This is a genomic window from Qipengyuania pelagi (genome assembly GCF_009827295.1).
GTDB classification, from domain to species: domain Bacteria; phylum Pseudomonadota; class Alphaproteobacteria; order Sphingomonadales; family Sphingomonadaceae; genus Qipengyuania; species Qipengyuania pelagi.
The window spans coordinates 1-55,417 of the sequence record NZ_WTYD01000004.1 but is presented as its reverse complement, the minus strand read 5'-3'; the positions used below and the strand labels follow the sequence as shown (position 1 = coordinate 55,417).

Here is a 55,417-nt window from a genome sequence, read left to right as displayed (position 1 = left end):
GCGCAGGGGCCCGGCCACCTCGGACTTGGAATTTAAGGAGAACTTCGATGATCGACAGCTTACGATCCGCCATGGCCCGCCGCTCGCTCGCGGGCGCGCTCGTCATCGGCACGGCGCTTACCGCCTGCGCCGCGCAGGCCGCCAGCTTCACCATGTATCGCGACCCCAATTGCGGCTGCTGCCTCGCCTGGGCCGATCATATGGAACAGGGCGACAAGCACGAGGTCACTTCGGTCGATCATCCCGACATGGGTGCGGTCAAGGCCGAGAACGGCGTGCCGAACGATTTGCGATCGTGCCACACCGCGATCGTCGAAGGCTATGTGATCGAAGGCCACGTTCCCGCCGCCGATATCGAACGCCTGCTGGCGGACCGCCCCGCCGGGGTCACCGGCCTAGCCGTCGCCGGTATGCCGATGGGCTCGCCGGGGATGGAGCATGGCGACCACCGCCAGGCCTATCAGGTCATCGCCTTCGGACCGGAGGGCCGCACCGTCTGGGCGAGCTACCCGGCAAGCCATGGGAGCGCATCGTGAGCGATCGCAGCCCGTCCGCCAGGAAGGCCACCGTCTATCGGATGGTGATGCCCGAACACGTCTGTCCCTACGGCCTCAAGACGATCGACCTGCTGAAGCGCGAAGGCTTCGAGATCGAGGACCATCATCTCGAAACGCGCGAGCAGACCGACGCGTTCAAGGAAAAGCACGGCGTCAAGACGACGCCGCAGACCTTTATCGATGGCGAGCGCATCGGCGGCTACGATGATCTGCGCGAACATTTCGGCAAGTCCGTCAGGAAAGAGGACGAGACCAGTTACCAGCCGGTGATCGCCATTTTCGGCGTCGCTTTCCTGCTGGGTCTCGCGATCAGCTGGTACGTCTTCGACACGATTTTCACCGTGCAGGCGGTGGAATGGTTCGTCAGCCTGTCGATGGCGCTGCTCGCGATTCAGAAACTGCAGGACGTGCGCAGCTTCTCGACCATGTTCCTCAATTACGACCTCCTGGCGCGCCGCTGGGTGCGATATGGTTTTATCTACCCCTTCGGCGAGGCGCTGGCGGGCGTATTGATGGTGGCCCATGCGCTTCCCGTCGTCTCGGTCCCGATCTCGCTCTTCATCGGCACGATCGGCGCGGTCAGCGTCTTCAAGGCGGTCTATATCGACAAGCGCGAACTCAAATGCGCCTGCGTCGGCGGTAGCAGCAATGTGCCGCTCGGCTTCGTCTCCCTGACCGAGAACCTGTTCATGATCGGCATGGGCCTGTGGATGGGTGCCAAGGCCCTGGGCTGGATCGTGTTGTAATCGAAAAAACGGAGGCAGGAATGGACCACTCTTCCAACCAGTCAGGCAACCACTCGGGCGGCGGCAGCTCCTATTGGCGCTTCATGGCGATGGTCGCCACCTCGACCGCGATCATGTTCGGCCTGATGTATCTGAACACCTTCGAACTCGATCACGTCTTCTGGAGCGAGACGCGCTTCTGGATGATGTTCGTGATGGGCGGGATGATGATGATCGTCATGTTGCTCTTCATGTGGGGCATGTATCGCGACACGAAGAAGAATGTGATCATCCTGGCGGTCGGCGCGGTGGTGTTCGCAGGGGCGCTATGGTTGGTGCGCAGCCAGGCGACGGTGGATGACGAGGACTATATGTCGGCCATGATCCCGCACCATTCGATCGCGATCATGACCAGCGCGCGGGCGAACATCAGCGATCCGCGCGTCCGCAAGCTGGCCGATTCCATCATCGCGGCACAGGTGAAAGAGATCGCCGAGATGAAGCTGCTGCTCGAGGATATCGAGGCGAACGGCAAGATGGGCGACGGCACGCCGATTGCCGCCCGGACGACGAGACTTACGCCCACGCTGAAAAAGGAAGCCCAGAGCGCGGCCGAGCGCACCGCACCCGCCCAATAGCGGAACGGATCGGCTTCGGACGCTGGGGAAAGGGGCGTATGGGCCGTCCCAAACAGGTCTTTGTTCGGTTGTTCTTGCCGCGAGGCGATTTGCGTGTGTAACGGGACCTGCACGCACGCGCTTTCGCGCTTTCCGCAGCGTTTGTTTCGACAGGCGAGCGGTGGCGGCGGCGCATTAACCGACCGATGCCAGCACTGGGTGATCGATTCTGCCGATGGGTATACCATTGACATTGTTCCTGCTCATTGCGCTCCCGTTCGTCGCCTCGCTGGCGATCGCAGTGGCCGGAGGACGCGAACGTATCTGGCATTCGGGCCTCGCCGCATTGGCGAGCGCGATCGGGCTGATTCTGCTCGTGACGCTCGCGCCCGCCGTTCTGGCGGGGGAAATACCGGCCGCTTCGATCGCCTGGGTGCCCGCCCTCGGCCTCGACCTCTCGCTGATGGTCGATCCCTTGGGGCTGATGTTCGCCGGGCTGATCCTCGGCATCGGTCTGCTGGTGGTCATCTTCGGCCATTTCTATCTCGCGAGCGGAGAGGCGACCGGGCGGTTCTTCGCCAGCCTGATGCTGTTCCAGGGCGCGATGCTGGGGATCGTGATTTCCGGCAACGTCCTGCTTCTGCTGATCTTCTGGGAATTGACGAGCCTGTCATCCTTCCTCCTGATCGGCTTCTGGCGCCACAAGGCCGAGGCGCGGCAGGGCGCGCGCATGGCTCTCGCGATCACTGGCGGGGGCGGCCTGCTGCTGATTGCGGGCGTCGTCATGCTGGGACTGACGGTCGGGTCGTTCGACCTTGTGACCATCCTTGCGAGCGGAGATGTCGTGCGCGCCTCGCCGCTCTATCCCGCGATCCTGATTCTGATCCTGCTCGGCTGTTTCACCAAATCGGCGCAGTTCCCGTTCCATTTCTGGCTGCCCCACGCGATGGCCGCGCCCACGCCGGTGAGCGCCTATCTCCACTCCGCAACCATGGTGAAGGCGGGCGTCTTCCTGATCGCGCGCTTCTGGCCGGTCCTGTCGGGCACCGATCTTTATACCGTGATCGTTACCAGCGTGGGCCTCGTCACCATGACGTTCGGCGCGTGGGTGGCGCTGTTCAGGCATGATCTGAAGGGCATCCTCGCCTATTCGACGATCAGCCAGCTCGGCCTGCTGGTCATGCTGCTGGGCTTCTCGCTCGAAGCCGCCGCTGCGGTCGCCGTGCTGCACATCCTCAATCACGCAGCCTTCAAGGCCGCCCTGTTCATGTCGGCGGGGATCGTCGACCACGAGACCGGCACGCGCGACATCCGCCGATTGGGCGGGCTGGCCAAGGTGATGCCGGTCACCGCCACGCTGGCGACGATCGCAGCTGGGGCGATGGCAGGGCTGCCGCCTTTGGGCGGGTTCATCTCCAAGGAACTGATGCTGGGCGAAACGCTGGAAGTCGGCCTGTTTGGCCTCCCCTGGCTGGTCCCGATCATCGCGACGATCGCGGCGACGCTTTCGGTCGCCTATTCGCTGCGCTTCGCCCTGTTCCTGTTCTTCGGCAAGCCGCGCGATCCCGAACCCCATGCCCGTGCGCATGATCCGGGCGTGGGAATGTGGTGGCCCGCCGCCCTGCTGGTCGTGATCGCGGTCCTGCTGGGCCTGATCCCCGGCCTCATCGCCGGGTCGCTCGTCGCCTCGGTCAGCGCCGCCGTGGTGGGGGGCGAGGCGCCCTATATCGGGCTCTACCTCTGGCATGGTATCAACCCGGCGCTCGGCATGAGCGTCGTGGCGGTGGCGATCGGGGCGCTGATCCTGTGGCGCTATGCACCCATCCTGCGCCGCTACGAGGCGGTGCGCCACCTCGATGCTAAGGCGCTGTTCGAACGTGCCCTCCTGATGGCCAATCGCGGGGCGCGCCGGGTGACGATGGCGATCCATGCGCCATCGCTCCAGCGGATGCTGCTGCTGGTGGTCGCGGTGCTCGTCCTCTTCGCGATCGAGGCCGTGGGCGCGGGGGGCAGCTTCACCGGCCCGCGCGAAGGGATCCCGGCATCGCCCGTCGCCATCCTCGCCTGGGCGCTGCTGATCGCGGCGACCTGTGCGGTACTCCATGCGCAGCGGCAGCGGTTTCGCGCGCTCATCTATATCAGCGTCATCGGCCTCGTGATCTCGCTCGCCTTCGTCCATTTTTCCGCGCCCGATCTCGCGCTGACGCAGATTTCGGTCGAGGTGGTGACGATCCTGCTCCTGCTGCTCGCGCTCAACCTCCTGCCCAAGACGCCGCCCGTCCTGTCGAGCGCGAAGCGCCGCGTGCGCGACGGGGTGATCGCGACGCTCGGCGGGACCGCGATCGGGGCGGCGGCATGGGCCATGCTGACGCGCGAGCCCAACGATCCGATCTCGCAATTCCACCTCGCCAACAGCTATTCGGGCGGTGGCGGCACCAATGTGGTCAATGTGACGCTGGTGGATTTCCGCGCCTTCGATACGCTGGGCGAGATCATTGTGCTCGGGATCGCGGGCCTCGCGATCTACGCGCTGCTCTCCACCACCTCGCGCGGCCATGCCGCCGATCGCCTGCGCACCTGGCAGGAGGACATGCCCCATTCGCCGGAAAGCCATCCGGTGATGTTCGTGATGGCAACGCGCATCCTGCTGCCGCTCACGCTGACGGCGGGCATCTTCATCTTCCTGCGCGGCCACAACCTTCCTGGTGGCGGCTTCATCGCGGCGCTGGTCGTGGCGATCGCCTTCATGCTCCAATATCTCGCCTCGGGTTATGACTGGACGACCGCGCGGCGCCGGTTCTCGGAACACACACTGATCGCCTTCGGTGTGCTCGTCGCCATGGCGACGGGCCTCGGCGCCCTGCTGTTCGGCGCGAGTTTCCTCGCCAGCGCCTTCGATTATTTCACGCTGCCGCTGGTCGGCGAATTTGAACTGGCGACCGCCATGCTGTTCGATGTCGGCGTGTTCGCCGTGGTGCTGGGCGCGATCATGCTGGCGCTGGCGCAATTGAGCCATATCGCGAAACGCGCGGCCCGCGCCCATGCCGAGCGGACCGCGAGCGACGAAGGGGTGCGCGACCCCGAGGAGGACGGCCTGTGACGCTCGAATTTCTCGTCGCCAGCGCGATCGGCGTCCTCGTCGCCGGTGGCATCTACCTGACGCTGCGCGCGCGCCTGTTCGCGGTCGTGCTCGGGCTGACGCTGTTTTCCTATGCGGTGAACCTGTTCCTGTTCGCATCGGGCAGGCTGGTGGTAGGCGCGCCGCCGATCTGGTCCTATGACGTCGAGACCTATACCGATCCCTTGCCCCAGGCGCTCGTGCTGACCGCCATAGTCATCACCTTCGGGATGACGGCTTTCGTCGTGATCCTGGCGCTGCGCAGCTTCCTCGAAACGGGTAGCGACCATGTCGACGGCCATGACGTGCCGACCGACGATCAGGCGGGAGGCGGCGAGTGAGCCTGGCGCCGTCCCTCATCACCCAGCTGGTGCTCGCGCCGGTCGTCCTGCCCGCTCTGGCGGCGCCGCTGGCCGTGCTGCTGCTGGTCCGCCGCCGCACTGCCGGTCTGGTGGTCAGTTTCGCCTCCTGCTTCGCGCTTCTGGGCGTGGCGATCGCGCTGCTGATCCTGTCGGCCGATGGCACGGTGCGGACCTACGAGGTGGGCGACTGGCCAGCGCCCTTCGGCATCGTCCTCGTGCTCGATCGCCTGGCCGCCATCATGCTCACATTGACGGCGGTGCTGGCGCTGATCGCGCTGATCCATGCGGTGGTGACCAAGGTCGATCGGGACGGCTGGCATTTCCATCCTCTGTTCCAGTTCCAGCTGATGGGTCTGAACGGTGCCTTCCTGACGGGAGACCTCTTCAACCTGTTCGTGTTCTTCGAAGTGCTGCTGATCGCGTCCTATGGCCTGATGCTGCACGGGCAGGGGAGGGCGCGGTTGAAGGCTGGGGTCCAGTATGTCGTCGTCAATCTGATGGGATCGTCGATCTTCCTGCTCGCGCTGGGGCTTCTGTATGCGTTGACCGGCACGCTCAACATGGCGGATATGGGCGTGCGCATCGCTGCGATCGGCGCGCAGGATCAATGGCTGCTGCGCATCGCCGCGCTGCTGCTGTTCGTCGTCTTCGCGATCAAGGCGGCGATCGTGCCGCTGCATCTCTGGTTGCCGCGCACCTATGCGGTCGCCACGCCCGCCGTCGCGGCGCTGTTCGCAATCATGACCAAGATCGGGGTCTATTCGATCATCCGGGTCACGCCGCTGGTATTCGGCGACGATGCCGGGGCAGCCGCCTGGGCGCCCGCACCCTATCTGCTGCCCGCCGCGATGGTGACGGCGGTCCTCGGCTTCATCGGCGTCTTCGCGGCACGCAGCCTGTCCGAGCAGGCGGCTTATGCGATCATCGGGTCGACCGGCACCTTGTTGATCGCGGTCGCGGGCTGGCAGGCCGACACTGTGGGCGCCGCGCTCTATTATCTCGTCCATTCGACGCTGGCGGGGGCCGCGCTGTTCCTCGTCGCCGATATCGTCGCGCGGCGGCGCGCGGGCTTCGTCGACCACGCGACCCCCGGCCCGGTCTTCGCGCATCGCCAGATGGTGGCGCTCCTGTTCATGATCGCCGCGATCGGCGTGACCGGATTGCCGCCCCTGTCGGGCTTTATCGGGAAACTGCTGATCCTCGACTCGGTGGCCTATCTGCCCTCCTGGGGCTGGTCGTGGACAGTGATCCTGCTGACCACGCTGGTGGGCGTGATCGGCTTCGCGCGCGTGGGCAGCTCGATCTTCTGGAAGGAGGCGCCGAAGGATGAGGGGAAGAGGGCGCTGGACGTCCCGGCGCGTACGGACATGATCGCGCCCGTCCTGATCCTGACCCTGCTGGTCGGCCTGTCGCTGGCGGCGGGCCCGGCCACGGCCTATGCCGATGCCGCCGCGGCGCAATTGCTCGATCGCGCGGCCACCGCCCGCGCCGTGCTGGGCGGGGGATAGGATATGCGCCGCATCATTCCCCATCCCGGCCTCTCTGTCCTGCTTCTCCTCGTCTGGATGCTGCTCCAGAACTCGCTGAGCTTCGGCGCGCTGGTGGTCGGCATCGCGATCGGCATCCTTGTCCCGATCTTCACCGCGCCGTTCTGGCCGGGCCGCCCCCGGATCGGGTATCTCCACGCTTTCGCCTATCTCGCGCTCGTGATCTGGGACATCGTGGTCGCCAATTTCGAAGTCGCCTGGATCATCCTCTTCCGGCGCAATCGCGATTTGAGGCCCGCCTGGCTCGTCATTCCGATCGGGCTGGACACGCCGGAGGCCATCACCGTCCTTGCCGGAACGATCAGCCTGACGCCGGGGACGGTCACCTCCGACGTTTCGGCCTGCGGGGGCTTCCTGCTGGTCCACGCGCTCGACAGCGCGGACCACGAGGCCGATATCCGCAAGATCAAGACGCGCTATGAAGCACGCCTGAAAAAGGTGTTCCGATGATCCACTACGCCATCCTGTTCGCTTTCGGGTGCCTGTCGATCGCGCTCTGCCTCAATCTGTGGCGCCTGCTGCGCGGACCGTCGGTGGGCGATCGCATCATCTCGCTCGACACGATGGTGATCAACGCGATCGCCGTGATCGTGCTGATCGGTATCGCGCTCGCCGACGATACCTATTTCCAGGCCGCCTTGCTGATGGCGATGGTCGGCTTCGTGGGCACGGTCGCCTATTGCAAGTTCATCCTGCGCGGGGACATCGTGGAATGAGCGGGCTCGGGACCATCGCCGAATTCGTGACCGCGTTCCTGATCGTGCTCGGCGCGCTGTTCGCGCTGGTGGGAAGCTGGGGCCTGGTGCGCCTGCCGACCCTGATGGAGCGTCTGCACGGGCCGACCAAGGCGACGACCCTGGGCGTGGGCGCGATGCTGGTCGGATCGATGGTGTTCTTCAGGCTGGAACGCGGGGAGTGGAGCGGGCAGGAATTGCTGATCTCGCTCTTCCTGTTCATCACCGCGCCGATCGCGGCGAACATGATGGCGAAAGTCCACCTTCACCGCCTGCGCCTGAGCGACGACGCGATCTCGCCGGGGCAGGCCGGAGTCCCGCCCGAGCCCGATGGCAAGGCCGGATGGTCGACCTATGATGCGCCGCAGCCCGACACGCCGGTGGCGACATCGCGCAAGTAAGACCGGCAAGGGGGTGCGCAGGGGCGGTCTCGGTACGCTCCAGTACGGCGGCTTGCCAGCCGAGCCCGCTTCGGGGCATCACCGTCCCTTCGATGGGAATCGTACCATGACTCTGTCCGCGAAAGACCTCGGGCCGCGCTCACCCGATGCGCTGACGCGGCGCACGGTTCTGGGGCTCGGGCTGGGCATGGCCGCCGCCGCCACTTTGCCCGGATGCAGCCAGACCGGCACGGACACGCGCTTCAAGGTCGTCACCACTTTCACCATCATCGCCGACATGGCGCGCAATGTGGCGGGCGATGCGGCTGTCGTGACTTCGATCACCAAACCCGGCGCCGAAATCCACAATTACCAGCCGACGCCGCGCGATCTGGTGGCGGCGCAGGATGCGGACCTGATCCTGTGGAACGGCCTCAATCTCGAATTGTGGTTCGCGCAATTCCTCGACAATCTGGGTGACGTGCCGGAGGCGGTAGTGTCGGAGGGGGTCGAGCCGATCGGGATCGGGCAGGGACCCTATAGCGGCAAGCCCAATCCGCACGCCTGGATGTCGCCCGATGCGGCCGAGATCTATGTCGACAACATCGCCGCCGCCTTCGCGCAGGCCGACCCCGCCAACGCCCAGACCTATGCCCGCAACGCCGCCGCCTACAAGCAGCGCATAAGCGAGGCCTTGGAGCCGATCCAAGCCCGCTTCCGCGCGATCCCGGAAGAGCGCCGCTGGCTGGTCACGAGCGAAGGCGCCTTTAGCTATCTGGCGCGCGATCTCGACCTGCGCGAACTTTATCTCTGGCCGATCAACGCCGATCAGCAGGGCACGCCGCAACAGGTCCGGCGCGTGATCGACGCGGTGCGCGCGAACCAGATCCCGACCGTCTTCAGCGAAAGCACCATCTCGCCCGATCCCGCTCGCCAGGTCGCACGCGAGACCGGGGCGCGGTATGGCGGCGTGCTCTATGTCGATTCGCTCAGCGAGGCGGACGGCCCGGTGCCGACCTACATCGATCTCCTGCGCGTCACCGCGCAGCGGATCGCGGACGGTCTGACGGGATGAGCGAGGACGCTGCCGACCAAGGCTCGGGCATCCGGGTCGCCAATGCGAGCGTGACCTATCGCAACGGGCACACGGCGCTGTCGGATGCGAGCTTCGCCATTCCCAAGGGGTCGATCACCGCGCTGGTCGGCGTCAACGGGGCGGGCAAGTCCACCCTGTTCAAGGCGATCATGGGCTTCGTTCCGGTGGCGCGCGGATCGGTCAGCGTGCTCGACCGCCCGGTGCGCCGCGCGCTCAGGGAAGGGCTGGTCGCCTACGTTCCCCAGAGCGAGGATGTCGACTGGAACTTCCCCGTCCTGGTCGAGGATGTGGTGATGATGGGCCGCTATGGCCGGATGGGGCCGTTCAGGATCGCGCGTGCCGCCGACAGGGCCAAGGTCGCCGAAGCGCTCGAGCGGGTCGGCATGACGCCCTTCGCGAAGCGCCAGATCGGCGAATTGTCGGGCGGGCAGAAGAAGCGCGTCTTCCTCGCCCGGGCGCTGGCGCAGGACGGGCAGGTGATCCTGCTCGACGAGCCATTCACCGGCGTCGACGTCACCACCGAGGATGCGATCGTCGCGCTCTTGAAGGAATTGCGAGACGAGGGGCGGGTGATGCTGGTGGCGACGCACAATCTCGGCTCGGTCCCGCGCTTCTGCGACCGCGCGGTCTTGATCGACCGGACGGTGCTCGCGGCCGGGCCTACGGGTGAGGTCTTCACCGAAGCCAATCTGCGCCGCACCTTCGGGGGCACGCTGCGCCGCTTTTCCCTGAAACCCGACGGGGAAGCCGCCTCCACCCTGCTCTATGACGACGAGCATCCGCTGGTGCTGTACGACGATGACCACGGGCCGGCATGACGGGCGGCGCGCTGATCGAACCCTTCGCCTATAGTTACATGGTCAACGCCATGGCGGTGAGCGCGCTGGTGGGCGGGGTCTGCGCTTTCCTGTCGGCCTTCCTGATGCTGAAGGGCTGGTCGCTGATCGGCGACGCGCTGTCGCATTCGATCGTGCCGGGGGTGGCGGGCGCCTATATGCTGGGCCTGCCGTTTTCCCTGGGCGCGTTCCTTTCGGGCGGCCTCGCCGCCGGAGCGATGCTGTTCCTCAACCGACGGACCAAGTTGAAGGAGGATGCGATCATCGGCCTGATCTTCACCTCCTTCTTCGGACTGGGCCTGTTCATGGTGTCGCTTTCGCCGACATCGGTCGACGTCCAGACCATCGTGCTGGGCAATATCCTCGCCGTGACCGCCAGCGACACGATCCAGCTCGTCATCATCGCGACCGTCTCGCTCGCGATCCTGACGATGAAATGGAAGGACCTGATGCTGGCCTTCTTCGACGAGAACCACGCGCGCGCCGTCGGGCTCGATCCGGCGCGGCTCAAGCTCCTGTTCTTCACCCTGCTCGCCGCCTGTACGGTGGCGGCCTTGCAGACCGTGGGCGCGTTTCTCGTCATCGCGCTCGTCGTGACGCCCGGCGCGACCGCCTATCTCCTCACCGATCGCTTCCCGCGCTTGATCGCGATCAGCGTCATGATCGGCGCGCTGTCGAGCTTTGTCGGCGCCTATCTCAGCTATTTTCTCGATGGGGCGACCGGCGGCGTGATCGTGGTCCTTCAGACGATCCTGTTCCTTATCGCCTTCCTGTTCGCGCCCAAGCACGGCCTCTTCGCCGCGCGGCGGCGGCGCCTGCTCGTATCCGCGCCGCAGTGATGGACCCCGTCGCGCCCTTCGCGTTCGAATTCATGCAGCAGGCTTTCCTGATCGGGTTCTGCGTAGCGGTGCCCGCCGCGCTCTTGTCCTGTTTTCTGGTGCTGAAGGGCTGGTCCCTGATGGGCGATGCGGTCAGCCATGCGGTCCTGCCCGGCGTAGTGCTGGCCTATGTCGCCGGACTGCCGCTGGCGATCGGAGCTTTCATAGCCGGGATGACCTGCGCGCTCGGCGTCGGCTATCTGAAGGAGAACAGCCGGATCAAGGAAGACACGCTGCTGGGCGTCGTCTTTTCGGGGATGTTCGGCCTCGGCATCGTCCTGTTCACCAAGATCGAAAGCGACGTGCATCTCGACCATATACTGTTCGGCAACATGCTCGGCGTCGATTGGGGCGAGGTGGTGGAGGCGGGCGCGATCGCCTTGCTGGTCGGCGGCGTCCTGATCGCCAAATGGCGCGACCTGCTGCTCCACGCTTTCGATCCTCAGCAGGCGCGGGCGATCGGCCTTTCGACCCGGCTTTTGCATTACGGACTTTTGTGCATCCTTGCCCTGACCATCGTGGGGGCGCTCAGAGCGACGGGGATCATCCTGACCATCGCCATGCTGATCGCGCCGGGCGCGATCGCGTTTCTTATAACCGACCGGTTCGCCCGGATGCTGCCGATTGCGGTTCTGGTGGCGGTGGGGGCCACTTTTGCGGGCGTGTGGCTCAGCTTCTTCCTCGACAGCGCACCCGCGCCGACGATCGTGCTGGTGCTGACCGCGATATTCGTCGTCGTTTTCGTGGCTCGAACCCGGCGCACCGGAAGACATGGAGCCCTCGCCGTCGACTAATCAGCAGCCTGCTTGAGGCGGCGGGCCTGGAAGGCGAAGCGCGCCGCCTTGCCGACATCGTTCTGGAACGAGGAATTGACGATTCCTCCGACGACCGATCCGACCACGGGCACGATCATGCCCGCCCGGCTGCGGAAGCTGGCGAAGGCGATTGCACGCGAGATGCGCTCGACCGCCTGATCGACCATGGGCACGATCTGTTCGTGTTCGGCATCGACCAGAGTGCCGTCCGGGCCGATCGCGGCTTCGAGATCGGCGATGCTGCGGCTGCGCTGCTCGGGATCGTCGAGGGCGGCGAGTTCGAGGATCTGAAGGCGGAACAGCTTTTCCGCCGGACCTTCGCCGTCATACCCGTAAGCGCGACCAGTGTCGCGGATCGTGCGCAGGGCGATGCCGATCGTGGCGGGGATGTCCGCGCTCATCGACAGCGCGCCGCCAAGACCGGCGGCAGCGCCGGTGCTGGCGCTGACCGAGCGGGCCGTGCGCGCGACGCTCTTGGCGGCCTGGTGCGCGGCTTGGAGATCGTTCGGATCGTGCGTGAAGCGGACCAGCTGCGGCATACCGACCGCACGATCGAGACCTTTCAATACCGCCTCCACCGCGCGTTTCGGGATCATTCCGGCGATCGCCTTGCCGAAGGGGTGAGTCAGTCGCTCGATCCCGCGACCGAGGCGCGAGGGCTTGGCGGTGCGGAAGCGGCGTTGCTCGCGTTCGATGTCCATGCGGATCGAATGGACGGGGCGCCATCGCGTTCCCCAATGCCAAGTCGCTGCGCCTTAGCGGTCGGTCAGCCTGAACAGCCCCATCCCCGCCAGCATCGCGGCGACGAAGATCGCGGCGGGTAAGAGCGCAGTGCCCAGCGAGGCGATGGCGGGGCCGGGGCACAGGCCCGCAAGGCCCCAGCCGATCCCGAACAGGACCGCGCCGCCGATCAGTCTGCGGTCGATCAGGGCAGTGCCGGGCAGATGGAAGCGCGGCCCGATCGCAGGCGCGGCCATGCGTTTTTGTACCATCCAGGCGATCGCCATCACCAGCATCGCGCCGCCCATCACGAAAGCGAGCGTCGGGTCCCAGTCCCCGAACAGGTCGAGGAAACCGCGCACCCGCGCCGGGTTCATCATGCCCGACAATGCGAGGCCCGCGCCGAAGATCGCTCCCGAAACGAGCGCGAGGATCGCCCGCATCATCGCCAGCCATATCCCAGCGCATTGACCACCGCGACCGTCGCGATCCCGCTCGCCATGAAGGCCGCGGTCGCCACCAGCGAACGCGGGCTCAGCCGGCTCATCCCGCACACGCCGTGGCCGCTGGTGCAGCCCGATCCCAGCCGCGTGCCGTAACCGACCAACAATCCGCCCGCGACCAGCCAGCCCCAATGCGGCGGGAAGACCGCTTCGATCGGTTCCGCCAATCCGAACAGCATCGCGCCGAGTACCAGCCCCGCCACGAACAGAATCGCGACCGGCCAGGGCGCGCCGCCGCGCTCGATCAGCATCGCCCGGCTGGCAAGCCCCGATACGCCCGCGATCCTGCCCAGGCCGAGCAGCATGATCGCGGCGGCAAGGCCGATCATCAATCCACCGAGAAACCCGTCGAGCGGGGCGGCATCAGGAAAGCCGGGCAGGGTCATGAGGCAAGCACCACCAGCGTCGCGAGATAGGCGGCGTAGGCGAGCACCATCAGCGCGCCCATCCAGCGCGTCACCCGCTTCGCCACCCAGGCGAGGACAAGGAGGAGCAGCGCCGCGCCGGTCATCACGCCCAGATCGAGCGGCAGCATCTCGCGCGTGATCGGTTCGGGCGCAAGCAGCATGGTCGCGCCGCCGATGAAGAGAATATTGTAGAGGTTGGAACCGGCGACATTGCCGAAGGCCAGCTCGCTTTCCCCCTTGCGCGCGGCGAGGACGGAAGCGACCAGCTCGGGCAGCGAGGTTCCGATGGCGACGACCGTCAACCCGATCACCGTCTCGCTGAGGCCGACGAGGCGGGCAAGATCGATCGATCCGCTGACCAGCGCCTGACCGCCGGCGATCAGGATGGCGAGGCCGGCGATGGTCAGCAGCGAGGGCCTGGTCCATCCCGATGGGGTCAGATCCGCGCTTTCGGGATCGAGTTCGGGATCGACGGGCGCGGTGCGTTCCGATTTCAGCGCGACGACGAGATAGATCGCCAGCGCCAGCAGCATCGCGGCACCGAGCAGCGTCCCGGCCCAGGCGAACGCAGTCGCACCGAGCAACAGCAAGGCTGCCAGCGCGCCCACCAGCGGATCGCGGATCGTCCCCTTGCCGCCCAGAACGAAGGGCGAAACGAGCGCCGCCCCGCCCAAAATCATCAGCGTGTTGGCGATATTGGAGCCGACGATATTGCCCCAGGCGAGCTGTGGCGCATCCGCGAGCACCGCTTCGACGCTGGTCGCGAGTTCGGGCATCGAGGTGCCGAAGCCCACCACCACGACGCCGATGGCGAGTGGCGAGAGCCTTGCCTTCACCGCCAGCAGGACGGAGCCGCGCACCAGCAATTCACCGCCGAAAACCAAGGCGGCGAGACCGATGACGACCAGAAATACAGCGAATGCCATGTCGTGAGCCTGTGAGAGTGTATGAAACGAATGCTGCGGGCGAACTCGCTAGCCCGACCACATTCGCCGCTCCTAACCGCTCGATTTACGCTGCGCCATAGTGTCGTGATGCGCTGGCGTCGGCGGCCTTGATGGCCTAGTCCTAGACAAAAGAGCGATCGACAGGAGAGAGATATGACCGCGACCTATGCCAATCTGATCGGCGGCGAGATGGTGACGACCGACGCGACGCTGGATGTCGTCAATCCGGCGACCGAACAGGTGATCGCGCGGGTCCCCGCCTGCGGTAAGGGCGAATTGGATCGTGCGGTCGATGCGGCGCGGGTCGCCTTCAAAAGCTGGCGCAAGACCACGCCGGAGGAGCGGCAGAAGGTCGTCCTCGGCATCGCGGCAGCGATCAAGGACAATGCGGACGAATTGTTCCGCCTGCTGACCAGCGAACAGGGCAAGCCGCACGCGCAGGCGCAGCAGGAGATCTACGGCGCGGCGGGCCTCGCCAAGGCGCAGGCGGGGCTGACGCTGGACGATGTCATCAATCAGGACGACGACACCCGCCTGTCGCGCACCCGCCGTGTGCCGGTGGGCGTGGTCGGCGGGATCGTGCCGTGGAATTTCCCGATCATGATGGCGATCCAGAAGATCGTGCCCGCCCTCGTCGCTGGCTGCACCATCGTCCTGAAACCCTCGCCCTTCACGCCGCTGACGACCCTGCGCATCGCCGAACTGATCAAGGACGTGGTCCCCGCCGGGACCGTCAATATCATCACCGGCGAAGACAGCCTCGGCCCGCTCATCACCGAGCATCCGGGGATCGACAAGATCACCTTCACCGGATCGACCGCGACGGGCAAGAAGATCATGGAAGGCGCGGCGCGCGATCTGAAGCGCATCACGCTCGAACTGGGCGGCAACGACGCCTCTATCGTCCTCCCCGATGCCGATGTCGAGAAAGTGGCCGAACAGCTGTTCTGGTCGAGCTTCTCCAATGCCGGCCAGGTCTGCATCGCGGCCAAGCGCATCTACATCCACGAAGACATCTATGACGATCTGTCGAGGGCCATTGCCGATTATGCGAAGGGCGTGACCGTCGGCGACGGATCGCAGCAGGGCACCGGGGTCGGGCCGATCCAGAACCGGAAGCAGTTCGAGCGGGTCTGCGACCTGATCCAGGACGCCAAGGACAATGGCTACAGCTTCCTGACGGGCGGCGACACCGATCCTTCGGGCACGGGATATTACGTGCCGATCACCATCCTCGACAATCCGCCGGAAGATGCGCGGATCGTCGCCGAGGAACAGTTCGGCCCGGTCATGCCGCTGATGAAGTTTTCAAGCGTGGACGAGGCGATCGCGCGCGCCAACGCGTCGCAATACGGGCTGGCGGGCGCGATCTGGTCGAAGGATACCGACGCGGCGGTCGAAATCGCCGAACAGCTCGAAACCGGGACGGTGTGGATCAACGAATTCATGCACCTGTCGCCCCTCGCGCCCTTTGGCGGGCACAAGCAATCGGGCTTCGGCGCGGAATACGGGATCGATGGGTTGAAGGAATTCACCTATCCGCAGGTCATCACGGTCAAGCGCGACGCGGTGGTGTAGGCGGAGCGGAAGTCGGCCTTTTCCGCACTCATCCACCGTCATCCCCGCGTAGGCGGGGATCCAGCGCGCAACGCTGGTCCTGAATTCCCGCCTGCGCGGGAATGACGAATAGCGGAAAAGGGGGCGGCCTACGCCCCCTTGAATTCCGGTTTCCGCTTCTGGAGGAAGGCCATGCCGCCTTCCATCGCATCCTTGGAATTGCCCGCCACGCGCTGCGCTTCGGCCTCGTATTGGAGCGTGGTTGAAAAATCGGCTTCGAGCCCGCGCCGGATGGCCTGTTTCATTGCGCCGAGCGCCACGGTCGGTCCGCCCGCGAGCCTCGTCGCCAGCGCCTTCGCCTCGTCCATCAGCGCATCGTCGGCGACGGTCTTGTAGATGAGGCCGATCCGTTCGGCCTCTTCGGCGGGGATCTTCTCGCCCAGCATCATCATCCGCGTGGCCTGCGCCTTGCCGACGAGGCGCGGCAGCATCCAGCTCGACCCGCCATCGGGCACGAGGCCGATATTGACGAAGGCCTGGAGGAAATAGGCGCTCGATCCGGCGATCACGAAATCCGCCGCCAGCGCGATCGAGCAGCCGATGCCCGCCGCCGGGCCGTTGACTGCCGCGATCACCGGCACGGGGAGGCTGGCAAGCGCCATGACCATCGGATTGTAATGGCGACCGAGCGCGGTGAACGCGCCTTCGCCGCCTCCGACCGAGCGCTCGCCCCGCGCGGCAAGGTCCGCGCCCGAACAGAACGCACGCCCCGCCCCGGTGATCAGCACCGCGCGCGCGCCGTCCAAATCGCGGATCGCGGCGAAGATCTCGTCCGCCATGTCGGGCGGGCAGGCATTGAGCCGCTCGGGCCGGTTCAGCGTGATCGTCAGCACGTCGCCCTCGCGCGCCGTCGTAATCGTTTCGAAGCTCATCCTGTTCTCTCCCGCTCGAACGGTTTCAGGCCGCAACCTATCGTCGCGGTCCGGCCACGCAAGGCATCAGTTCGAAAGATCGACGATCCGCCGCATCAGCGCCCGCATTTCCTCCATGCGCCCGGACGGCAGATCGCCGCGCGCGACCTTTTCCAGCGCGTGTTCGACCGCGATGACCTCGTTCAAGATGTCCTGCGCCGCATCGCGCGCCTGGAAGCGGCGCCGGGCGTAGGACCCGGCGTGGAAGAGCAGCGGCGGCACGTCATTCGCTTCGAACGCGACCACCTCGCCGACGAGGATGACGTGGTCGCCGCCTTCGTATTCGTGCCGGGTCTTGCATTCGAACCGCGCGGCGAAGTCGGGGAACAGGGGCGATCCCAATTCGCCCACCTCCCATTCGAGCCCGGCGAACTTGTCCACGCCCGAGCGGGCGAAGCGGTCGGACAGGTCCTGCTGGCTGGCGGCGAGGACATGGACGGCGAAATGGCCGCTGCTGGTGAAGGCCGCGCGCGACTGGGCGGATTTCGCCAGCGACCACAGGACCAGCGGCGGGTCGAGGCTGACCGAATTGAAGCTGCTGGCGGTGACGCCCACCGGCGCTTCGTCTTCCGCCAGCGTGGTCGCGATCGTCACCCCGGTCGCGAACGAGCCCAGCGCATCGCGAAAGGCGCGGCGCAGGCTTGCGGGATCGGCTGGCTCGACAGGCTGCATCGCGCCACCCGGTGGGGATTTGCGGGCCGCTTGGCAAGCCCGCACGCGTTGCAGGAGCCTTCTCTCATCGCTACCTGTCCCTCGCAAAGAGGAGATCGGATATGCGCGACTGCACCCAATTCTATATCGACGGCCAGTGGGTCGACCCCGTCAGCGAGGACACGCGCCCGGTCGAGAACCCGGCCACCGAAGAAACGATCGGCCATATCAGCTTCGGCACCAAGGCCGACGTCGACAAGGCGGTAAAGGCCGCGCGCCGCGCCTTCGAAAGCTTCAGCCAGACGAGCCGCGAGGAACGCTTGACCCTGCTGCGCGCCATCCAGGCCGAGATCGAGAACCGCAAGGAAGAGCTGGCCACGGCGGTCAGCGACGAGATGGGCGCGCCGATGTCGCTCGCCAACGGGCCGCATGTCGGCCTCCTCGCCGGCCACTGCGCGACTGCGATCGACATCCTCGAACGCTTCGAATTCGAACGCCAGGACGGGCCGACCCTCCATGTCTGGGAACCGATCGGCGTCGTCGGCATGATCACGCCCTGGAACTGGCCGCTCAACCAGATCGCCTGCAAGGTCTTCCCCGCGCTGGCTACGGGCAATACCATGCTCCTCAAACCCAGCGAGATCGCGCCCTTCAACGCCTATATCTTCGCCGAAATCATGGATGCGGCGGGCGTACCCGCAGGCGTCTTCAACCTCATCAATGGTGACGGGCCCGGCGTGGGCGAGGCGATCAGCGGCCATCCCGATATCGACATGGTCAGCTTCACCGGATCGACCCGCGCCGGTGTCCTGATCGCCAAGAACGCTGCCGACACGGTCAAGCGCGTGGCGCAGGAACTGGGCGGCAAGAGCCCGAACATCGTGCTCGACGACAGCGCCTTCACCAAGTCCGTGATGCGCGGGACCACCGCGATGATGGGCAATTCGGGCCAGACCTGCACCGCGCCCAGCCGGATGCTCGTGCCGCACGCCCGCTTGGAAGAAGCCAAGGCCGCCGCGAAGGAAGCCGCCGAGGGCGTGATTCCCGGCGATCCCAAGGGCAATGCTGCGATCGGCCCGGTGGTCAGCCGCCAGCAGTGGGACAAAATCCAGGGCCTGATCGAAAAGGGGATCGAGGAAGGCGCGACTTTGGTCGCGGGCGGACCGGGCAAGCCAGAGGGCCTCGAAACCGGCCATTACGTCAAGCCGACCGTCTTCGCCGATGTCACCAACGACATGACGATCGCGCGCGAGGAAATCTTCGGGCCGGTTCTGACCATCCTCGGCTACGAGGATTACGACGACGCGATCCGCATCGCCAACGACACCGAATACGGCCTCGCCAGCGCGATCACGGGCGAGGATATCGAAACCGCCCGCAGCCTAGCCAAGCGCATCCGCGCAGGGCGCGTCGCCATCAATGGCGGCTATGACATGAATGCGGCGTTCGGCGGCTACAAGAAATCGGGCAATGGCCGCGAATGGGGCGAATTCGGCTTCCACGACTTCCTCGAAGTCAAAGCCGTGATGGGCCACAGCTGATGGCAGGCCGCCATTTCGACGAATGGGCGGTCGGCGACCGGATCGAGCACGAGATCCGCCGCACGGTGACGGAGACGGACAATCTCCTCTTTACCACCATGACCCACAACCCCCAGCCGCTCCATCTCGATGCGGAAGCGGCGAGGGCAAGCGAGTTCGGCCAGATCCTCGTCAACGGGACCTTCACCTTCTCGCTGATGGTGGGGCTGAGCGTGGGGGATACGACGCTGGGGACGCTGGTCGCCAATCTCGGTTACGACAAGCTCGTGATGCCGAAGCCGGTCTTCATCGGCGATACGCTCCATGCGACGAGCGAGGTGATCGGTTTGCGCCCAAGCAAATCGCGCCCCGATACCGGGATCGTTACCTTCCTGCACGAGGCTATCAACCAGCGCGGCGAGGTCGTGTGCCGCTGCGAACGTTCGGCGCTCCTCAAGAAGGCCGACCAGGCATAACCGCTTGTCCGTGGACCTCTTTTCCTCCTCGCTCGTTGGTGGGCGCAGGAGGAGAGGCACACTGGACCATGAACCCGCCAGCGTAGAGGACGTCCTCGACGAACTCGACGGGCTTGCCGACAAGGGCGATCAGGTCTGCGTGCGCGATGTGCTCGACGATTTCGGGCGCCGCAGCTTCGGCCCGTTCATGATGATCCCCGCCCTGATCGAGATCAGCCCCCTTGGCGGCATCCCCGGCGTGCCGACCGCGCTGGCGCTCTTCATCGCCGTGATCGCCGCGCAGCTGGTCCTGGGGCGCGAACATATCTGGATGCCGGAATTCGTCCAGAACCGCTCCGTCGCCAGCGACAAGCTGCACAAGGCGGTGGCGAAATTGCGCAAGCTCGGAGCCTGGCTCGACGAGCATAGCCAGGACCGGCTGGAGGCCTTGACCACCGGTATCTGGCTGCGCTTCGCGGGCGTGGTCGTGATCGCGCTGTGCTGCACGGTTCCGCCGCTCGAATTGCTGCCCTTCGCCAGCACCCTTCCGATGCTCGCCATCGTGATGATCGGCCTCGCCTTGACGGTGCGCGATGGCGCGCTGTTGCTGAGCGCGCTGATCTTCGCGGGCCTTGCGTCCTCGATCGGCGTCTATCTCTATCTCGGCTCCGACGAAACCGGGAGTTTCCTGCCGTTCTGACGGCCCGATCGCGTGCCGATCGCGATCGTCACCAGCAACTTGCCATTCATACCTTCGCGCCTACATAGATGGGGCGAAAGGACCCTTCCCGACATGAGCGATCAGAACAATCCCGACGATCCGCAGGGCAACGGCCCCAACCCCTGGGTGAAGAGCCTGATGGTATGGGGCGGCGTGTTCCTCGCGCTGCTGGTCGTCGTCTCGGTGTTCGGCAATAGCGGCCAGCCTGCGGGCGATGCGATTGGCTATTCCGATTTCCGCGATCGCGTGGCCGAAGGCACCGTGCGCGACGTGCAGATTTCGGAAGACCGCATTTCGGGCACACTGACCAATGGCGATGCGTTCAGCACCGTTCCGGTCGCCAACGACACTTCGCTGACCCAATTGCTCGACGAGAACGGCGTGTCCTATTCGGGCGCGGCGAAGGAGGAAATGGGGGTCCTGACCTACATCCTCATCCAGTCGCTCCCCTTCATTCTCATCCTCGGCATCGCTTTCTTCGCGCTGCGCCAGGTGCAGAAGGGCGGCGGCGCGGGCGGGGCGATGGGCTTCGGCAAATCGAAGGCCAAGCTTTTGACCGAGCGTCAGGGCAAGGTGACCTTTGACGACGTCGCGGGCATCGACGAGGCGCGCGAGGAACTCGAAGAGATCGTCGAGTTCCTAAAAGATCCGTCGCGCTTCTCCAAATTGGGCGGCCAGATCCCCAAGGGCGCGCTGCTTGTCGGGTCTCCCGGTACGGGTAAGACGCTGCTCGCGCGCGCCATCGCCGGAGAGGCGGGCGTGCCCTTCTTCACCATTTCGGGGTCGGACTTCGTTGAGATGTTCGTGGGCGTCGGCGCGAGCCGCGTGCGCGACATGTTCGAACAGGCGAAGAAGAACGCGCCCTGCATCCTCTTCATCGACGAAATCGACGCGGTCGGCCGTTCGCGCGGCCACGGTCTCGGCAATTCGAATGACGAGCGCGAGCAGACGCTGAACCAGCTCCTGGTCGAGATGGACGGCTTCGAGGCCAATGAAGGCATCATCATCATCGCGGCGACGAACCGCCCCGACGTGCTCGACCCCGCGCTCCTGCGTCCGGGCCGTTTCGACCGTCAGGTCGTGGTGCCCGTGCCCGACATCGAAGGCCGCGAGAAGATCCTTGCCGTCCACATGAAGAAGCTTCCCCTGGCGCCCGACGTCAATCCGCGTACCATCGCGCGCGGCACGCCGGGCTTTTCGGGCGCGGACCTTGCGAATCTGTGCAACGAAGCCGCGCTGCTGGCGGCACGCCGCAACAAGCGCCTCGTCGCGATGCAGGAATTCGAGGATGCCAAGGACAAGGTCATGATGGGCGCCGAACGCCGCAGCATGGTCATGACCGAGGACGAGAAGAAGATGACCGCCTATCACGAGGCGGGCCACGCGCTCGTCTCGCTGAACGAGCCGGCATCGGACCCGATCCACAAGGCGACGATCATCCCACGCGGCCGCGCGCTGGGCATGGTGATGCGCCTGCCGGAACGGGACAATTACTCGTATCATCGCGACAAGATGCACGCGAACCTCGCGGTCGCCATGGGCGGGCGCGTGGCGGAAGAGATCATCTTCGGCCACGACAAGGTGTCGAGCGGGGCGTCGGGCGACATCCAGTACGCCACCGACCTTGCCCGCAACATGGTCACCAAATGGGGCATGTCCGACAAGCTCGGGCCGTTGCAGTACGAGCAGAGCCAGGAAGGCTATCTCGGCATGGGCCAGACCGCGCGGACCATGTCGGGCGCGGAAACCAACAAGCTGATCGATGAAGAGATCAAGCGCCTGGTCGAAGATGGTCTCAAGCGCGCGACCGATATCCTCACCGATCAGGAGGACAAGCTGCACCTGCTCGCCCAGGCGATGCTCGAATATGAGACGCTGACGGGTGACGAGATCGACCAGCTCTTGAAGGACGGCAAGCTCGACCGGCCCGACCAGCCCAAGGGGCCGATCGCGGTCAAGCCGGTGTCGGGCAGTGCGGTTCCCAAGGCGGGCCGCAAGTTCGGCGGCTCTGGCGAGGGAGCGCCTGCGGGCGCCTGATCCCACTACCGCGAACGCTTCAACCCGCGTTCATCCGAAGGACAGGAAAAGCTCCGCCCGACACAAGTCGGCCGGAGCTTTTCTGTATGTCTACCCGTATTCTTGTCCTCGGCGCGCTGATCCTCGGCCCTGCTGCGGCGCAGGCCGCGCCCGGTGACGTCAATGCCCAGAGCTTCTATCTCGACGCGAAGGATCTGAGCGCGAAGGGTATGAAGGCGATGTTCGACAAGCGCACCCGTCCGGCCATGGCGGCGATGAAGGATGCGGGCGAGCGCGTGCGGGACGAGAACGAGGCGGCGAAAAGCCGGGGCGCGCCGATCTATTGCGTCAGCGAAGCGCAGCGCAAGAAGGGGATGTCGCCGCAGATGGTCGTCGACATGCTGGGCCGGGTGCCGGAAGCCCAACGCAAGCGCGTCACGCTCGTCCAGGCATGGCGCAGCGCTCTGGTGCGCGAATACCCCTGCACCTGACCGGCATCGCAGCCGCCCTCAGAACGCGCCGATCACCAGCAGCAGGTTGAAGAACACCACCGCCACGACGATGATGAAAAACAGCAGCGCATTCAATCGCCAGAAGGCCGAAAACCGGCTGAGCGAATAGGCGCCGCGCAGCTGTTTGTAGATATGGATCGGCGGCGCGAAGAACAGCAGCGTGCCGTATAACCACTCGGGCGCTCCGGCCTTGATCGCCAGCGACAGGACGATGAAAAACAGCGACATGAAGGCGATCGAATAGGTCACGAAAATCGCATGATCGTAGGCGCGGAAGCCGGGCCGCCACAGGAACAGCATCCACACGAACGGCACCGAGATCGGGATCAACAGCCAGCTGAACTTGTACCCGTTGGCCTGCAATTTGTAGAGCATCAGGCCGGGGTTCTTCTGCCATTTCTCCAGTCCGTGATCGATGAATGCGATCCCGGTCGTGCCGGTGGTGAAATCGCCCGCCATGATATCCTGCTCGGCCAGAACCTCTTCGCTGCGGCGCAAATCGGCGATGCTCTGATCCGCCTTCGCAACACGTTCCGCGGCGGCGGTCCGCTCGGGCGCGTCGGGGGCGAGGGCGGCGAGTTCAGCCTGGGCCTCGACCCGCTCGGCCTCCAACGCCTGCTCCGCGGTTTCCAGCGTCTGGCGCATATTCGCGCCCGGATTAAGCTCGGTCGGCGTCGTCAGCCCGATCGCCTGAAAGATGGCGAACATCAGGAAGATGGTGAACAGGAACAGCGCCATCGGCGACACGAACCGCGCCCGCTCCCCCTCGATATAGCGGCGGGTCAATTCGCCCGGCTTCGCCACCAGCATGGGCAGGGTTTTCCAGGTCTTGCCTTCGAAATGCAGCGCCCCGTGCAGGAGATCGTGCATGAAGGCGCCCAGCGTGCGGTGAAGATGCGCCGCTTGGCCGCATTGGTGGCAATGCGGTCTCTGTAGCGCCGTGCCGCAATTGAGGCAGGCGCTCTCGGCGAAATGGCCGTGATCGAGCGGCTGGCCGTTCGCGGCATTCGCCTTGCTTCCCGCGCCCACCGCTCGCGCGAACAGGCCCCCTTCGACAGCGGTGCCGATGCCATCGCCAAAATCGCTCATGATTGCCCTCCGCCCATGCCCTTATCGCGGCAGGGCCGCCCGCGTCCAGTTGGAACATTTGTCGAACATCGGCGTTCGGTCAGGAAAGGAGATTATAGATGACTGCCACCCGACCGAACGAGCATCCCAAATCCGATCCGGTCTCCAACGCCGAAAAGGACCCGGATGACTGGACCACGGGCGACGAGCGGATGACCGGCGCGCAGGCGAGCTATCTCAAGACTTTGTGCGAGGAAGCGGGCTGCCCCGAGCGCTACGACACCGAACTGAGCAAGGCGGACGCATCGAAGATGATCGACGAATTGCAGGGCGAGACCGGGCGCGGCCAATAAACCAAGCAGAAACGAAAAAGGCCGCCCGGACAGGGGCGGCCTTTTTTCTGTCTGATGCGAGGGTATCAGCCCCCGAGATCAACCCTCGTAATCGGCGCCGATCGAGGTCGAACGGGTCGGGGCGGATGCGGTGATCCGCAGCGCTTCGGCCGACTGGCTGAGCGAGCCGACCTCGTCCGCATCGTCCTCGTCATCGGGCAGGATCTTCTGCAGATTGACGACCGAGGCTTCCATCAGATCCTTCGGCTTGACGGTCTGTTCCGCGATTTCGCGCAGGGCCACGACCGGGTTCTTGTCGCGATCGCGCTCGATGGTCAGTTCCGCGCCGCCCGAGATCTCGCGCGCGCGCTGGGCGGCGAGCAGGACCAGATCGAACCGGTTGGGAACCTTGTCTACGCAATCTTCGACGGTGACGCGCGCCATGCAGCACTCGAGAAAGTCAGGAATTCCAGGGAAGCGCGCGAGTTAGAGCGTCACTGCCGATGAGTCAAGGAATTGCGCCCAGCCTGTCGCTTCGCCTAGAAGGCGGAAGATGGCGCAACCAGCCCCCCTCCCGGACCGCGATAGTCAGGCTTCCAGCGAAAGGGCGGCGGCATGGCAGGATGCCGAGCCTTTCACCGTCGAAGCGCAGGGGCAGTCGCTTACCTTCTACCCCGCCGGCCAGGACCGGCTGGATGCTCTGGTCGCTTTGATCGACGGCGCGGAGACGAGTTTCCGCGCCTTCTATTACATGTATGGGGACGATGCGTGCGGGGAGCGCGTGCGCGATGCCCTGGTCCGCGCGGCGCAGCGCGGCGTCGCCGTCTCGCTCGCGATCGACGGCTTCGGATCGGACAAGGTCGATGACGACTTCTTCGCGCCGCTCGTCGAGGCGGGCGGGCGCTTCACCCGCTTCCAGGCCAAATGGAGCCGCCGTTATCTGATCCGCAACCACCAGAAGCTTGCCATCGCCGACCGCGCGCGCGCGATGATCGGCGGCTTCAATGTCGAGAAAGGCTATTTCGCCCCGCCGGACCAGAATGGCTGGCACGATCTAGGCTTGACCGTCGAAGGCTCGGCCGTCGACCTGCTCGATCGCTGGCTGGACAAACTCGATACCTGGATCGCCGATTCCGAAGCGCAGTTCCGCGCCATCAAGCGCACGGTCAGCCAATGGGATGGCGGCGAAGGCGCGGTGCGATTGCTGATCGGGGGGCCGAGCCGGCACCTGTCCAGCTGGGCGCAATGTGTCCAGCGCGACCTCGAAGAAGGGCGGCGGCTGGACATGGTGATGGCCTATTTCTCGCCGCCGATGAAGCTGCTGCGCCGGATCGGGCGGATCGCCCAGAAGGGCGAGACCCGGCTGATCATGGCGGCGAAGAGCGACAATGGCGCCACCATCGGGGCGACGCGCTCGCTCTATGACTACCTGCTCAGGAAACGGGCGCACATCTTCGAATTCGCACCCTGCAAGCTGCATATGAAGATCGTCGTGCTCGACGATGCGGTCTATCTCGGCAGCGCGAATTTCGACATGCGCAGCCTCTATATCAATCTCGAACTGATGCTGCGGATCGAGGACAGGGGGCTGGCGGACACGATGCGCGACTTCATCGCCGCGCATGAAGACGCCTCGAACCGGATCACGTCAGACCAGCACAGGCGCGAGGCGAGCCTTTGGAACCGGATACGCTGGAATGTCAGCTGGTTCCTGGTGACGGTAATGGATTACAACGTGTCGCGCGGGCTCAATCTGGGGCTTTGACCCGAACGCGCCCTATCCTTCGCCCCAGTCCGAATAATCGCGCTTGGCGGGCGAGGTGAACTTGGTGATCTCGCTGTGGAAATGGAGCGGCACGTTGCCGGTCGAACCGTGGCGCTGCTTCGCCACGATCAGCGTCGCCCGGTTGCGCAGTTCGAGATAGCGTTCTTCCCAGATCCGGTATTTCTCCAGCACGTCGGGCGAGCTTTCGGGGCCGGGCATGTCGGGGCGCAGCGCCTCGTGATAATAATCGCCGCGATAGATGAACCACACCATGTCGGCGTCCTGTTCGATCGAGCCCGATTCGCGCAGATCGGACAGCATTGGCCGCTTGTCCTCGCGCTGTTCGACGGCACGCGACAGCTGCGATAGGGCGATCACCGGCACGTTCAGCTCCTTGGCGAGCGTCTTCAATCCGCGGCTGATCTCCGAAATCTCGTTGACGCGGTTGTCGCTCGCGCGGCCTGCGCCCTGCAACAGCTGGAGATAGTCGACCACGATCAGGCCGATATCGTGGCGCCGCTTCAGCCGTCTGGCGCGCGTGCGCAGCGCCGCGATCGTCAGCGCAGGCGTGTCGTCGATATAGAGCGGGAGTTCCGCGAGGCGCTGGCTGGCGAAGCTCAGTTTCTGGAATTCGTCGCGGGTGATCTTGCCCGATCGCAGAGCCTCGCTGGTGATCTCGGCCTGTTCGGCGAGGATACGCGTGGCGAGCTGGTCGGCGCTCATTTCGAGGCTGAAGAAGGCGACCGGACCACCGTAATTATAGGCGCCGCCTTCGCGCTGCCATTCCATATGCGCCTCGGCGCAGTTGAAGGCGATATTGGTGGCGAGCGAGGTCTTGCCCATGCCCGGTCGTCCGGCGAGGATGATGAGGTCGGACCCGTGGAGGCCCGCCGTCTTGTCGTCGATCACTTCGAGCCCGGTGGTCTTGCCCGACAGGCCGCCGCCCGAATTCATCGCCGCCTCGGCCATTTTCAGCGCCGCGATCGAGGCGGTGCGGAAATCCTCGGCCTGGCTGCCCGTGGTGGCGCCTTCGGCGACCTGGAACAGGCTCGCTTCCGCCTTGGCGATCTGCTCCATCGGCGCGACCTCGTCCGACGTGTCGAGCGCGCCTTCGACGAGGTTGCGCCCCACGCTGACCAGTTCGCGCAGCAGCGCGAGATCGTAGATCTGCCCTGCCAGTTCGCGCGGGGCGAGCAGGCCCTGGCCATCGGCGGTCAGCTTGGCGAGATAGACCGTCCCGCCCAGCGCCTTCAGCGCCTCGTCCTGTTCGAAATAGGGTTTCAGCGTCACCGGAGTGGCGATCGAGTTGCGCTCGATCAATTTCAGCACGCGTTCGTAGATGCGCTGGTGGACGGGCTCGTGGAAATGGCCCGGACTGATCGGGGTCTGCAATTCCTCAATCACCTTGTTGTCGATCAGGACCGCGCCGAGAAATGCGGCTTCGGCTTCGAGATTCGACGGCAAAGCGCGGGTCTGCTCCCTTTCCGGGGACGCGGACTCGTTCGAATCGGAGGGGCGCAGGAGGACAGTATTATCGGGCATCCGGCCATCATGCGGGAAGTGGCGGCGGGGTGAAAGGGCGCGTTTCAGGGCCTCCCGAATTCCCCTGTGGGTTGATGTGGATAGGTCTCTCGGGGACGCAAAATTCCTCGACGCGCGATCAAGCCTTGTCCCCGACCCGCTGTGTCTGCGATGGCGAAGCCAGCATCATGGCCGACTCAATGCCTCCTCCCCCGACCCCGCCCGGCGCGGACTTCAGGATCGCCTCGATCGAACTGGACGAGGATACGATTATCTGGCGCAATGCCGATATCGAGCAGGAGCGCCGTGTCGCGATCTTCGACCTGATCGAGGAAAACACCTTCAAACCGCTGCGCGCGGCGGAGCGTGGGGCGCTGGGCCCCTACGATCTGACGCTCGCCGTGCAGGACGGGCGGCTGGCGCTGACCATCGCGCAGGAGGGCGGTGAGGTCAGCGAACAATTGGTCCTCGGCCTGGCGCGCTTCCGTCGGCCGATCCGCGATTATTTCGCGATTTGCGACAGCTATTACCAAGCGATCCGCAAGGCCACCGCTGCCGAGATCGAGACCATCGACATGGCCCGGCGCGGCGTACACAATCGTGCCGCCGAGCTTTTGATGGAGCGGCTGGAAGGCAAGATAGACACCGATTTCGCCACCGCGCGGCGGCTCTTCACGCTCATCTGCGTCCTCCACATCAAGGGCTGAGCGGATGGCGCGCGCATCTCGCAGGCGGCCCGGCCGTACCGGGGCCAGACGCACTCGCTCCAGCCGCAAGGGGGGCACGAGCCGCTTCGCCCACGCGCTCGCGGTGCTTGTGCTGCTGGCGGTAATCGCCGGAGCGTGGGGCTGGTGGGAAGCGCGCAGCTGGCGCCCGGACGAGGCGGAATGGCCCGACCAGGGCGCCTTGGTCGGCGCGCGGGACGGGGCAGTTGCCTTCGCGACGTTGAGCGGGCTGGGCGCGAATTTCGTCTATCTCGAAGCGAGCGAGGGCGCCCGCACCCAGGATCGCGCCTTTCCCGACAATGTCGATGCGGCACGGCAGGCCGGCCTGCAGGTGGGGGCAGTCCACATATTCGACCCCTGCGTGGCAGCCGACGGGCAATCGGCCAATTTCGTCACCATGGTGCCGCGCGATGCCGACATGCTGCCCCCTGTGCTCGCATTGGAGCGGACCTCGGAAGATTGCCCCGAACGCGTCAGCCGCGCCGCGATCCAGAGCGAGCTGATGACGCTGGTCAACCAGATCGAGGCTCATGCGGGACAGCCCCTGATCCTGAAGATTTCGCCGCAATTCGAGGAGCGATACGGAATCGCCGCGCGGATCGAGCGCAATCTGTGGCTGGAGCGGGACTGGTTCGAACCCGATTATGGCGGTCGGCCCTGGCTGTTATGGACCGCCAATGGCGAATTGCAGACCGAGGCGGCGGAAGGTCCGCTGCGCTGGGTGGTCGTGCGCCCCTGAAGACCGATAAGGCCGTAGACCTTCGACAAGCCGCGCGGGACGCGATACGAGCCGATCCATGACAGACGACGATCTCATCTCCGCCGCCCGCGAGGCCGCGGAGCAGTCCTATTCGCCCTATTCGCGGTTCCCGGTCGGCGCCGCCCTGCGTTTTGCCGATGGTAGCGTGACGACCGGCACCAATATCGAGAATGCGAGCTATGGCCTCGCCCTGTGTGCCGAAACGGTCGCTGTGGCCAAGGCCATGGCGGAGGGCGTGCGTGGCGGGTTGGAGGCCGTGGCGGTGACGGGGCCGGGCGATATGCCGATCACGCCGTGCGGGCGCTGCCGCCAGGTCCTGAACGAACTGGCCCAGTTGGGGGGCACCGATCCCGATGTGCTCTGTGTGGGGCCGGACACGGTTCAGCGCGTGAAACTGTCCGACCTGCTCCCCCACGCTTTCGGGCCCGCGAGCCTGACGTGACCACGCGCCGCGCCGCGCTGGCCGGATTGGCGGCATTTGCGGCCAGCCCGCTCCTGCCCGCGCCTTCTTTGGCGCGGGGCCTCAGGAAGCCGCCACGCCTGCGCCTGGGCGACACGGTGGGGCTGGTCGCGCCAGCGAGTGCGGTGTCGGAGCGCCAGATCGCGGATTCGCTGTTCACAATTCGCGGAATGGGTCTGGTGCCCCGCCTCGGCAAGCATATCGCCGATACCTCCGGCTATCTCGCCGGGGACGATGCGGCGCGGGCGAGCGACCTCAATACGATGTTCGCTGACCCGGACATCCGCGCGATCTTCGCGATTCGCGGCGGGTGGGGCTCGGCGCGCATCCTGCCGCTGCTCGACTGGACCATGATCCGCCGCAATCCCAAACTGGTGATCGGGTATAGCGACATCACGGCGCTGCATCTGGCCATCGCCGAACGGGCGGGCTTCATGACGCTGCATGCGCCCAATGCGTCCAGTTCGTGGCCCGAGCATAGCTGGAACAGCCTGTGGCGGCTGGCTTTCACCGGAGAGACGCCGGTGCTGGGTGGGGCAGCCGAAGAACCGGGTCGGCCCGCACCGCTCGGCCGCACGATCACACAGGGGCGTGCGCGCGGCCGTCTGCTTGGCGGCAATCTCACGGTGTTGACCGCGCTGATGGGCACGCCATGGATGCCCGATTTCGACGGCGCGGTGCTCTTCCTCGAAGACATCGGCGAAGCGGAGTACCGGATCGACCGGATGCTCCAGCAATTGTCGCTCGCAGGCGTGCTCGGGCGGCTTTCGGGCGTAATATTCGGGCGGTGCACTTCCTGCGCGACAAGCGACCCCGATTACGCCGGCTTCTCGCTCGACGAGGTGCTCGACACGCATCTCGCGCCGCTAAACATTCCCGCTTTCGTGGGTGCGAATATCGGCCATCTGGCCAACCAGCTCAGCCTGCCGCACGGGGGCGAGGTCGAAATCGACGCCGCCGCCCGCACGATCCACCTGCTGGAACCGATGGTGGGCTAGGCGCCCCTCAGGCGTCGGTTTCCAACCATTCGAGCAGGCTTGCGAGGCAATCGCGCGCCAGCATTTTCGAGCGTTCCGGGCTCCAGCCTTGATCGGGTTCGGGATTGGCGGGATTGTCCTTGTACGGCATTTCCAGCGTCATCGCGCATGCGCCGAAGCGTTCGGCCACCTGATTGGTGCTCATCGAGAGGTTCGCGGTGCCTGGTTTCGATTTGACGTAGCCCTGCTCGGTCTGGAAATCGGGGCTGCGCCGGTCGAGGATTCTCTCGTAGCGATAATATTTCTCGCCCTGCTCGTCGGTCCAGCTCGGAATGCCTTCGAACCCGGCCAGAAACGCGACCGGGATGGCTTCGTCCCCGTGAACGTCCATGGCGAAATCGACGCCGGTTTCGTCCATCGCGTTGCGGATCGCCAGCACTTCGGGCGAGCGTTCTGCGGTCGGCTCGGCCCATTCGCGGTTCAGGTTCGCGCCCACGCCGTTGACGCGCAGATTGCCGTTGCGCGATCCGTCGGGGTTGCAGTTCGGCACGATGTGGAAACGGCATTTTTGCCGAAGATTGCGGCCGACGCTGTCGGCGGGGTCGGTGAGGACTTCGAGCGCGCCTTCCATCCACCATTCGGCCATCGTCTCGCCCGGATGCTGACGCGCATAGAGCCAGACCTGCGTTTTGCCATCGCCCATGCTGAGGCAGTCGATCGGCTGGCCATCGAGCGAGGAGCCGAGCGTGCGGTGGGAGACCCCCTCGCTCGCCGCGGCTTCCGATACGAGGTCGTGGTGCCGCTCCATCGAATATGGCGCGAAATAGGCGAACCAGGCGACGTCGCTGGCGGGTGTGTAGCGGATCGTCAGCGTGCCGTTATCGGCGTCCTTGTCGAAGCTCGACTTCGCACGACCCCAATAATCGCGATCCTCCGAGACCACCGCGTCGTATTCGGGCCAGCCGCCGGGATAGGCGCTGTCGTTGAGGCCGGTGATGTTCAGTTCCAGCTCGCGACCTTCGGCGCCCGATACGCGGAAGTGGAACCACTGCTTGAATTCGGACTGGTCATCCAGCGGGATGGCCAGCTTGGCGCTCGCCCCATCGATCGAGAGAACCTCGATATTGCCACTGTCGAATGCGGAATCGATGCGAATATCGCTCACGTTATGGAACCTCGACCTCTCTCGTTTCACCATTATTGCCGGGAAAATCACTGAACAGCGCGGCAGCGACCGTCTGGGCGCTGGCAGCGCGTTCCGCAAGGGGCGAGTTTTCCGATGCCGTGAAGTCGGCGCGGCCTTCCCACAACACGCGGCCGCTGCGCGCTTCGCGGATGACGACGGCCATTTCGGTGCCGATCTCCGGCCCGCCGCCGCCGCCAAGATTGATCCCGATGCCCAGGCCAAGGCCCGAGCCATAGGTCCCGGTCGAGCCTCCCACGCCGACATTGACGGGGCTGCGCCGCCCGTTCTGGCCGAGCTGGTAGCGGCTCACGCGGACTTCGGCGATCTGGCCAGCCGCAGCGCGCGCCGTCTCGCCATAGCCGACACGGGCGAGTTCGCGCGCCACCGCAGCCTTGTAGGGCGCGAGTTCGAGACTGTCCTCTCCGCCGACCCCGGTCACGAAGATCGAGCCCTGGCCAAGCTGCGCGCGCGATGCGGGATCGAGGAAGCGGGTGACTTCGACAGGGCTGACGCGGGTCGAGGCGCAGGCGGACAGGGCGAGCGCGGACCCGAGGATGGCGGCAGTGAGCAGGGGTTTGGCGGCGGGGCGTTTCATCATGCGATCCTTCGAATGGGGAGAACGAGATAGGGGATATGGGAGGAGAACGTCCGAGCGCGCTACAATGTCCCGCGCACTGCGTTCGGCGGGTCCTGGAGGCTTCTGCCAGGCCAATTGCGGGGATGTTTCTGCAGAGCTTATGGTGCTAGCAAAGCGGCGATGAACGCAGAGCGACTCGATCCGTCTCGTGAGCCCGTGCTGGTGACCGGCGGCGCAGGCTATATCGGCAGTCACGCCGTGCTCGCTCTGCAGGATGCAGGCTGGCCGGTTGCGGTGATCGACAATCTCGTGACCGGATTTCGCGCTGCCGTGCCCGAGGGCGTGCCGTTCTACGAAGGCGATATCGCCGATGGAGATTTGGTGGCGCGGATTTGCGCCGAACAGGGGATCGGCGGAGGCCGGGGCGCGATCATGCATTTCGCCGGTTCGGTGGTGGTGCCCGAATCGGTGTCCGATCCGCTCAAATATTACGACAACAACACCGGCAAGAGCCGCGCTTTGATCGCTTCGGCGCTCAAGGCAGGCGTGCCGCGGTTCCTCTTCAGTTCCACCGCCGCGACCTATGGGACACCCGATGTGGACGCGGTGACCGAGGATACGCCGCAGATCCCGATCAATCCCTACGGATGGTCGAAGCTGATGACCGAACGGATGCTCGCCGATGCGAGCGCGGCGCATGGCTTTGATTATTGCGTCCTGCGCTATTTCAACGTCGCGGGGGCGGACCCGGAGGGGCGCGCCGGGCAATCGACCGCAGGGGCGACCCATCTTATCAAGGTGGCGTGCGAGGCGGTCATCGGCCAGCGCGATGCGGTCGGCGTGTTCGGGACCGATTTCGACACGCAGGATGGCACGGGCGTGCGCGATTACATCCATGTCAGCGATCTCGCCGCCGCGCATGTCTTGGCTTTGGAGGCCCTGATGGCGGAGCCGGGGCGTTCGCTGACGATGAATTGCGGGTATGGTCACGGATTTTCCGTGCTCGACGTGCTCGATGCGGTCGACCGTGTGAGCGGGATTCGGATCGAGCGGCGGATGGAGCCGCGACGGGCCGGCGATCCGGCCAAGCTCATCTCCGATCCCTCGCGCCTGCGCGCGACGCTTCCCTGGCAGCCGCGCCATGACGAGCTCGACACGATCGTGCGCCATGCGCTTGCGTGGGAACGCCGCCTCATGGATCAGGCGGCGGCGCTAAACGATTGACGCGGCGGGCTCGCCCCGCTAACTGCCCCGCTTGAAATCCGCGCGTCGGAGCCCATCTCCGGCGCGCGCTTGTTTTTGAGAGCGGCCCGCGCGCCGCACAATTTCGAGAGAACCGATGAAGATCCGCAACAGCCTCAAGTCGCTGAAGAACCGCCACCGCGATTGCCGCGTGATCCGTCGTCGCGGTCGTACCTACGTCATCAACAAGACCAATCGCCGCTTCAAGGCCCGCCAGGGCTGAGCGAATCGGTGAGCCTTCGGGCTCGCTTGCGATAATTGACCGGCCCGCCTCCTTCGTGGAGCGCGGGCCGTTCGCATTTGGATGCCATGTCTGGAGGGCGGAATGAGCGAATCGCAGATGGGCCGCGCGGTTGAAGCGGTCGTGTTCGATGTGGGCCGGGTCCTCTATCGCTGGGACCTGCGCATCCTGTTCGAAAAACTGATCGATGACGAAGAGCGGCTGAATTTCCTGCTCTCCGAGGTCGTGACCGAAGAATGGCATTTTCAGCACGATGCCGGCCGCCCGCTCGCCGACATGGTGCCCGAGCGGCAGGCGCAGTTTCCCGACTATGCCGGGGCGATCGACGCCTACGCGACTCGCTTCAACGAGACCATTCCCGGGCCCGTTCCCGGCAGCCTCGAGATCGTGCGCGAGCTGCACGAACGCGCTATCCCGCTCTATGCCATCACCAATTTCGGCGCGGAATTCTGGGACGGATTTCGCCCCACCGCCCCGATCTTCGACCTGTTCCGCGATATCGTCGTGTCGGGCAAGGAAAGGATCGCCAAACCCGCTGACGCGATCTTCGCGCTTGCGGCGCGGCGATTCGGGCACGATCCCGAAAAACTGCTCTTCATCGACGACAATGCCGCGAACGTCGCGGCGGCGCGCGCGCTGGGCTGGCAGGTGCACCATTTCGCGGGTGCGAGCGCGCTGCGTCACGATCTCGAGGCCCGCGGACTGCTCAAGCGCAGATAAAGAGACCCCGGCGCCTCACGAGAGGAGTGCCGGGGCCAGGTTTCGCGCCCGATGGAGAGGGGGCGGGTTTCGTAAAGCGTGGCGGATCAGCCGTTGCAGCGGGCGAGATCCTCGGCATCGAGCGCTTCGCCATGGGCGGTGAAGCTGGCGACCGGGCCGACCTTGCGCTGCAATTCGCGGCAGACGCGTAGAGGGCGGCTTGCCGCCTTGGGCGCCGCGCAGGTCGATCCGGCACAGCGCCAGGCAACCCCGCTCGCGACTGTGCGCGTTTCCTCGGTCGGCTGGACCAGCTCGGCGACGTAGAAGCCGCCAGACTGGGCAGCGGCAGGCGCGGGCGAGAGCACGGCACCGAAAGCAGCGAAGGTGTAACCGAGCGCCAGCGTGGCGGCGGTGAGACGAGCACCGGTGTCGAAGCCGAACCGATTCGAGCGGGAAGCGATCTGAGCCATGAGAGTGGTCCTTTATTTCCAGTTGCAATATGCAACTAGTTGCGAATCGCTACCTAAAATGAAAGGTTGCGAATTGCAACTGGAAATATGTGATCGTTTTGCGTCGGCGCGAAACGGGGCTAGGACAGGTGTTTGCTGTCAAGCGGATCGAGGACACTATGGGCGAAATTCGGGAACCCTTGCGCGAACTGACCGAATGCGGCCTGCCCATGGCGCTGGAAGTCATGGGCGAGCGATGGAGCTTCATGATCCTGCGCGCGAGCTTCAACGGCCTGCATCATTTCGAGGAATTCCTGAGCGAGCTGGGTATCGCCCGCAACATCCTGTCCAACCGGCTCGGCAGGTTGGTCGAACACGGCATCCTCGAACGTCAGCCGATGGCGGAAGACCGGCGCAAGATCGAATATCGGTTGACCGAAAAGGGTATGGACCTGCTGCCGGCGATGATCGCGCTGCGCCAATGGGGCCAGAAATACGGGGCCGAAGTGGTCGAGAACCCGGTCCTCGTCGACGAGCGGGATCGCCTGCCGATCGGTCCGGTCTCGATCCTTTCGCAGGAGGGCCGCATTCTCGGGCCGGAGGATCTGGCTCTGGTCGAGCGGGCGAATGTCGGCAAGCGCGCCGATGGCTCGCAGGCGAAATCCAAGGGGACGGTGGCGCGGGGCGATAGGGCCCATTTCGAAGATCTGAAAGGCGCGGCCTGAGGCGGGAAACGCCATCCGACACGCCGTCAGATGGCCCGGAGCGAACGTCCGATGGCCGCTACATCATCGTGCGCGGGCGATTGTGGCGCGCCACCGACCCGTCCCTGGGCGAGGAAGAGCGCCAACGCTGGGTCGACGCCCTGATGGATGCCCGCCGCGCCGTCGCTGCCGCCAAGCGCGCCGACGATGCTGAGGCCGAGAAGACGGCACGTGCCGCAGTCCATGAAGCCAAGGTCGCTCTGGGCGAACGCGGCCCCGTCTGGTGGAACGACGGCGCGCCCGATTACACGCGCAAACTGGTCGAGAATACGCCCTACGCGCAATAACGAAGCGAAGGGCAGGCTAGGCGCGGGGGGCCTGTCGGCGATAGCTGAGCGCTTCGGCGATATGGATGCGGCCCACCTCGTCCGCTCCGGCCAGATCGGCGACCGTGCGCGCCACGCGCAACATCCTGACATAGCCGCGCGCCGACAGCCGCATCGCGTCCGCCGCCTGCATCAGCAGCTTGCGCCCCGCCTCGTCCGGTTCCGCGAAGCGGTCGAGGGCATCGCCATCCAGCTCGGCATTGCTGCGCGCGCCGCTCTCGGCGAACCGCGCCGTCTGGCGTTCGCGCGCGCGGCGCACGCGTGCGGCGACCTCAGCGCTGCCTTCGGCGGGCGGGGGAAGGGCGAGATCGGCCGCGCTGACCGGATCGACCTCGACATGCAGATCGATCCGGTCGAGCATCGGCCCGGACACGCGCGACTGGTAATCGGCGGCGCAGCGCGGCGCGCGCGAACAGGCGAGCGCCGGATCGCCGAGATGGCCGCAGCGGCACGGATTCATCGCCGCGACCAGCTGAACGCGCGCGGGAAAGCTGACATGCGCATTGGCGCGCGCGACATCGACCTTGCCCGTCTCGAGCGGCTGCCTGAGCGAATCGAGCACGGGCCGCTGGAATTCCGGTATGGCGGAGTTATTGCACCAAATCTGAGGTAGGAGTCTGATTTCTATCAGGAATGTGCCTTCCGAATCAGATATAGATCGACCTATTGGGAGCACATTTACGAGCGTGGGCGACCCGACCCCTGTAGATTCTCGCGGGCATTCCCGCTTCTTAATTTTCTCCTGGTGATTTTTTCGCCAATGCCTGTGCGCCATGCTTGCCAATCGCGAACGCGCCGGGACCATCCGGAGCACCCGGCAACTGAAGCCAATCCACGCCGATCGCTGTCATGCACTGCAGGAAGAACACGGCGCTGAACCTGCCGCGGCTCATCTTGCTCTTGATGGCACCCTCGGTGTCCTCGACGCCGATCCCGGCTAGAGCGTCCCTGAGCGCGGCATAGGACATCCCGCGCGTCATCAACTGGCCACGAATCAGATTACGCGCCAGCTGCTCCCATTCATCATCACATGCCTGTGTCATGAGTCGGTTATAGGATCTGGAGGCGAATTCGGCAACTCAGGTGTCGCATACGGCACTTTAAGATTGAATAGTCGTGTGAGGTGTCGTATATGACACCTCAATGGCCACTCGTGCAACCAAATCATTCAAGCGCAAGAAGCAGGGCCTCCATTGGCTGAAAAACCCTGCGAGCCGCACGCTGAGCATCCACGACGTCTTCAAGATGGGCGAAGATGGTTGCCGGGAGTTCTTTCTTCGCGCGCGATGGCCTGATGGAAATCCGACCTGCCCCGACTGCGGTTCCCAGCGGATCTACAACATCAAGTCGCAGAAGCGATACAAATGCGCCAACCCGGAGTGTCACAAGTTCTTCTCGATCACGAGCGGGACGATGTTCGCCCACAAGCGGATCACCTATCTGGAACTCATGTTCATCGTGCGAGCCATGGCGGTCCACGCCAAGGGCGCGGCCTCGATCTGGCTGTCCCACGACTACGATCATGACTACAAGACCGTCTGGGTGCTGACCGACAAGCTCCGGGAGGTCATGTTCCTCGATCAGGAGGACGTTCACCTCGTGGGCGAGGTCGAGATCGACGGTGCCTACTTCGGCGGCTATCTCAAGCAGGCCAACAAGAAGGACGAGCGCATCGACCGTCGGCGGATCCCCGTCAATGGACGCAAGCGCCAATGCGTCGTGCTGCTACGCGAACGCGGCGGTCAGGGACGCCTCCTGACGCGCACGTTCAAGAGCGAAAGGCAGGCCGTGTCCTGGATCACCGAAAGCGTCGATCGCAGCGCGACTATCCTCGCCGACGAGGGATCGGGATGGGAGCCGCTCTACGCCAGCCACAGCCTGCAGCGTGTAAACCACAAGAAGGAATTCTGCACCGACGAGGGTTTCCACACCAATGGTGCCGAGAGCGCATTCTCCCGGATGAGACGGGCCGAGATCGGTGTCCATCATCATATCGCCGGCGACTATCTCGATTTCTACGCCGCCGACGGTGCCTGGCGGGAAGAAAACAGGCGGCTGGACGACCGCTCCAAGGTACAGAAGCTGATCCGCGCCGCAATGGGCCTGCCGCCCTCGCGAACCTTCGCCGGCTATTGGCAGGCATCGGGGCCACGGCGCGAGAACGATCGCAATCACGACGTGCTGAGAGCTCTCGGCATTAACGACAACGACGACTGACAGCCCACTAGGGCCACATTTCTGGATCCCGACGGTGGGCGACCACCGGAAGGAGAAGAGATATGGAAAAGTTAATTGTTGCTCTGCTGCTTACATTGACGCCCGCTATTTCGGCAAACGCATCAATCGATCTGGACCCATTTTCCAGAAGCGTGCCGAAAGCGTTCTCGGCGCTCGATGCCCTCGCCGGATCCGTCATTGTATCGCAGAACGACCTGCAGTTCCCCGTTCGTGGCGGCTATCGCCGAGTGAGTAATCTGGAATTCTTCCCCAGCCTGCAGGACGCGGCGGCGCAAGGGCAGTTCCGCATTCCCAACCTTGACGAAAGCTCCGGTCGCGACTCCCGTGCCGGCGTTGATCAGCTTCATCTTACCGACACCAGATATACCACCAGGGCGCACGGTAAGGAACGGAACCATTCCCTCCTTCATCAACTTGACGGCCTTGCTCGCGTCCCGGGCGGCCAGAGCCGCGATAGCCACGGCCAGCACGGTAGCGATGAGCGCCAGGCCACTGACGATCGCGGCGAAGGAGGATACACGGTAGTTCTCGGCTCCGATCCTATTTCCATATCGGGTGGCGGAGACACTCGCCCATTGCGCACAAAGATCGGAATATTCCGCATCCAGTGGAGCGTCCTGACAAGTGCGGCCTTCATATTCGGACTGACGATCGGCCCATTCCTGTTCGGATGGGCTACTATCGGTCGCGAGGCGCTCCTCACGCGACGGTGGGAGTATGACGCGATCTTGGGAGGCGTCATAACGAACGTAGGCCTTGCGGCGTTCTTTGATCTGGCGTTCGGCGTCGTCGGCTTCCAGAACCTGTGACGGCTCATCCAAGGCGGTGTGCCTGGAAGCTGCCATCCTATCATACGCTTGATCGGTCGAGGAAGTCGCACCCCAGAAAAGCCATGCGGACACGATGACGAACAGGATGATCAGTCCCGTGACCAGCGGGTGATCACGCATCCATTTCATATCTTCGCTGAGCATCTTCGGCATTCGTCATGCCTTGAGCCAACATAGCTAACATCGTGTTAATCGCTCATGTCGAATACGAAATGGTCAGACACCGCATGGTCTCCAAATCGTCCATTGGTCTTCATCGGGTGAGAAAGACGCACCCGCGATGATCTGAACCTGCACCCTCGGAAGCAGGCACGATCGGCTCTGACGATAGCAGCCGTCACCATCTTAATGATAATCGGAGAACCTAATGTCGGAGAAAGCCTCCGGACGCCGCGAGCGCGGCGCCGAAAGCCGTGCTTGGCTGTCACGCACCACGCATCCTATAAGCTCCCCAAATCAGGGAAAGACTTCGATGCAGAACAACAAGGTCCGCGAACTCGCGAACTTCATCTGGGGCACCGCAGACACGCTCAGGGGGAAGTTCAAGGCGCATGACTACGGCAAGGTCATCCTGCCGTTCTTTGTCCTGCGCCGCCTCGACTGTCTGCTCTCGGCGACGCAGGACGCGACCATCGAGATGGCGGACTCCCTGCCCGAAGGCATCGACGAGGACACACGCGATCTGCTGCTCTTCGACGTCGCCAAGGCGGGGAAGGTCTACAACCTGTCACCCCTCACGTTCGCCAAGATCAAGGGTCAGAACCCGGCTGATCTGCACGACAACCTCGTCGCCTACATCACGGGCTTCTCGGCCAACATGCGCGACATCTTCATCGACAAGTTCAAGTTCCTCGAGCAGCTTAAGGAACTGAAGGACCACGACATCCTGTGGGACGTGTTCGAGCAGTTCACCGACGTCGACCTGAGCCCGTCCGAGGTGTCCAACCTCGAGATGGGATACGTCTTCGAGGAGCTGATCCGTCGCTTCTCGGAGCAGTCGAACGAGACGGCCGGCGAACACTTCACGCCGCGCGAGGTCGTCCATCTGATCGTCGACCTGCTCATCGCCAACGACAAGGCGCTCACCGGTCGCGGTCTCATCCGCACCGTCTACGATCCGGCGTGTGGCACGGGCGGCATCCTCGCGATCGCCGAAGCCGAGATCAAGGCGATGAACGAGGGCGTGCGCGTCGAACTCTACGGGCAGGAGCAGAACAAGGAATCCTACGCGATCTGCCGCTCGGACATGTTGATCACCGGTCACGACCCGGAGCAGATCGCCTTTGGCGACACGCTCGCCAATGACCAGCACCGCGGCCAGAAGTTTCACTGGATGATGTCCAATCCGCCCTACGGCGTCGACTGGAAGGCGTCGGCCGGCGCCGTTAAGGAGGAGTGGAAGGAATTGGGCGACGACGGACGCTTCGGCGCTGGCCTTCCGCGCATCTCCGACGGGCAGTTGCTATTCCTGCAACACATGGTCGCCAAGATGCGCGACGACGAGCAGGGCTCGCAGATCGGCATCGTCATGAACGGCGCTCCAATGGGGACTGGTGATGCCGGCTCTGGTGAAAGTGAAATCAGACGCTGGCTGTTCGAAAAAGACTATGTCACCGCAATAATAGCTCTTCCGCCCGATCTTTTCTATAATACCGGCATCCAGACATTCATTTGGATACTAAACAACCGTAAGCCGACCATTCAACGCAATAAAGTGCTGATCATCGACGCATCTTCGGAAGAATTCTGCGAGCCTCTAAGAAAAAGTCTAGGTGACAAAGCCAACTTCATCACAGATGATGCCCGAGCGAAGATTATCAACGCGTTCGTCGATGGCTTCTCTGCCGAAGGGAGTCATTTCGCAGAGGTATTTCCAGTCAAGTCCTTCGCCTACCGGCTGATCAAAATTCAACAACCGAAGAGACGGCGTTTCCGCGTCGATGAGGGTGGAATCACTCGTCTTTCCGAATCAAAGCCGTTCAATCTCATGCAGCAGCCTGTCAAAGACCTGTTGCTCAGCATCCTAGGTGATCCGAGCTTCGGCGAAACCTGGTCAGACGGCAACGCATTTCATGCCAAGGTGGCAAGCACGATGTCCGAAAAAGGATTCAAGATTTCAGCCCCCCTCAGGTCAGCTATCGAAGAGTCTTTCGGCGAGCTAGATCCTGGCGCGGAAGTCATTCGTAACGGCAATGGGAACCCCGAACCCGACAAGCTACTGCAATACTTCGAGCGCGTGCCGATCGACAGGAAGTGGGAAGAATTTTTTGCTGAAGAGGTTGAGCCATTCGCTCCGGGCGCGTGGGTTGACACGAAATACATCGATCGGACCGACAAAAAAGTCGGCCGCCTCGGCTACTCCGTTCCCTACAACACCTTGTTCGCCAAATTCGAACGCCCGCCGACCCTGTCCGACGTGAATGCCAACATAGCAGCCATGGAAGACAATCTCGCAGAACTTCTGACGAAGGTGATCTCGAAATGACGTTGCAAGAAACCGTATTTGGGGAGGCACCGCCGTCTCATTGGGAAGTCACCAAGGTCAAGCATGTCCTCCGGCTGAAGAAGGGCAACCTCAACGCTGGCATGGTAGAAAAGAACCTGTTGTCGCTCAGCTATGGGCGGATAGTGCGGCGCGACATCGAAAGCAGCGAAGGGCTCGTCCCAGAATCCTATGAGGGCTACCAGATCGTCGAGCCCGGCGATATCGTCTTGAGATTGACGGATCTCCAGAACGACAAGAAAAGTTTGCGGCAGGGTCTGGTCACAGAACGAGGCATCATAACTTCGGCGTACGATGCCGTGACCTGCCGACAATCCGACATCCCCGAATACTGGTATTATTTTCTCTACGCACTTGACCTCTGCAAGTATTACTATTCGCTCGGCAGCGGGGTTCGGCAATCCATATCGTTTGCAGACTTTCCAAATGACTGGATCAGCGTTCCGCCTCGAAACGAACAGCAGTCTATTACCGAACGTATCAGGACTGGAATCGATGAATGTGACGCGCTGATCTCCATTGTCGGAGGAAACCGGGCTGCCCAAGTCGCCATGCCCGACTCTCTACTCCATTCCTTATGGGTTCGAAAAGCCTCTACGGTCGTAGAGGAAATTGGGGGACGTCAGCCAGATACCAAAGAAGCTTTTACCACTGGAACTGACGGGGATGCGCGACAATGAGAAAGCCTCATAAATCGTCGAAGATCCATCTCGAAGACGTGCTCGAACAGCACATGGTCGACGAGCTCGTCGAGCACCAAGGCTATCGGCTGCGTAGCGACGCAGACTACGATCGCGATTTAGCGCTGGATCCGCAGCTGACCGTCGAATTCGTGAAGGCGACGCAGCCCGAAGAATGGGAGAAGCTGGAAAGCCATTACGGCACTTCCGCCGAGAAGGAATTCCTGACCCAGGTCGCCGCCAACCTCAAGCGTTCGGGCACCCTGCCGGTGCTGCGGCAGGGCATCAAGATCGTGCCGGGCATCAAGTTCGTCCTATGTGCCTTCCAGCCGGCCTCGAACGTCAACCCTGCTCTCCAGGCTCGCTACGAAGCCAACATTTTCTCTGTCACGCGACAGGTCCATTACAGCCGCCGCAATGAGAACGCGATCGACGTCGTGATCTTCGTCAACGGCATCCCGGTCGCGACCTTCGAGCTGAAGAACGAACTCACCGGATCCACCTTTCGGCACGCCGAGAAACAGTATCGCAAGGATCGTTCTCCTGCCAACGAACCGCTGCTGACCTTCAAGCGCGGCGCGCTCGTTCACTTCGCCATGGACACCTCCAACGTCTCGATGACGACAAGACTCATGAACGGGAAGACCCGCTTCCTCCCATTCAACCGCGGCCGAGACAAGGGAGCCGGCAACCCCGACATCGCAGGGGAACACCGCACCGCATACATTTGGGCGGACCAACCCGAGGGTCGCGCCGTCCTCTCGCGCGAGATGCTGCTCGACATCATCGGCAATCTTCTGCACCTCGAGACCGAGGAGGTGTTCCTGCCGGACGGATCGCTGGACAAACGCGAGACGATGATCTTCCCACGCTTCCAGCAGCTCGATGCCGTCCGGCGCATGATGGCCGACGCCCGTCAGCACGGCACGGGCCGCAACTACCTAGTCCAGCACTCAGCAGGTTCGGGCAAGACGAACACGATCGCCTGGACGGCACACCGCGTCATCACGCTCCACGACGAGAACGATGCGCCCTTGTTCGACACGGCCATCATCGTGAGCGACCGTCTCGTCCTTGACCGCCAGCTCCAGAACACCGTCCAGAAGCTCGCCCAGACACCGGGCGTGGTGAAGATCATCGACGGCACATCCAAGCAGCTCAAGGCCGCCCTCGACAGCGGCGCGCGCATCATCGTCACGACCATCCAGAAGTTCTCGACCGACCACCTCAGCACCATCACGGGCCAGGCCGGTCGCAAGTTCGCCGTCATCATAGACGAGGCGCACGGCAGCCAGTCGGGCAAGAGCGCCCAGGCCATGTCGGAGGCGTTGTCGCGAGACGGCGAAGGGACGGCGGAGACCTTCGAGGACGTCGTCGCGGCCTATCAGGAAGCGCGCGGTCCCCAGCCCAACATCAGCTACTTCGCGTTTACGGCGACACCGCGCACCGCGACGCTCGAACGCTTCGGCCGCAAGGGATCTGAGGACACGCCCGAACCTTTCCACCTCTATTCCATGCGGCAGGCGATCGAGGAGGGCTTCATCCTCGACGTGCTGCAGAACTACATGACCTACAAGGCCTACTACCAGCTGGAGAAGGCGATCGAGGACGATCCCGACCTCGACACCAAGCGCAGTCGCCGGCGCATCGCCAGGTTCGCATCACTCCACCCCGCGGCCATCGACCAGAAGGTCGAGGTCATCGTCGAGCACTTCCGCCGTCACGTCGCCCGTGAACTGGACGGTCAGGGCAAGGCCATGATCGTCACGCAGAGCCGCGAGCATGCCTTCAACTACTACCGACGCCTACAGGGCTACATCGACGCCAACGGATACGATGGCCTCAAAGCTCTGGTCGCCTTCTCGGGGCCCCTGCGCATCGACGGCGAGACCTACACCGAAGCGGAACTCAACGGCTTCGCCGAAACGGAACTGCCAAAACGCTTCGACGGCGACCAGTATAAGGTGCTCATCGTCGCCGAAAAATATCAGACCGGTTTCGATCAGCCCAAGCTCGTCGCGATGTATCTCGACCGCAAGCTCGCCGGACTACAGGCTGTGCAGACGCTCTCACGCCTCAATCGCATCTATCCGGACAAGCGGCGCACCTACGTGCTCGACTTCCAGAACACGATCGAGGACATCCAGACCGCGTTCGAACCCTTCTACGGCGAAACCAGCCTGGAGGCGAACTCCGACCCCAACCAGATCTACACGCTCGAACGCCGCATGCACGAGTTCGGCATCATCCACGATGCGGAGGTCGAACGCTTCGCCGAGACCTATTACCGATCCGAACTCGATGGCCACGACCGGGCGAAACTGGAAGGCATCGTCCGCGAGGCTGTCATGCGGTTCGACAACGAGGACGAGGAGGAACAGGAGGAGTTCCGGCAGGTGGTGAAGAGCTATCTGCGCTTCTACAGCTTCCTCAGCCAGATCATGGCTTTGGGCGACACCGATCTGGAGAAGCTCTACTCCTACGGCACCTGGCTCAACCGACTGCTGCCGGATCGAGAAATCCCAGGGGACATCGAGATCACCGACGACATGGTGCGATTACAGGCCGTTACGCTGAAAGAGAAGGAAAAGGGTTCCGCCTCGCTCGCTCCCGAAGCAGGGGCGAAGCTCAGCCCGATAAGCGAATTTGGCGCCAAGCCCTATACGGAAGAGGAGCAGCGCTCGCTGTCGGAGATCGTGTCCTCGTTCAACGATCGGCACGGGACAGAGTTCACCGACGCCGACTTCGTGCGCTACGAGGCCGTCAACGAGGAGATCATGACCGAGGATCTCGTCGAGATGCTCCGCAACAACCCCGATGACGTCGTCTACAAGGCCTTCGCCGAGATGTTCTTCCGCGGCTCCGTGCGTTCGTTCCAGCGCGACAACGAGATGAAGAGCGCGATGCTGACCGATCCCAAGGTGCGTGAGCAGATCACCCGCCATTTTTTCCGCCGCGCGCGCCGGCTGGCCAACGAGGACAAGGACGCGGCCTAAACTAGCTGAGCAGAACAATAACGGAACGATTGCCTGAGCAAAAGCTGGTGGATAAGATCAGAGCATGAACGATAAGCCCAACAATCGCGATTATTTCGACATCGGCCTCGTGGTGCCCCTCGAGGACGAGTTGCTCCAACTGATCAATCAGTTCCCGCCCACCGAGAACAGAGGAACCGATACGGTCTGGTGCCATGTAGTCGAGAGTGGCCATGCGGACGTGCGCATGATCGTCATTCAGCAGTCGTCGATGGGCAACCGTCATGCCACGAACGCCACGCAATATCTGCACGAGCACTTCGATATCGGCCTTACGGTGTGCCTCGGGATCGCTGGCGGGATCAGCAATGATCTCGATCTCGCCGACGTCTGCTACAGCGGACACATTGCTGACGTACTCGACAACAACAAGGTGGTGGACATCGACGACGGCAAGGCTCTCGATATCGAGTTCTCGCCCACCCACTATTCGACGCCGACGCGCTTCACGCGGGCGTTCAACTTCATGCGAACGCAACCGCAGCTCATTCCCGTGTATGACGCTTGGCAGCAGGAGCGAGAGGCGATCGCAACGAAGGGCATACCCGATGAGGTCCCCAGCCGCGGCGAGACCTTTGAACAAATTGGAAGGACGACCACCAAGGACGGCACGATCGTATGTGGAATGGTCGACAAGAGCGCGCTCTACAACAAGAAGCTGAAGGGTGTCGAACGTGCACTTCTCGCGATCGAGACCGAGTCAGGAGGTGTGTTCTCGCAAGCGAAATTCCGTGACGACAAACCCGCGATGACGATCCGCGGTATCTCCGACTACGCGGACGGCAACAAGACCAAGCTGGAAGAAGCAACCAAGGGCACAGTAAGGAAATTGGCGGCGGCAAATGCAGCGAGTTTCCTGCACCTCAACATCACTGCCAACCCTTACTTCCAACGCGCCCTTCTCGAGCTGCGCGGATCCGGAGACGACCTTCTCGACCTGGGGGTCGAGGATGAAACGGACGTTCCTCTGAAGCAGGTCATGCAGACGATCGAGGCGGAGATCGATGAGACTCTCAGACGTCTGTCTCCCGAATACAAGCTGCAGGAGAAGGGGTATCGCCTACCTGTCCCGCGTATTCGAAAGACGCCTCAATCGGGCGATCCAGTCGATGCGCAGCAGGAGGCGATCGACGTGCGCGAGGTGCTCAAGACGCGCGAACGCACGCTGATCAACATTCCACGTTCCTATCCCGACAAGAGCCTGCCCTGGGTGGTCGCCGCGGACCTTCTCACCTGCGAGATCGACGGTCTCCAGGCCGTCCCGATCGTCATCGACGGCGATGCCATCCGCGGCAAGCAGGATACCTTCGCGAGCGCGGCGGCGGTCGACCTCGACAAGCTGAAGCAGACGGATGGCGTCAAGATGGTTTTCGTCGTCGAGAATATGCCCTTTTCGTCAAAGCACAGGATCGACACCATTCTCGAGCAGTGCGACATGTATCCCGATGCCCGGTTCCTATTCGTGAGCCGCGGCGATGACGCTCTGATCGGCGAGACGTCGTTCATGAACCGTTCCGCTGCGGCTCCATACGACGCCGGAAAGGTCTCTTTTCTGGAGATAGCGCTCTTCCTCGAGAAGAACTTCCAGATGGGCTGCCAGGAATCCGAAGTGATCGCAAACAGGCTCTACAAGACCTTCGACAACTTCCGTCTGGATGCCCATCCCACCTACTTCGCCGGGATCCCGAAGGAGACGCTCACGGCATTGCTCAACGCCAATCGCCGGTCCGAGCTGATCCAGCTGGCCGTGGTGGGTTTCCTGACCTTCCTCGTCGCTGGTGATCAAGCCGACATAAATCTCGGCCGCACCACGCGCGAGAGGTTCCTGCGCAAGCTCGTCGTAGAAATGCGCTTGGAGAAGCGTAATTTCGATGAAGCCGAACTGGTCACGTTCGCCAAGGAATTTGCCGATAGGCACGACTTTCAGATCAAGCCATTGCAGTTCGTCAACGATTTCGTCGACAATGGCATCATGCACTTCGAACAGGGGCGCGCGCAGATATCGCTGCCCTTCATCGAATCCTACCTTCTCGCTCAAGAACTGCATGATCATCCCAGCCTGGCATCGCGCTACTTCCAGATGGCCGAGCCATTCGACTATCCGGCCTTCGAACTCTACGCAGAGATCGGAGCGTCCGACGAGATAGTGCAGGCCGTCATCGAAACGCTGAAGGCCGCCACGGACGATCTGAAGAAGCTAAATCCCGGCGACAACATCATGCTTTCTGAAGAGATCTCGCCGATTGCAATCAGGCGCACCGAGGCCACCGATAGGATGAGAGAGCGGCTCAAGAACGCCGCGAAGGCGGTGCGCGAAGGGTCGCGCAACGCCGAGCAGAAGCAGCAGATGCTGGACGTGTCCGAACAGGTCCGCGAGGAAGCGGGCAAGCAGTTCGCCGACGATGACGACGAGGCCGTCAGTAAGCGCTTTGAGAATCTGGACAGGCTTGGTGCAGCGTGGACCAGAGCGGTCGTCCTGCTGGGTCAGGGAGCCGAGCATCTCGAGGCAAAGGAGAAGCGTGACCTCAGCGCCAAGGTGGTCGATGGTGCGGCAGTCGCGCTGGACGAGTGGAGTCGCATCAACCTCGAAATTGACTTCGACAAGATGAAGGAGAATCTGACCACCGACGAGGCCTTGAACGCTACAGATTTCCCAGATGAGATCGACGATCGGCGTAGGTTCGTCGGAAGCATCATCGACGTGATGGAATACGCAATCCTCGCGCAGCCCATTCGGCAAATATTCGGATATCTTGCGGAACAGGCCCGGCACCCGGCCCTTTACATGAGCGTCGACAAGTCGGAGGTCGAAGGCAAGCTGGAGACGTTGATAAAGGCATCCTGGATGGTCGACCTGATGCCCAAGAGCGGCAGGAAGTTCCTGAAGGAAAGCATGAAGGCTCTGCCGCGCGCCAGCTTCCTTCGCTACACAATCGCAAGCCACTATCTCTCGCGACTGTTCTGGGCACACTGGGACAAGGAAAACCGCACTATCATGCTCGAGGCAGCGCAGGATGTGGTAAAGCCACTCGGCGTGAACATCGACAAGCCGAAGCTCGAAAAGCTGATCAAGACAAAGGATTGATCGTGCAGGATCGGGTCGTGGAGAAGGGCAGGACAGCTAAGCGCTCACAATCCATGTCTTTGGACGCAGAGCCTCTCCCAGTAAAAGCTTCATACTGGACCCAGACACTCTACGAGCTCCAGCGCCTTGGTGCGAACAATGTTCTTCATCTTCATAAGTCTGATCGCCGCGGAATGTTCGTTGCGATTTGCTAACGCAAGAACAGCCTCGGTCACCGCATCCGAGTGACGCATGAGGACGACGAGCGCCGTGCCACTGGGTCCATTGCGAGCCAGCAGCCAGTTGTGGACCGTCCGTTCATTGGTTCCGGTCAGACGCGCCAGATGCTTCACATGGGATGGTATGGTGCCGAAGTCCGCCTTCAAAGCCTCTGCCACCACCTCCGCCAGCAACGCTCCCGTTTCCGCAGCGGGATCGATCGGAAACCGATTTCCGTTTTCACCGCGAAGTTTTCGGTCATCCGTCGAAAAAGACATTCCACCATACTCCCCTTATGCCGAACGGGTTCATCGGGAGAAATGCCCGACTCACTAGACCCGGTGCCAGGCAAGATGGAAGCAGAAGGAAAAAAGACGAAGACAAGGGCAGCGCAATACGTGCGCATGTCTACAGACCATCAGCGCTATTCGACCGAGAACCAGGCCGAGATCATCGAAGCCTACGCCGCGCGACGGAATTTCGAGATCGTCAGGACCTATGCCGACGAAGGACGCAGCGGCCTCAGCATCGCAGGACGGGATTCGCTCAAGCGCCTCATCGACGATGTCCAACAAGGGCGTGCCGATTACGAGGCTATCCTCGTCTACGACATTAGTCGGTGGGGCCGCTTCCAGGATGCCGACGAAAGCGCATACTACGAATTCATCTGCCGCGAGCGCGGCATCAACATCCATTACTGCGCAGAGCAGTTCGACAACGACGGCAGCCTGCCGTCCACTGTCATGAAAAACATCAAGCGGGCGATGGCAGGAGAATACAGCCGCGAACTCTCTGCCAAGGTTTTTACGGGACAATGCCGCCTGATCCGGCTCGGTTACCGTCAGGGAGGCCCCGCTGGTTATGGTTTGCGTCGCCATCTCGTGAACGAGCGGGACGAACCGAAGGCCCCTCTCGCACGCGGCGAGCACAAAAGCCTTCAGACGGATCGGGTGATTCTCGTCCCGGGCCCGGAAGACGAGGTCAGGATCGTTGAACGGATCTACCGCATGTTCGTTCTGCAGCGCCACTCCGAACGCGAGATCGCCGAGATACTGAACCACGAAGGCGTCACTACCGACCTCGGGCGCACATGGACCAGGGCAACGGTTCGGCAGATCCTCATCAACGAGAAATACATCGGGAACAACGTCTACAACCGCATATCCAATAAGCTGAAGCGCAAACGGGTCGTCAACGAGCCGGAGATGTGGGTGCGAGGGGACGGTGCATTCGCAGCAATCATCGATCGCGAGCTGTTCGATGCGGCACAGGCGATCCTAGCTGCGCGGGCGCGGCGCTTCACCGACGACGAGCTGCTCGCCATGCTGTCGAACCTCTTGGCATCGAGAGGTGAACTATCGGGGCTGTTGATCGACGAAGACGACGAGATGCCATCCACTGCCGCGTATCGGCATAGGTTCGGCAGCCTCGTGCGGGCATACCAGCTGATCGGCTATACGCCCGATCGCGACTATCGCTACCTCGAGACCAACCGTGTGCTGCGGCTTCTGCAGCGTGATGCGTTCGAACATACAGTCGAGCGCATCCGCGAAATGGCCATAGGCATTGAGGTCGATCCCCAGACCGATATCATCGTGGCCAACGGTGAGATATCAATCTCGCTCGTCATGATCCGTTGTACCGAAACCGCTGCCGGTTCGCTTCGCTGGAAGCTGCGCTTCGATAGCAGGCACCGACCCGACATCACTCTCGCCGTCAGGATGAACCCGGATAACCGAACCGTCCGCGACTATTACCTCCTGCCGTGGCTCGACGTCGGGCGACTGGCAACGATGCGGATGGGCGAGGAGAACGGCATCGCTCTGGACGCGTATCGCACCGACGATCTCGATCCTCTATATCACATGCTCAGGCGCCACCCGATCGGACGGGCAGCATGAACGGCGAGATCATCAGCATTCCGATCAAAACGATAGAGGTCCTCAATCCGAGGGCGCGCAACAAGCGCATCTTCGAAGAACTGGTCGACAGCATAGCGAAGGTCGGACTGAAACGCCCGATCACGGTCCGCAGAGCGGAAGTTGGCAACGGCTACGAACTCGTCTGTGGGCAAGGGCGGAAGGAAGCCTTCGAGAAGCTCGGCCAATCCATGATCCCCGCAATGATCGTCGATGCGACCCGCGAGGAATGCTTCGTCATGAGCCTGGTCGAGAACCTCGCCCGGCGAAATCTTTCACCACTCGAACTCATCCGGGAGGTCGGACGTCTACGCGAGCAGGGCTACACGCATTCTGCAATCGGTGAGAAGATCGGTTTCAGTGCAGAATATGTGCATTCGATCGTCGGCCTGCTCGAACGGGGAGAGGAACGCCTGCTCGATGCCGTCGAGCGCGGCATTATCCCGCACACGATCGCCGCCGAGATATCCAAGGCCGACGACGAGGACGTGCAGCGCGCGCTGACCGAGGCCTACGAGAACGGAAGCCTTCCGGGCGATCAGATCCTCGCCATCCGCCGTATAGTCGATGACCGCAATCTGATCGGTAAAGGCATCAAGAGCATCAGGACCGGCAAGCCGCGAACCGCCGCTCCGACCTCCGCGGCACTGGTACGCGCCTATCAGAAGGAAGTCGATCGGCAACGCCAGTTGCTCAAGAAAGCAGGACTGGCACAAGGGCGCCTTGCGTTCATCACTTCGGCGATGGGTCGCCTACTGGCCGAGGATCATTTCGTCGCGCTCTTGCGAGCCGAAGGAATGACCACTCTACCGCAGCCAATCGCTGAACGACTCGGCCTCGCGGAGGCATGAGATGAGCGAAGCAATACGTATATCGTTCGAACAGAAGGTGCTCGACCTTCCCGTGGAAAGCCTGCTGCCGTTGCGGCCCATGACGGCACGCATAACCGGCTCGAGGAAATATGCGAGGATCGCAACCTCCATAAAGAAAATAGGAGTAATCGAGCCACTCGCGGTAACCAAGGCGGACTCCTCGGGTCGACACTTGCTACTGGATGGGCATCTGCGGCTGCATGCCATCATGGAAGAGGGAAAAGCGACCGCGCCATGCATCATCGCCGATGACGACGAGGCCTTCACCTACAACAAGCGGGTGAACCGGCTTGCGACCGTCCAGGAACATTACATGATCCAGCGGGCGCTCGATCGCGGCGTTCCTGCCAGCATGATCGCCGCCGCGCTCGGGATCGATGCGAAGCTGGTCCAACGCCGGAGCAAGCTGCTGGACGGCATCGCTCCAGAAGCGGTCGACATCCTGAAGGATCGCCCAGTCAATCCGCAGGTCTTCGATACCTTGCGCAGGATGAAGCCGGAGCGGCAGTTCGCCACCGCTGAGCTGATGGCATCGATGAACAATTTCACCGCCACCTATGCGAAGGCCATCCTCGCAGCGACCAGACAGGAAGACCTCGCCAGGCCTGAACGGCCGAAGAGGGTAAAGGGCGTTACGCCCGAACAGATGGCGCGGATGGAACGGGAGCTCGAATCCCTAAACAAGGACTTCCGGGCAGTCGAAGCCACATTCGGCGACGATGTCCTCCATCTCGTCCTGGCATCGCGCTATGTCGAACGCCTCATCGCGAACGATGCGATATCGGCCTATGTCCAAGACAAGCATCCTGAGATCCTCGCCGAGTTCCATAACATCGTGGCCGCGGGCACGCTGGACGCTGCCACGTAGATCATTCAGCATTCGTTGCTCTCAAAGACCACAACAGCAGACCTTTCTCGCCTTGACGTGAAACCAGCAGTTCTCGGTCACGCAAATTCCTCAGGGCCGCGCCTACCCTCTTCTGTATCGTCTTCAGCAGTCTGACATCGGCCGCATTGAGCTCGCGCTCGGCCATTAGGCGAAGTGTTATAGCCTTGCTATCCAGCGCATCGCCCGTTGTCCGAAGCATATGCAGTATGGAGCGCGTAACCTGCCCCTTGAAGGCAACATGGCGCGGAGGCAGTGGCTTCGCCTTCACTTCCGTTAAATCGGCCTCGGGATCGAAAAGCAGGATCGTCTGGTCGATGTGATCGAGGTTGATCAGCGCTTCCCGCAACCTGTCCTGTAAACCCTCAACGAGGCCTGCTATCTCGCTGCGCTTCGTCATCAAGCCTGATAGGACATTGGGGCGGTCAATAGAAGGAAGTTCGGGTATCTGATCTGCGGTCGTCATGGACTCGATTGTTAACGAAAAATCTGTTATTCTTCAGTAGGATATTTTGGTGCAATAACTCCACCATACCGTGGAATTCCGGCAATTCGTCGAGAAACAGCACGCCCAGATGCGCCAGGCTGACCTCGCCCGGCTTCACCTTCAATCCGCCACCCGTCAGCGCGGCCATGCTCGCCGAGTGATGCGGGGCGCGAAACGGGCGGGCGCGGCTGATGCGGCCCTCTTCCAGCGTGCCCGCGACCGACTGGACCATGCTGACCTCGAGCGCCTCCGCCGGTGACAGCTCTGGGAGGATGCCGGGCAGGCAACTCGCCAACAGTGACTTTCCCGCCCCCGGAGGCCCGATCATCAACAGGTTCGATATACCTACACCCAGAGGTATGAATCCTGTGGATACGAAGATCAGAGCGGCGGGAATGACCGGAGTTGGGCCGGAGCACGAACCCGCTGCGCGGGAGGGGTGCTGGCGGAGGGGGTGAAGTAGAACGACAGGCGTAGCGCGGGGACTGATCAAGGCCGAACATTCCGGCTCCTTCAACTGAGGAGTCGAGCGATGAACGATCTTGTACCGGTTATTCCAGCCACTCCGGTCAGCCCGCTGCGTCAGCGGCTGATCGACGATATGACCATGCGGCACTTCAGCCGCGAGACGCAGCGTAATTATGTCCGCGACGTGGGGCGGTTCGCCGCCTTCCTTGGGCGTCCTCCCGATACGGCGACATCGGAAGATCTGCGCCGCTTCCAGGTCGAGCAGCGTGAAGCAGGCATGCCCATACCAACCATGAACAGCGTGGTTTCGGCACTGCGCTTCTTCTTCACCCATACACTCGACCGGCCTGACCTTGCCCGGCGGCTCGTTCGCATGAAGCAGATGCGCAAGCTGCCGGTGGTGCTGAGCAGGGATGAAGTTGTCCGGCTGCTGGGCGCGACCACCTGCCTCAAGCACCAAGCCGCATTGTCGGTCGCCTATGGCGCCGGTCTGCGCGTGGGCGAAGTGGCGATGCTCAAGGTGCGCGACGTGGACAGCGAGCGGATGCTGCTCCGGGTCGAACGCGGCAAAGGCGGCCAGTATCGCAATGCCATGCTGCCTGCCGATCTGCTCACCCTGCTGCGGCAATGGTGGAAGCTGGGCCGTGAGCAAGGCGTGATGCACCATGATGGCTGGCTGTTCCCTGGCCTGCATGCCATGAAGCCGATCAGCACAAGGCAACTGCACCGCATTGTCGTCGAGGCGGCACAGGCTGCAGGGATCGCCAAGCGCGTCAGCCCGCACACGCTGCGCCACAGCTTTGCTACCCACCTGCTCGAAGACGGCATCGATATCCGCATCATCCAGGCATTGCTCGGCCATGCCAAGCTGGAGAACACCGCCTTCTACACCAGGGTCGCAACCAGAACAATGCATGCGGTGACCAGTCCGCTCGACAAGCTAGGCATGTTCCTGCCCAGTGAGGGGACACCACCGGGCTGAACTGGTGCGCACCTCGTTCGAGGTCGCTGACATCTTCTGCGCTACTGGTCCAGCATACCGGGCCACCCATGCAGGACATCTGAGCCTGCAGCAGCTCAAGGTCATGTCAGCGATCGAGCATTGCCGGACCGCTGCGCTGGGCGGCCATGTCGAGGCCTGCGCCTGTTGCGGGCACTGGCGGATCGCCTACAACTCGTGTCGTAACCGGCACTGCCCCAGGTGCCAGGGCGGTGCGGCGCGCACATGGCTGGCAGCGCGCGAAGCCGATCTGCTGCCGGTCGGATACTTCCACGTCGTGTTTACCCTGCCGGCCGAGGTTGCCGCCATTGCCTTTACCAACAAGGCGCTGGTCTATGATCTGCTGTTCAAGGCTGCGGCAGAGACCATGATGACGATTGCGTCCGACCCGAAGCACCTCGGCGCAAAGATCGGCATCACCGCCGTGCTTCACACATGGGGATCGGCCATGACGCATCATCCGCATGTCCACATGATCGTCCCGGGTGGCGGTATTACGCCCGATGGCAAGCGATGGATATCGTCACGCCCGGCCTTCCTGCTGCCGGTGCGGGTGCTGGGTGCCTTGTTCCGCCGCCTGTTCCTCACCCGACTGATGGCGCTGCATAATGCGGGCAGGCTCGCTTTCTTCGGCAAGTTGACCGGGCTGACTGATCGGCGGACGTTTCTCAAGCACCTCTCACCAGTGCGCAAGAAGCGCTGGGTGGTCTACACCAAGCCGCCCTTCGCCGGACCCGAAGCGGTGCTCGCCTATCTCTCGCGCTACACTCACCGCGTCGCCATATCGAACAGTCGCCTGATCCGGTTCGATGGCCAAGATGTCATCTTCCGCTACAAAGACTATCGTCGAGACGGCACCGACCGCCAGCAGGTCATGACGCTGCCCGCCGACGAGTTCATCCGCCGGTTCCTGCTCCATGTCCTGCCAACCGGCTTCCACCGTATCCGCCATTACGGCCTGCTCGCTGGTGCCACGCACAAGGCCAATATCGCGCTCGCCCGCAAACTGCTGGAGGTCGCGCCACCTCCAGAAGATGAGATCACCGATGAGCCAGAAGATTACCGCCCGCCGTGCCCACATTGCGGCGGGCACATGATCGTCATCGAGACCTTTGCGCGCTGGCAGCAACCACGCGCGCCGCCATCCTCCATACCGCCCATCCGGAAATTTGCGCCATGACCCGGCATGGCTCGATCTCACCGAACCGGGCACGTGATAGGCTTCCGGCAATGCCGCCGCTCGTCCTGCAGATCATCAGTCGCATGAAAACCGCCATGACACCATCGCTATTGAGCGATCTGCTGACCAAATCCGGGCCACAGACCTGCCCACCTGACCCATCCGGCACGCTTCCCAGCCAGTGTCATCAAGCCACCTGGATCGACAGAAAACCGAAATCCCCATAGCCCAACGCATGCGGCCCGCGGGTTCGTGCTTCGGGGACTTCCGTACGCCTACGGCGCCCGGAACCCTTCACG

At 63.3% G+C, this 55,417-nt stretch carries 57 protein-coding genes and 2 pseudogenes (1 of these 59 cut by a window edge); 41 read left to right on the top strand and 18 right to left on the bottom strand.

Annotated elements, in window-relative coordinates:
• The 14 genes from GRI47_RS14225 to GRI47_RS14160 all read left to right on the top strand — a co-directional run.
• Positions 1 to 36 carry the end of a DUF2231 domain-containing protein gene (locus GRI47_RS14225; RefSeq protein WP_337190712.1) on the top strand. 591 nt of this gene lie to the left of the window's left edge, so the window shows 36 of its 627 coding nt (coding positions 592–627); the start codon falls outside the window, past its left edge; the stop codon is at positions 34 to 36.
• A gap of 11 nt (positions 37 to 47) precedes the next feature.
• On the top strand, positions 48 to 536 hold the full coding sequence (locus GRI47_RS14220; protein WP_419957005.1) for a DUF411 domain-containing protein: 489 nt from the start codon (positions 48 to 50) through the stop codon (positions 534 to 536).
• Positions 537 to 577: 41 nt separating this feature from the next.
• Positions 578 to 1,303 (top strand): glutaredoxin family protein, encoded by a 726-nt coding sequence (locus tag GRI47_RS14215; RefSeq protein ID WP_160662048.1) that lies wholly within the window; start codon positions 578 to 580, stop codon positions 1,301 to 1,303.
• Between the two features lie 89 nt (positions 1,304 to 1,392).
• On the top strand, positions 1,393 to 1,920 hold the full coding sequence (locus GRI47_RS14210) for a DUF305 domain-containing protein (RefSeq protein ID WP_160662047.1): 528 nt from the start codon (positions 1,393 to 1,395) through the stop codon (positions 1,918 to 1,920).
• Positions 1,921 to 2,134: 214 nt separating this feature from the next.
• The gene (locus GRI47_RS14205) at positions 2,135 to 4,999 is read left to right on the top strand and encodes a monovalent cation/H+ antiporter subunit A (RefSeq protein WP_160662021.1); all 2,865 of its coding nucleotides are present in this window, start codon (positions 2,135 to 2,137) and stop codon (positions 4,997 to 4,999) included.
• Entirely contained in the window at positions 4,996 to 5,358 is a 363-nt protein-coding gene (locus GRI47_RS14200) for a Na+/H+ antiporter subunit C (RefSeq protein WP_160662020.1), read from the top strand. Before GRI47_RS14205 ends, GRI47_RS14200 begins: the two co-directional genes overlap by 4 nt.
• Positions 5,355 to 6,887 (top strand): monovalent cation/H+ antiporter subunit D, encoded by a 1,533-nt coding sequence (locus GRI47_RS14195; RefSeq protein WP_337190711.1) that lies wholly within the window; start codon positions 5,355 to 5,357, stop codon positions 6,885 to 6,887. The genes GRI47_RS14200 and GRI47_RS14195 overlap by 4 nt, the downstream gene beginning before the upstream one ends.
• Positions 6,888 to 6,890: 3 nt before the next feature.
• Positions 6,891 to 7,376: a Na+/H+ antiporter subunit E gene (locus GRI47_RS14190; protein ID WP_160662019.1), complete on the top strand. Its 486-nt coding sequence runs from the start codon at positions 6,891 to 6,893 to the stop codon at positions 7,374 to 7,376.
• Positions 7,373 to 7,642 (top strand): K+/H+ antiporter subunit F, encoded by a 270-nt coding sequence (locus GRI47_RS14185; protein WP_160662018.1) that lies wholly within the window; start codon positions 7,373 to 7,375, stop codon positions 7,640 to 7,642. Before GRI47_RS14190 ends, GRI47_RS14185 begins: the two co-directional genes overlap by 4 nt.
• Positions 7,639 to 8,061, top strand: a complete 423-nt coding sequence (locus tag GRI47_RS14180; protein WP_160662017.1) for a Na+/H+ antiporter subunit G — start codon at positions 7,639 to 7,641, stop codon at positions 8,059 to 8,061. Before GRI47_RS14185 ends, GRI47_RS14180 begins: the two co-directional genes overlap by 4 nt.
• A 106-nt stretch (positions 8,062 to 8,167) precedes the next feature.
• Positions 8,168 to 9,115 carry a metal ABC transporter substrate-binding protein gene (locus tag GRI47_RS14175; RefSeq protein ID WP_272916533.1) on the top strand — a complete coding sequence of 316 codons (948 nt, stop codon included), beginning with the start codon at positions 8,168 to 8,170 and terminating at the stop codon, positions 9,113 to 9,115.
• On the top strand, positions 9,112 to 9,954 hold the full coding sequence (locus GRI47_RS14170) for a manganese/iron ABC transporter ATP-binding protein (RefSeq protein WP_160662016.1): 843 nt from the start codon (positions 9,112 to 9,114) through the stop codon (positions 9,952 to 9,954). Before GRI47_RS14175 ends, GRI47_RS14170 begins: the two co-directional genes overlap by 4 nt.
• Entirely contained in the window at positions 9,951 to 10,811 is an 861-nt protein-coding gene (locus GRI47_RS14165; RefSeq protein ID WP_160662015.1) for a metal ABC transporter permease, read from the top strand. Before GRI47_RS14170 ends, GRI47_RS14165 begins: the two co-directional genes overlap by 4 nt.
• Positions 10,811 to 11,644: a metal ABC transporter permease gene (locus tag GRI47_RS14160; RefSeq protein WP_160662044.1), complete on the top strand. Its 834-nt coding sequence runs from the start codon at positions 10,811 to 10,813 to the stop codon at positions 11,642 to 11,644. The genes GRI47_RS14165 and GRI47_RS14160 overlap by 1 nt, the downstream gene beginning before the upstream one ends.
• Here the strand turns inward: GRI47_RS14160 and GRI47_RS14155 are convergent.
• From GRI47_RS14155 to GRI47_RS14140, 4 genes are read right to left on the bottom strand one after another with little or no spacing between them, the layout of a single operon-like run.
• Entirely contained in the window at positions 11,641 to 12,366 is a 726-nt protein-coding gene (locus GRI47_RS14155; protein ID WP_160662014.1) for an EcsC family protein, read from the bottom strand. The two genes, GRI47_RS14160 and GRI47_RS14155, sit on opposite strands and share 4 nt — an antisense overlap.
• A 54-nt stretch (positions 12,367 to 12,420) precedes the next feature.
• Positions 12,421 to 12,828 carry a DUF6691 family protein gene (locus GRI47_RS14150; RefSeq protein ID WP_160662043.1) on the bottom strand — a complete coding sequence of 136 codons (408 nt, stop codon included), beginning with the start codon at positions 12,826 to 12,828 and terminating at the stop codon, positions 12,421 to 12,423.
• Positions 12,828 to 13,274, bottom strand: coding sequence for a YeeE/YedE family protein (locus GRI47_RS14145; RefSeq protein ID WP_160662013.1), 447 nt, complete (start codon positions 13,272 to 13,274; stop codon positions 12,828 to 12,830). Before GRI47_RS14145 ends, GRI47_RS14150 begins: the two co-directional genes overlap by 1 nt.
• Positions 13,271 to 14,221: a calcium/sodium antiporter gene (locus GRI47_RS14140; RefSeq protein WP_160662012.1), complete on the bottom strand. Its 951-nt coding sequence runs from the start codon at positions 14,219 to 14,221 to the stop codon at positions 13,271 to 13,273. Before GRI47_RS14140 ends, GRI47_RS14145 begins: the two co-directional genes overlap by 4 nt.
• Positions 14,222 to 14,395: 174 nt before the next feature.
• On the opposite strand from GRI47_RS14140, the gene GRI47_RS14135 reads away from it, so the two are divergent.
• On the top strand, positions 14,396 to 15,820 hold the full coding sequence (locus GRI47_RS14135; RefSeq protein WP_160662011.1) for an aldehyde dehydrogenase family protein: 1,425 nt from the start codon (positions 14,396 to 14,398) through the stop codon (positions 15,818 to 15,820).
• A 128-nt stretch (positions 15,821 to 15,948) separates the two neighbouring features.
• Here the strand turns inward: GRI47_RS14135 and GRI47_RS14130 are convergent, their stop codons facing one another.
• Both GRI47_RS14130 and GRI47_RS14125 read right to left on the bottom strand, forming a co-directional pair.
• On the bottom strand, positions 15,949 to 16,731 hold the full coding sequence (locus GRI47_RS14130) for an enoyl-CoA hydratase-related protein (RefSeq protein ID WP_160662010.1): 783 nt from the start codon (positions 16,729 to 16,731) through the stop codon (positions 15,949 to 15,951).
• Between the two features lie 66 nt (positions 16,732 to 16,797).
• Entirely contained in the window at positions 16,798 to 17,442 is a 645-nt protein-coding gene (locus GRI47_RS14125; protein ID WP_160662009.1) for a flavin reductase family protein, read from the bottom strand.
• A gap of 101 nt (positions 17,443 to 17,543) precedes the next feature.
• On the opposite strand from GRI47_RS14125, the gene GRI47_RS14120 reads away from it, so the two are divergent.
• The 5 genes from GRI47_RS14120 to GRI47_RS14100 all read left to right on the top strand — a co-directional run bounded on the left by GRI47_RS14120 (position 17,544) and on the right by GRI47_RS14100 (position 22,624).
• Positions 17,544 to 18,962: an aldehyde dehydrogenase family protein gene (locus GRI47_RS14120; RefSeq protein ID WP_160662008.1), complete on the top strand. Its 1,419-nt coding sequence runs from the start codon at positions 17,544 to 17,546 to the stop codon at positions 18,960 to 18,962.
• Positions 18,962 to 19,417 carry a MaoC family dehydratase gene (locus tag GRI47_RS14115; protein ID WP_160662007.1) on the top strand — a complete coding sequence of 152 codons (456 nt, stop codon included), beginning with the start codon at positions 18,962 to 18,964 and terminating at the stop codon, positions 19,415 to 19,417. Before GRI47_RS14120 ends, GRI47_RS14115 begins: the two co-directional genes overlap by 1 nt.
• 10 nt (positions 19,418 to 19,427) lie before the next feature.
• Complete coding sequence (locus GRI47_RS14110; RefSeq protein ID WP_337190713.1) at positions 19,428 to 20,096, top strand: exopolysaccharide biosynthesis protein; 669 nt, start codon at positions 19,428 to 19,430, stop codon at positions 20,094 to 20,096.
• A 93-nt stretch (positions 20,097 to 20,189) separates the two neighbouring features.
• Positions 20,190 to 22,154 carry an ATP-dependent zinc metalloprotease FtsH gene (gene ftsH / locus GRI47_RS14105; RefSeq protein ID WP_160662006.1) on the top strand — a complete coding sequence of 655 codons (1,965 nt, stop codon included), beginning with the start codon at positions 20,190 to 20,192 and terminating at the stop codon, positions 22,152 to 22,154.
• A gap of 86 nt (positions 22,155 to 22,240) precedes the next feature.
• Entirely contained in the window at positions 22,241 to 22,624 is a 384-nt protein-coding gene (locus GRI47_RS14100) for a hypothetical protein (protein WP_160662005.1), read from the top strand.
• Between the two features lie 18 nt (positions 22,625 to 22,642).
• Here GRI47_RS14100 and GRI47_RS14095 read toward each other — a convergent pair whose 3' ends face one another.
• Positions 22,643 to 23,734 (bottom strand): DUF3667 domain-containing protein, encoded by a 1,092-nt coding sequence (locus GRI47_RS14095; protein WP_160662004.1) that lies wholly within the window; start codon positions 23,732 to 23,734, stop codon positions 22,643 to 22,645.
• A 98-nt stretch (positions 23,735 to 23,832) separates the two neighbouring features.
• On the opposite strand from GRI47_RS14095, the gene GRI47_RS14090 reads away from it, so the two are divergent.
• Positions 23,833 to 24,066 (top strand): DUF3072 domain-containing protein, encoded by a 234-nt coding sequence (locus GRI47_RS14090; RefSeq protein ID WP_160662003.1) that lies wholly within the window; start codon positions 23,833 to 23,835, stop codon positions 24,064 to 24,066.
• Between the two features lie 78 nt (positions 24,067 to 24,144).
• On the opposite strand, the gene rpoZ is transcribed toward GRI47_RS14090, so the two are convergent.
• A complete protein-coding gene (gene rpoZ, locus GRI47_RS14085; protein WP_160662002.1) occupies positions 24,145 to 24,489 on the bottom strand; it encodes a DNA-directed RNA polymerase subunit omega in 345 nt (114 codons plus the stop codon).
• A 109-nt stretch (positions 24,490 to 24,598) separates the two neighbouring features.
• On the opposite strand from rpoZ, the gene GRI47_RS14080 reads away from it, so the two are divergent.
• Positions 24,599 to 25,810 carry a phospholipase D-like domain-containing protein gene (locus tag GRI47_RS14080; RefSeq protein ID WP_160662001.1) on the top strand — a complete coding sequence of 404 codons (1,212 nt, stop codon included), beginning with the start codon at positions 24,599 to 24,601 and terminating at the stop codon, positions 25,808 to 25,810.
• Between the two features lie 12 nt (positions 25,811 to 25,822).
• Here the strand turns inward: GRI47_RS14080 and GRI47_RS14075 are convergent, their stop codons facing one another.
• Positions 25,823 to 27,352 carry a replicative DNA helicase gene (locus tag GRI47_RS14075; protein WP_160662000.1) on the bottom strand — a complete coding sequence of 510 codons (1,530 nt, stop codon included), beginning with the start codon at positions 27,350 to 27,352 and terminating at the stop codon, positions 25,823 to 25,825.
• A gap of 167 nt (positions 27,353 to 27,519) precedes the next feature.
• On the opposite strand from GRI47_RS14075, the gene GRI47_RS14070 reads away from it, so the two are divergent.
• The 4 genes from GRI47_RS14070 to GRI47_RS14055 are packed head-to-tail and all read left to right on the top strand — an operon-like array spanning position 27,520 to position 30,274.
• The gene (locus GRI47_RS14070) at positions 27,520 to 28,038 is read left to right on the top strand and encodes a UPF0262 family protein (protein ID WP_202387606.1); all 519 of its coding nucleotides are present in this window, start codon (positions 27,520 to 27,522) and stop codon (positions 28,036 to 28,038) included.
• Positions 28,039 to 28,042: 4 nt separating this feature from the next.
• Positions 28,043 to 28,795, top strand: coding sequence for a glycoside hydrolase family 25 protein (locus GRI47_RS14065; protein WP_160661999.1), 753 nt, complete (start codon positions 28,043 to 28,045; stop codon positions 28,793 to 28,795).
• A gap of 58 nt (positions 28,796 to 28,853) precedes the next feature.
• Entirely contained in the window at positions 28,854 to 29,258 is a 405-nt protein-coding gene (locus GRI47_RS14060; RefSeq protein WP_160661998.1) for a cytidine deaminase, read from the top strand.
• Positions 29,255 to 30,274 (top strand): LD-carboxypeptidase, encoded by a 1,020-nt coding sequence (locus tag GRI47_RS14055; protein WP_160661997.1) that lies wholly within the window; start codon positions 29,255 to 29,257, stop codon positions 30,272 to 30,274. Before GRI47_RS14060 ends, GRI47_RS14055 begins: the two co-directional genes overlap by 4 nt.
• 7 nt (positions 30,275 to 30,281) lie before the next feature.
• On the opposite strand, the gene GRI47_RS14050 is transcribed toward GRI47_RS14055, so the two are convergent.
• A complete protein-coding gene (locus GRI47_RS14050) occupies positions 30,282 to 31,418 on the bottom strand; it encodes a M14-type cytosolic carboxypeptidase (protein WP_160661996.1) in 1,137 nt (378 codons plus the stop codon).
• A gap of 1 nt (position 31,419) precedes the next feature.
• Positions 31,420 to 32,037 carry a DUF4136 domain-containing protein gene (locus GRI47_RS14045; RefSeq protein ID WP_160661995.1) on the bottom strand — a complete coding sequence of 206 codons (618 nt, stop codon included), beginning with the start codon at positions 32,035 to 32,037 and terminating at the stop codon, positions 31,420 to 31,422.
• 159 nt (positions 32,038 to 32,196) lie between these two features.
• Here GRI47_RS14045 and galE point away from each other — a divergent pair, with 159 nt between their 5' ends.
• The 3 genes from galE (at position 32,197) to GRI47_RS14030 (ending at position 34,219) form a co-directional block, all read left to right on the top strand.
• Positions 32,197 to 33,240 (top strand): UDP-glucose 4-epimerase GalE, encoded by a 1,044-nt coding sequence (galE, locus tag GRI47_RS14040; protein ID WP_160661994.1) that lies wholly within the window; start codon positions 32,197 to 32,199, stop codon positions 33,238 to 33,240.
• 115 nt (positions 33,241 to 33,355) lie between these two features.
• Complete coding sequence (ykgO, locus tag GRI47_RS14035; RefSeq protein ID WP_007165381.1) at positions 33,356 to 33,481, top strand: type B 50S ribosomal protein L36; 126 nt, start codon at positions 33,356 to 33,358, stop codon at positions 33,479 to 33,481.
• A gap of 102 nt (positions 33,482 to 33,583) precedes the next feature.
• Complete coding sequence (locus tag GRI47_RS14030) at positions 33,584 to 34,219, top strand: HAD family hydrolase (protein WP_237452841.1); 636 nt, start codon at positions 33,584 to 33,586, stop codon at positions 34,217 to 34,219.
• Positions 34,220 to 34,305: 86 nt separating this feature from the next.
• Here the strand turns inward: GRI47_RS14030 and GRI47_RS14025 are convergent, their stop codons facing one another.
• Entirely contained in the window at positions 34,306 to 34,668 is a 363-nt protein-coding gene (locus GRI47_RS14025; RefSeq protein WP_237452840.1) for a DUF8200 family protein, read from the bottom strand.
• 158 nt (positions 34,669 to 34,826) lie between these two features.
• On the opposite strand from GRI47_RS14025, the gene GRI47_RS14020 reads away from it, so the two are divergent.
• Both GRI47_RS14020 and GRI47_RS14015 read left to right on the top strand, forming a co-directional pair.
• Positions 34,827 to 35,372, top strand: coding sequence for a winged helix-turn-helix transcriptional regulator (locus tag GRI47_RS14020; protein WP_160661993.1), 546 nt, complete (start codon positions 34,827 to 34,829; stop codon positions 35,370 to 35,372).
• Between the two features lie 68 nt (positions 35,373 to 35,440).
• A complete protein-coding gene (locus GRI47_RS14015) occupies positions 35,441 to 35,698 on the top strand; it encodes a hypothetical protein (protein ID WP_337190710.1) in 258 nt (85 codons plus the stop codon).
• 16 nt (positions 35,699 to 35,714) lie between these two features.
• Here the strand turns inward: GRI47_RS14015 and GRI47_RS14010 are convergent.
• Together GRI47_RS14010 and GRI47_RS14005 are read right to left on the bottom strand one after the other, a co-directional pair.
• A pseudogene (locus GRI47_RS14010) lies at positions 35,715 to 36,320 on the bottom strand (ATP-binding protein); the annotation flags it as partial.
• Between the two features lie 148 nt (positions 36,321 to 36,468).
• Complete coding sequence (locus tag GRI47_RS14005; protein WP_160661992.1) at positions 36,469 to 36,780, bottom strand: DUF6471 domain-containing protein; 312 nt, start codon at positions 36,778 to 36,780, stop codon at positions 36,469 to 36,471.
• Between the two features lie 100 nt (positions 36,781 to 36,880).
• Here GRI47_RS14005 and GRI47_RS14000 point away from each other — a divergent pair, with 100 nt between their 5' ends.
• On the top strand, positions 36,881 to 37,954 hold the full coding sequence (locus GRI47_RS14000) for an IS1595 family transposase (protein ID WP_160661991.1): 1,074 nt from the start codon (positions 36,881 to 36,883) through the stop codon (positions 37,952 to 37,954).
• A 122-nt stretch (positions 37,955 to 38,076) separates the two neighbouring features.
• Here the strand turns inward: GRI47_RS14000 and GRI47_RS13995 are convergent, their stop codons facing one another.
• Positions 38,077 to 38,958 (bottom strand): hypothetical protein, encoded by an 882-nt coding sequence (locus GRI47_RS13995; protein WP_160661990.1) that lies wholly within the window; start codon positions 38,956 to 38,958, stop codon positions 38,077 to 38,079.
• Positions 38,959 to 39,277: 319 nt separating this feature from the next.
• Between GRI47_RS13995 and GRI47_RS13990 the strand changes: the two genes are divergently transcribed.
• The 4 genes from GRI47_RS13990 (at position 39,278) to GRI47_RS13975 (ending at position 48,108) form a co-directional block, all read left to right on the top strand.
• Positions 39,278 to 41,290 (top strand): type I restriction-modification system subunit M, encoded by a 2,013-nt coding sequence (locus GRI47_RS13990; protein ID WP_160661989.1) that lies wholly within the window; start codon positions 39,278 to 39,280, stop codon positions 41,288 to 41,290.
• Positions 41,287 to 41,988, top strand: coding sequence for a restriction endonuclease subunit S domain-containing protein (locus tag GRI47_RS13985; protein ID WP_160661988.1), 702 nt, complete (start codon positions 41,287 to 41,289; stop codon positions 41,986 to 41,988). Before GRI47_RS13990 ends, GRI47_RS13985 begins: the two co-directional genes overlap by 4 nt.
• Before the next feature lie 38 nt (positions 41,989 to 42,026).
• On the top strand, positions 42,027 to 44,984 hold the full coding sequence (locus GRI47_RS13980; RefSeq protein ID WP_202387603.1) for a type I restriction endonuclease: 2,958 nt from the start codon (positions 42,027 to 42,029) through the stop codon (positions 44,982 to 44,984).
• Positions 44,985 to 45,048: 64 nt separating this feature from the next.
• Positions 45,049 to 48,108, top strand: coding sequence for a 5'-methylthioadenosine/S-adenosylhomocysteine nucleosidase family protein (locus GRI47_RS13975; RefSeq protein WP_160661986.1), 3,060 nt, complete (start codon positions 45,049 to 45,051; stop codon positions 48,106 to 48,108).
• A gap of 89 nt (positions 48,109 to 48,197) precedes the next feature.
• Here the strand turns inward: GRI47_RS13975 and GRI47_RS13970 are convergent, their stop codons facing one another.
• Positions 48,198 to 48,584: a hypothetical protein gene (locus GRI47_RS13970; protein WP_160661985.1), complete on the bottom strand. Its 387-nt coding sequence runs from the start codon at positions 48,582 to 48,584 to the stop codon at positions 48,198 to 48,200.
• Positions 48,585 to 48,626: 42 nt separating this feature from the next.
• On the opposite strand from GRI47_RS13970, the gene GRI47_RS13965 reads away from it, so the two are divergent.
• Genes GRI47_RS13965 through GRI47_RS13955 form a run of 3 tightly spaced genes read left to right on the top strand, consistent with a single transcriptional unit; the run spans position 48,627 to position 51,965 of the window.
• Positions 48,627 to 50,207 carry a recombinase family protein gene (locus GRI47_RS13965; RefSeq protein ID WP_337190709.1) on the top strand — a complete coding sequence of 527 codons (1,581 nt, stop codon included), beginning with the start codon at positions 48,627 to 48,629 and terminating at the stop codon, positions 50,205 to 50,207.
• Positions 50,204 to 51,076, top strand: a complete 873-nt coding sequence (locus GRI47_RS13960; protein WP_160661983.1) for a plasmid partitioning protein RepB C-terminal domain-containing protein — start codon at positions 50,204 to 50,206, stop codon at positions 51,074 to 51,076. The genes GRI47_RS13965 and GRI47_RS13960 overlap by 4 nt, the downstream gene beginning before the upstream one ends.
• A 1-nt stretch (position 51,077) precedes the next feature.
• The gene (locus tag GRI47_RS13955) at positions 51,078 to 51,965 is read left to right on the top strand and encodes a plasmid partitioning protein RepB C-terminal domain-containing protein (protein WP_474094098.1); all 888 of its coding nucleotides are present in this window, start codon (positions 51,078 to 51,080) and stop codon (positions 51,963 to 51,965) included.
• A gap of 1 nt (position 51,966) precedes the next feature.
• Here the strand turns inward: GRI47_RS13955 and GRI47_RS13950 are convergent, their stop codons facing one another.
• Positions 51,967 to 52,383 (bottom strand): hypothetical protein, encoded by a 417-nt coding sequence (locus GRI47_RS13950; RefSeq protein WP_160661982.1) that lies wholly within the window; start codon positions 52,381 to 52,383, stop codon positions 51,967 to 51,969.
• 127 nt (positions 52,384 to 52,510) lie between these two features.
• A pseudogene (locus GRI47_RS13945) lies at positions 52,511 to 52,816 on the bottom strand (ATP-binding protein); the annotation flags it as partial.
• Between the two features lie 186 nt (positions 52,817 to 53,002).
• Between GRI47_RS13945 and GRI47_RS13940 the strand changes: the two are divergent.
• Positions 53,003 to 53,920, top strand: a complete 918-nt coding sequence (locus GRI47_RS13940) for a tyrosine-type recombinase/integrase (protein ID WP_160661972.1) — start codon at positions 53,003 to 53,005, stop codon at positions 53,918 to 53,920.
• A gap of 1 nt (position 53,921) precedes the next feature.
• Positions 53,922 to 55,118 (top strand): IS91 family transposase, encoded by a 1,197-nt coding sequence (locus tag GRI47_RS13935; protein ID WP_160661981.1) that lies wholly within the window; start codon positions 53,922 to 53,924, stop codon positions 55,116 to 55,118.
• Positions 55,119 to 55,417: the final 299 nt, after the last annotated feature.

Coding starts and splice junctions, on each gene's coding strand:
- GRI47_RS14220 (WP_419957005.1), top strand. CDS start 48: ATGATCGACAGCTTACGATCCGCCATGGCCCGCCGCTCGCTCGCGGGC.
- GRI47_RS14215 (WP_160662048.1), top strand. CDS start 578: ATGGTGATGCCCGAACACGTCTGTCCCTACGGCCTCAAGACGATCGAC.
- GRI47_RS14210 (WP_160662047.1), top strand. CDS start 1,393: ATGGTCGCCACCTCGACCGCGATCATGTTCGGCCTGATGTATCTGAAC.
- GRI47_RS14205 (WP_160662021.1), top strand. CDS start 2,135: ATGGGTATACCATTGACATTGTTCCTGCTCATTGCGCTCCCGTTCGTC.
- GRI47_RS14190 (WP_160662019.1), top strand. CDS start 6,891: ATGCGCCGCATCATTCCCCATCCCGGCCTCTCTGTCCTGCTTCTCCTC.
- GRI47_RS14185 (WP_160662018.1), top strand. CDS start 7,373: ATGATCCACTACGCCATCCTGTTCGCTTTCGGGTGCCTGTCGATCGCG.
- GRI47_RS14180 (WP_160662017.1), top strand. CDS start 7,639: ATGAGCGGGCTCGGGACCATCGCCGAATTCGTGACCGCGTTCCTGATC.
- GRI47_RS14175 (WP_272916533.1), top strand. CDS start 8,168: ATGACTCTGTCCGCGAAAGACCTCGGGCCGCGCTCACCCGATGCGCTG.
- GRI47_RS14170 (WP_160662016.1), top strand. CDS start 9,112: ATGAGCGAGGACGCTGCCGACCAAGGCTCGGGCATCCGGGTCGCCAAT.
- GRI47_RS14165 (WP_160662015.1), top strand. CDS start 9,951: ATGACGGGCGGCGCGCTGATCGAACCCTTCGCCTATAGTTACATGGTC.
- GRI47_RS14160 (WP_160662044.1), top strand. CDS start 10,811: ATGGACCCCGTCGCGCCCTTCGCGTTCGAATTCATGCAGCAGGCTTTC.
- GRI47_RS14155 (WP_160662014.1), bottom strand. CDS start 12,366: ATGGACATCGAACGCGAGCAACGCCGCTTCCGCACCGCCAAGCCCTCG.
- GRI47_RS14150 (WP_160662043.1), bottom strand. CDS start 12,828: ATGCGGGCGATCCTCGCGCTCGTTTCGGGAGCGATCTTCGGCGCGGGC.
- GRI47_RS14145 (WP_160662013.1), bottom strand. CDS start 13,274: ATGACCCTGCCCGGCTTTCCTGATGCCGCCCCGCTCGACGGGTTTCTC.
- GRI47_RS14140 (WP_160662012.1), bottom strand. CDS start 14,221: ATGGCATTCGCTGTATTTCTGGTCGTCATCGGTCTCGCCGCCTTGGTT.
- GRI47_RS14135 (WP_160662011.1), top strand. CDS start 14,396: ATGACCGCGACCTATGCCAATCTGATCGGCGGCGAGATGGTGACGACC.
- GRI47_RS14130 (WP_160662010.1), bottom strand. CDS start 16,731: ATGAGCTTCGAAACGATTACGACGGCGCGCGAGGGCGACGTGCTGACG.
- GRI47_RS14125 (WP_160662009.1), bottom strand. CDS start 17,442: ATGCAGCCTGTCGAGCCAGCCGATCCCGCAAGCCTGCGCCGCGCCTTT.
- GRI47_RS14120 (WP_160662008.1), top strand. CDS start 17,544: ATGCGCGACTGCACCCAATTCTATATCGACGGCCAGTGGGTCGACCCC.
- GRI47_RS14115 (WP_160662007.1), top strand. CDS start 18,962: ATGGCAGGCCGCCATTTCGACGAATGGGCGGTCGGCGACCGGATCGAG.
- ftsH (WP_160662006.1), top strand. CDS start 20,190: ATGAGCGATCAGAACAATCCCGACGATCCGCAGGGCAACGGCCCCAAC.
- GRI47_RS14100 (WP_160662005.1), top strand. CDS start 22,241: ATGTCTACCCGTATTCTTGTCCTCGGCGCGCTGATCCTCGGCCCTGCT.
- GRI47_RS14095 (WP_160662004.1), bottom strand. CDS start 23,734: ATGAGCGATTTTGGCGATGGCATCGGCACCGCTGTCGAAGGGGGCCTG.
- GRI47_RS14090 (WP_160662003.1), top strand. CDS start 23,833: ATGACTGCCACCCGACCGAACGAGCATCCCAAATCCGATCCGGTCTCC.
- rpoZ (WP_160662002.1), bottom strand. CDS start 24,489: ATGGCGCGCGTCACCGTCGAAGATTGCGTAGACAAGGTTCCCAACCGG.
- GRI47_RS14080 (WP_160662001.1), top strand. CDS start 24,599: ATGGCGCAACCAGCCCCCCTCCCGGACCGCGATAGTCAGGCTTCCAGC.
- GRI47_RS14075 (WP_160662000.1), bottom strand. CDS start 27,352: ATGCCCGATAATACTGTCCTCCTGCGCCCCTCCGATTCGAACGAGTCC.
- GRI47_RS14070 (WP_202387606.1), top strand. CDS start 27,520: ATGGCCGACTCAATGCCTCCTCCCCCGACCCCGCCCGGCGCGGACTTC.
- GRI47_RS14065 (WP_160661999.1), top strand. CDS start 28,043: ATGGCGCGCGCATCTCGCAGGCGGCCCGGCCGTACCGGGGCCAGACGC.
- GRI47_RS14060 (WP_160661998.1), top strand. CDS start 28,854: ATGACAGACGACGATCTCATCTCCGCCGCCCGCGAGGCCGCGGAGCAG.
- GRI47_RS14045 (WP_160661995.1), bottom strand. CDS start 32,037: ATGATGAAACGCCCCGCCGCCAAACCCCTGCTCACTGCCGCCATCCTC.
- galE (WP_160661994.1), top strand. CDS start 32,197: ATGAACGCAGAGCGACTCGATCCGTCTCGTGAGCCCGTGCTGGTGACC.
- ykgO (WP_007165381.1), top strand. CDS start 33,356: ATGAAGATCCGCAACAGCCTCAAGTCGCTGAAGAACCGCCACCGCGAT.
- GRI47_RS14030 (WP_237452841.1), top strand. CDS start 33,584: ATGAGCGAATCGCAGATGGGCCGCGCGGTTGAAGCGGTCGTGTTCGAT.
- GRI47_RS14025 (WP_237452840.1), bottom strand. CDS start 34,668: ATGGCTCAGATCGCTTCCCGCTCGAATCGGTTCGGCTTCGACACCGGT.
- GRI47_RS14020 (WP_160661993.1), top strand. CDS start 34,827: ATGGGCGAAATTCGGGAACCCTTGCGCGAACTGACCGAATGCGGCCTG.
- GRI47_RS14005 (WP_160661992.1), bottom strand. CDS start 36,780: ATGACACAGGCATGTGATGATGAATGGGAGCAGCTGGCGCGTAATCTG.
- GRI47_RS14000 (WP_160661991.1), top strand. CDS start 36,881: ATGGCCACTCGTGCAACCAAATCATTCAAGCGCAAGAAGCAGGGCCTC.
- GRI47_RS13995 (WP_160661990.1), bottom strand. CDS start 38,958: ATGCCGAAGATGCTCAGCGAAGATATGAAATGGATGCGTGATCACCCG.
- GRI47_RS13990 (WP_160661989.1), top strand. CDS start 39,278: ATGCAGAACAACAAGGTCCGCGAACTCGCGAACTTCATCTGGGGCACC.
- GRI47_RS13985 (WP_160661988.1), top strand. CDS start 41,287: ATGACGTTGCAAGAAACCGTATTTGGGGAGGCACCGCCGTCTCATTGG.
- GRI47_RS13975 (WP_160661986.1), top strand. CDS start 45,049: ATGAACGATAAGCCCAACAATCGCGATTATTTCGACATCGGCCTCGTG.
- GRI47_RS13970 (WP_160661985.1), bottom strand. CDS start 48,584: ATGTCTTTTTCGACGGATGACCGAAAACTTCGCGGTGAAAACGGAAAT.
- GRI47_RS13965 (WP_337190709.1), top strand. CDS start 48,627: ATGCCCGACTCACTAGACCCGGTGCCAGGCAAGATGGAAGCAGAAGGA.
- GRI47_RS13960 (WP_160661983.1), top strand. CDS start 50,204: ATGAACGGCGAGATCATCAGCATTCCGATCAAAACGATAGAGGTCCTC.
- GRI47_RS13955 (WP_474094098.1), top strand. CDS start 51,078: ATGAGCGAAGCAATACGTATATCGTTCGAACAGAAGGTGCTCGACCTT.
- GRI47_RS13950 (WP_160661982.1), bottom strand. CDS start 52,383: ATGACGAAGCGCAGCGAGATAGCAGGCCTCGTTGAGGGTTTACAGGAC.
- GRI47_RS13940 (WP_160661972.1), top strand. CDS start 53,003: ATGAACGATCTTGTACCGGTTATTCCAGCCACTCCGGTCAGCCCGCTG.